This window comes from Vibrio sp. T9 (assembly GCF_003123985.1).
Lineage (GTDB): Bacteria > Pseudomonadota > Gammaproteobacteria > Enterobacterales > Vibrionaceae > Vibrio > Vibrio diabolicus.
Genome location: NZ_NIGY01000001.1, coordinates 860,493 through 907,000, shown reverse-complemented (window position 1 = coordinate 907,000; position 46,508 = coordinate 860,493). Strand labels below are relative to the sequence as shown.

The following is a 46,508-nucleotide window of genomic DNA, read 5'->3' as shown; positions in this document are numbered from 1 at the left end:
AAAGATACTGACTTCGCGAAAGAAACGACTCAAATGACCAAGTCACAAATTCTATCGCAAGCGTCAAGCTCAATCCTTGCGCAAGCGAAACAAGCGCCAAACTCAGCGCTAAGTCTGCTAGGTTAATCACCTTAATAAGACAAGATACAAAAGCCAGGCTTATCCCTGGCTTTTTTGCTTATCGGCTATAACGATTTAGATGCGTCCCAACAGGATGTTCGACAAGGCACTCATATCGATTAGATGGTCTCTTTAAATACCAATGTTGCCGCGATGGTGGCGCAGAGACACTTGAGTCAAGCCGCAGCGCAAAACGTCGAATCACAACGCAACCTGACTTCTGGTTTTCGAATTAACTCGGCGAGTGATGATGCGGCAGGTTTACAGATATCCAATACTCTCCATGTGCAAACGAGAGGGCTTGATGTCGCCTTAAGAAATGCGCACGATGCTTATTCGGTCGCGCAAACCGCGGAAGGCGCGTTACATGAGAGCAGTGATATTTTGCAACGGTTACGCTCTCTAGGGCTTCAAGCGGCAAATGGTAGTAACGATACCAGTGACCGACAAAGCATCCAATACGAGGTCGTAGCGCTGCAGGATGAGCTTGATCGTGTCGCGATCACGACAACATTTGCGGATAAAAACCTGTTTGATGGATCTTACGGTTCACAAAGTTTCCATATTGGCGCGAACGCTAATTCAATCTCTTTGACGTTACGTAACATGCGTAGCTATATCCCAGAGATGGGAGGGCAGCATTATGTTGGTGATGCGGTCGATAAAGATTGGCGAGTCACTAAAGATAACCAAACTCTAAAAGTCGAATACCAAGACAGTAAAGGGCAAACCCAAACGGAATCCATTGGGCTCAAATTGGGTGATCGCATAGAACAGGTCGCCACTTACATCAATGCTCAACAATCGATAGTGAGTGCCTCAGTAACGGAAAACAATGAACTGCAATTCTTCGCTTCTACGATCAAGGCGCCAGAGGGCGTGGTTCTCGATGGGAGTTTAGCGGATGAGTTTGATGTGAGCGCTGGTCAATTAGTCACAATGGATGACATCGATATGTCGACAGCAGGTAAGGCGCAGCTTTCAATTGGGGTGATTGATGCAGCAATTAAGTACGTTGATTCGCACCGAAGTGAAATTGGCAGCTTTCAGAACCGTGTAAATGGCTCGGTGGATAACTTAAATACTGTGAATCGGAGTGTTACAGAATCCAAGAGTCGAATAAGAGATACAGACTTCGCAAGAGAATCTACGGAAATGGTACGTTCTCAAGTGCTCCAAGATGCGACAACTGCGTTATTGGCTCAGGCAAAGCAAAGGCCGAGTTCGGCACTTGGTCTACTCAGTTGAATCTGGTAAGAAAGTATAAACTTCAGGTAATAAAAAACGCTGCCAATGGCAGCGTTTTTTCGTGTTCGGCTAAGTAAAAATTACTTAGTTACACGTAGAACTGGAGTTTCACCAACAGTCACAGAACCAGAAAGCTTGTTCAGCTCTTTGATTTCGTCCATGTTAGAGATAACAACTGGAGTTAGCGTTGACTTCGCTTTCTCTTCTAGAAGAGCTAGATCGAATTCAATTACAGTGTCGCCAGCTTTAACAGTTTGACCTTCTTCAGCGATACGCGTGAAGCCTTCGCCTTTTAGTTCAACTGTGTCGATACCGAAGTGAACGAAAAGCTCAACACCGTCGTCAGACTCGATAGAGAATGCGTGGTTAGTTTCGAAGATCTTACCGATAGTACCGTTTACAGGAGCTACCATTTTGTTGCCTGCTGGCTTGATAGCAATACCGTCACCAACGATTTTCTCAGCGAAAACAACATCTGGCACGTCTTCGATGTTTACAATCTCACCAGAAAGTGGCGCGATGATTTCGATAGCACCAGCGTCAGCGCTGTCATCAGATACAAGCTTCTTAAGTTTGTCAAACAGACCCATTGTGTCATGCTCCTAAGGTTTGGTTTTATTCTGTCGAATTATAGTATACCAATATAGCGCATTAGACGACTTTTTTCGCCGTCTAATGGCCATTAAGTATTGAATTACTTGGTACTACCGATTACTGAGCTTTCTCAGCAATAAACTTTTCTACCACTGCTTCGATTTCTGCAGCTGTTGGTAAAGAAAGGGCTTCTTCAGCCATTGCTTTCACTTCTGCGAAGTTAGAGTTACGAACTACTTTCTTCACTTTAGGGATTGAAATGCCGCTCATTGAGAACTCGTCCAGACCCATACCTAGAAGTAGAAGCGTTGCACGCTCGTCACCTGCAAGTTCACCACACATACCAGTCCATTTACCTTCTGCGTGAGAAGCGTCAATAACTTGCTTGATCACGGTTAGTACTGCTGGTGATAGTGGGTTGTAAAGATGAGAGATCATCTCGTTACCACGGTCTACCGCTAGCGTGTACTGAGTTAGGTCGTTTGTACCGATAGAGAAGAAAGATACTTCTTTCGCTAAGTGGTGTGCGATCGCTGCGGCAGCAGGAGTTTCAACCATAACACCGATTTCGATGTTTTCGTCGAACGCGTGGCCTTCAGCACGTAGCTCTTCTTTGTACTCTTCGATCGCTTTCTTAAGCTCACGGATTTCTTCGACAGAGATGATCATTGGGAACATAATACGCAGTTTGCCGTGTGCAGAAGCACGTAGGATGCCACGTAGCTGATCACGAAGGATTTCACGACGATCCAGGCTGATACGTACAGCACGCCAGCCTAGGAATGGGTTCATCTCTTTTGGAAGATCCATGTATGGGAGATCTTTATCGCCGCCGATATCCATAGTACGGATGATCACAGCTTGACCGTTCATTGCTTCCGCAACTTCTTTGTACGCTTGGTACTGTTCTTCTTCAGTTGGAAGTGCAGTACGGTCCATAAATAGGAATTCAGTACGGTACAGACCAACACCTTCACCGCCGTTACGGAGGATACCGTCACAGTCTTTCACTGTACCGATGTTACCGCAAACTTCTACACGGTGACCGTCAGTCGTTTCTGCGTGCAGGTCTTTCAGTTTCGCTAGCTCTTCTTTTTCAGCTAGGAATGCCGCTTTAACCGCTTTCGCTTCTTCTAGTTCAGCTTCTGATGGGTTAACAACAATCTTGTTGTTCATCGCGTCAAGAATCAGCATATCGCCATTCTTAACTTTTTTCGTGATGTCGTTAGTACCAACGATAGCTGGAAGCTCAAGAGAGCGAGCCATGATTGAAGTGTGAGATGTACGACCGCCGATGTCACAAGCAAAACCAAGAACGTAGTCTAGGTTAATCTGTGCCGTTTCAGATGGTGTTAGGTCGTAAGCAACTAGGATAACTTCTTCATTGATGTCGCTAAGCGAAACAATGTTGATACCCAGTGCGTTTTTCACAAAACGAGAACCGATATCGCGGATGTCAGTTGCACGTTCTTTTAGGTATTCGTCATCTAGTGACTCAAGAGCACATGCTTGCTCTTCGATAACTGAGTGGATAGCGTGATCCGCAGTCATCTTGTCGTTTTTGATAAGTGCTAGGATCTCTTCTTCTAGCTCTTCGTCTTCAAGAAGCATGATGTGACCTTCAAAGATCGCTTCTTTTTCTTCACCAAACGTTTCAAGCGCTTTTTGCTTGATAGTTTCTAGCTGAGCTGCAGATTTGTTACGAGCGTCGAAGAAACGCTGAACTTCAGCTTCTACTTGATCGTCAGAAATAGTGTTTGTGTTTAGGACAATTTCATCTTCTTGAAGTAGTAGTGCTTTACCGATTGCAATACCAGGAGATGCTAGGATGCCTGAAATCATAGCCTTACCTTAAGTTTGGTCAACTTTATAAAACGGGAGAATAATGGGTGCGCTAACGAATAGTTTTAGCTTAGTTTTGAGCCTATTTCCAACGAAGCCATTTTGCTTTCACAAAATGGCTTCTGGAGTAGGAGACCGGATTAGTGTAGTTGGTCCATTAGAGCAACTAGGTGGTCAACTGCTTGCTGAGCTTGTGGGCCTTCAGCAGAAATAGTTACTTGAGTACCTTTTACTAGGCCTAGTGTTTGTAGTTTGAATAGGCTCTTAGCGCTAGCGCTTTTACCGTTAGAAGTCACAGTGATGTCTGCGTCGAATGCTTTTGCTTCTTTAACAAACTGTGCAGCTGGACGAGTGTGAAGGCCGTTTTCTGCTGTGATTTCTACTTGCTTCTCGTACATGTGATATACCCCAATAAATGTATTTTTTTGTTAGTTTGTGACTAGATTTTAGCTTAACTGCTTTACATCTTGTGCGCTAGCACGGGAAGAGTTCAAAGCGCGTCAGTTCTGATACTAGTCAAAAGTTTGGTAACTACGCAACTGTTTGCGTGCGTAATCACTTTGAAACCTTTTTGTGTTCTGCTTCTTTATTTTGAAGCTAGAAATAAAACACCCTGATATTACCAAAGGTAGGGCAGGGATCAACAAAAAAGCCCCTAAACGGGGCTTTTTTAAACTAAAAATTGATTTGAACACATATTATTGTTGGTTCTCTTTTTCGGTAAAGATACCTGCAAAGAGTGCTGTACTTAGGTAACGCTCACCTGAACTTGGTAGAACGGTTACAATTGTTTTTCCTTCAAATTCAGGTAGTTCTGCAAGTCGGTTGGCTGCAACAACAGCCGCGCCAGATGAGATGCCAGCTAGGATACCCTCTTCTTCCATTAGGCGACGAGCCATCTCAATCGCTTCTTCTGAGGTGACTTGCTCAACACGGTCAATAATGTCTAAATCGAGGTTACCTGGGATAAAACCAGCACCGATACCTTGGATTTTGTGCGGAGCAGGTTGGATTTCTTCTCCAGCAAGTGCTTGTGCAATAACTGGAGACTCTGCTGGCTCAACTGCGACAGAAGTGATGGCTTTGCCTTTTTCACCTTTGATGTAACGGCTTGTACCTGTGATAGTACCGCCCGTACCGACACCAGCAACGAATACGTCGATTTCACCGTCTGTCGCTTCCCAAATCTCAGGGCCCGTAGTCTTTTCGTGGATCTCTGGGTTCGCAGGGTTGTCAAATTGTTGAAGAAGTAGGTACTTCTCAGGGTTGCTTGCTACGATTTCTTCTGCTTTAGCAATCGCCCCTTTCATGCCTTTCGCCGCTTCAGTCAGCTCAAGGTTAGCGCCCAGTGCTTTAAGTAGCTTACGGCGTTCTAGGCTCATTGATTCAGGCATGGTCAATGTTAGCTTGTAACCGCGAGCGGCCGCTACGAATGCTAGAGCAACACCTGTGTTACCACTGGTAGGTTCTACAAGCTCTACACCTGGCTTAAGAAGCCCCGCTTTCTCTGCTTCCCAAATCATGTTTGCACCGATACGGCACTTAACACTGAAGCTAGGGTTACGCGCTTCAATTTTCGCGAGAACTTTGCCTTTGCTTACTTTGTTTAGACGAACGAGAGGTGTATTACCGATAGTAAGAGAGTTATCTTCGTAGATTTTGCTCATAGTGATGTTCCTTCATTACACGTTGTGTGAATATGGATAGAAGAATATGCGGTATGAAAAAAAGGGAAAAGGATTAAAAAGTTATATCTTATTAGGTTGGCCCAGAACTCGATAAAAGAAAAGGGAAAAGCTGGCGCTGATCCCTTTCCTTAATCTCTAATCGACTATCGTTGGTGCTTAAACTCCGCCACCCACATAGCGGTTGCGCCACATATTGCTACAGGCATGACAATGAGGTTCAAAATTGGGATCGTCGTAAACACAGACACCAATACCCCAAAGCCATAGGCCTTACCTTGCTTTTGTTTCAATTTGTAACGCATGTCGTTAAATGGGATTTTATGGTTATCAAACGGATAGTCACAATATTGAATCGCGAGCATCCAGGCGGTAAAGATAAACCATAAAAATGGGCCTACTGTTTGTCCAAGGGCAGGGATGAGCAATAACAGGAATAGGCCTATTGCTTTAGGTAAGATGTAAAGCAGCTTTCTCCACTCACGAGCTAAAACGCGAGGAACATCTTTCAGAACGGCAGTGAATCCATCATCATTTACTTTTTGTCCCGTTAAGTACTCTTCCACTTTTTCAGCTAAGAGGCCATTGAATGGCGCGGCGATAAAGTTCGCGAGCGTGCTGAAGAAGTAAGAAAAAGTTGCGAGTATTGTCAGAGCGAGTAAAGGCCAAAGAATGTAAGTTAACCAGGATAAAAACTCAGGTAGCTGCCCAATCCAGTCTTCGATCCATATATTAAGGTTTGAAAATAGATAGAAGATGGCACCACCTACAAGCAAGATATTTGCAAGTAGAGGTAAAATGACAAAGCGCCTGATTTTAGGGGCAAGTGCCAATTGTATCCCGTATAGAAAATAACCGAATCCGGTTCTCTGCTGATTGTTTTGCTTCATGTCTATTTTGGCTTCGTGTAAATGAAAACTCATTGTACCTGTGAGGGCTTTTCTTTCAATGCCCTGACAAATGACGTCTTGTTAAGTGGAATCGTGGCAAGAATCACAACAAAAAACGGAACTTCTTGCATTAAGTTGTTCTAAATCTACATATAGTTTTGGTAAAGTAAACGTATCATTCAGATTTATTGCACTTGGGTTGCTGCTCAAGGAACTGCGAGTAGTAAAAACAAGTATATTGAGAGTAAATAATGCAGGAATTGCGATTCGTACTCATTGTTGTTGGCGCATTAGCCATCGCGGCATTGCTGTTTCATGGTTTGTGGAGCAGTAAAAAAGAAGGCAAAGCAAAGTTTGGTAACAAACCGCTTGGTAAGCTGGATGTTGACCAAGGGGACAAAAATGATCTTGTCGAGAAAGAACGAGACTTCGCTCCCGCTCCTGAAGATGACTTTGAGATCATTCGTAAAGATCGCAAAGAACCAGATTTTGGAATGGCGAGTTCTTTCGACAACAAATTTGAATCTGACCCGCTATTCGGTGGCCCATCTGAAGTAACACAGACACAGCAGGAGCCAGATGACATCCCTTCATTTGTTGCAGAAAAAGATAAAGAAGAGGACGTTGAGCCTGTTGTTCAAGCACCAGTAGCTGAAGAGCCACTCCAGTCTGCTGTGGAAGAAGACGCTATTCCCGCCGCGTTTGATATTACGGAGAAAGAACAGCAAGTAGAAATTACTAGTGATCCTGTTGTTGCGGAGCCTAAAGAAGAGCCAAAGCCAGAACCTGAAATGCAAGTGATTGTATTGAATGTGCACTGTGCGGGTGAAGAGCCATTTGTTGGTACTGCTTTATTTGAGAGTATGCAACAAAACGGCTTAATTTATGGCGAGATGGATATTTTCCACCGTCATGTCGACTTGTCCGGTAACGGCAAAGTGTTGTTTAGCGTCGCTAATATGATGCACCCTGGTACGTTTGAGCATGCTGATCCTGCTGAGTTTACAACGAAGGGTATTTCATTCTTCATGACATTGCCTTGTTATGGCGAGGCTGAACAGAACTTCAACTTAATGCTCCGAACTGCGCAGCAAATTGCTGATGATTTAGGTGGCAACGTTCTTGATGACCAGCGTAACTTAATGACGCCAGACCGTTTAGCGTCTTATCGACGTCAAATAGTTGAGTTTAATGCCGCTAACGCATAATCTTAACAGCAAATAATAATAGGGCTCCGGATGGAGCCCTTTTTCTTGGATTTCCCAACCTCACCGATTGAAAATACACGGGGCTTTACTATGTCTGAATCAGTACTTCAGCGATTAGAAGAACTAAAAGAGTCGTTGCATTACCACGCTGTGCGTTACTACGTGGAAGATAACCCAGAGATCCCTGATGCCGAGTACGACCGCTTAATGCGAGAGCTCCTGGATATTGAAGCTGAGAACCCTGATTTAATTACCGTAGATTCACCAAGTCAACGTGTCGGTGGACAACCTCTCTCTGCGTTTAGCCAAGTGACACATGAAGTACCGATGCTTTCGCTTGATAATGCGTTTGATGACAGCGAACTTGATAGTTTCCATAAGCGAGCACAAGAGCGGGTGGGCAGTCAGAGTGTGAAAGAATACTGTTGTGAGCCGAAACTGGATGGACTCGCAGTTAGTTTACTGTATGAGAACGGTGTGTTAGTTCAGGCGGCAACACGAGGCGATGGCACTACTGGCGAGAACATCACAGAAAATGTACGTACGATTAAAGCCATTCCTTTAAAACTCAGGGGTAATGACTGGCCAAATCGTCTTGAAGTTCGTGGTGAAGTCTTTATGCCGAAAGCTGGGTTTGAAAAGCTCAATGAATTAGCAAGGAAGAAAGGCGAGAAAATCTTTGTTAATCCACGTAATGCTGCGGCAGGTAGCTTACGACAATTGGATTCACGCATTACGGCTTCTCGTCCGCTTAGCTTCTATGCATACAGTGTAGGCGTGGTGCAAGGCGCTGAATTGGCGGCAAGTCACTACGAACGCTTCTTGCAAATTAAATCTTGGGGATTACCAATGTGCCCCGAGACCAAGCGAGTTGAAAGTTTGGCGGATGTAAAAGCTTACTACCAAGATATCTTGCAGCGTCGTGATGCCCTTCCTTATGAGATCGATGGTGTCGTCATTAAAATTGACGATATTGCCGTGCAAGAGCGTCTTGGATTTGTTGCTCGCGCTCCACGTTGGGCGATTGCCTACAAATTCCCGGCTCAGGAAGAAATGACGACGTTGAATGAGGTGGAATTCCAAGTCGGTCGTACTGGTGCGATTACACCTGTTGCTAAACTAGAGCCTGTATTTGTTGGCGGGGTAACGGTAAGTAATGCGACGCTTCATAACGCAGATGAGATAGAACGTCTGCAAGTTAAGATCGGTGATCACGTTGTGATTCGTAGAGCGGGTGACGTTATTCCTCAAGTCGTTTCTGTCATCAAAGAGCGTCGACCAGAAACAGCGCGAGATATTATTTTTCCAACTCAGTGTCCGGTTTGTGGCTCGCATGTTGAGCGGATCGAAGGAGAGGCGGTAACACGTTGCACGGGTGGCTTAGTTTGCCAAGCCCAACGTAAACAAGCGCTAAAACACTTTGTGTCTCGTAAAGCGTTAGACGTTGACGGTCTAGGCGATAAAGTGATCGAGCAACTTGTTGATCGTGAGATGGTAAAAACCCCTGCTGACTTATTTAAGTTATCTGCGGGGATTTTAACGGTATTAGATCGCATGGGGCCAAAGTCTGCGCAGAATATTGTGAATGCGTTAGAAAAATCCAAAGAAACAACGTTACCTCGCTTTTTGTATTCGCTTGGGATTCGTGAAGTTGGCGAGGCAACCGCCGCAAACCTAGCAATGCACTTTAAAACGTTGGAAGCCATCCAAAATGCTAACGAAGAGCAGTTAATTGAAGTGCAAGACATCGGTGCTGTGGTTGCTCAACATATTACGACTTTCTTCAGTGAAGAGCAGAACCAAGCAGTGGTTAAAGATTTGCTTGAACAAGGGATCCACTGGCCAGAGATTAATACGACTGAGCAGGTAGGAGAGCTACCGTTAGAAGGTAAGACAGTTGTATTGACAGGAACACTTTCTCAATTAGGTCGCACAGAGGCTAAAGAAGCCCTTCAATCACTAGGTGCAAAAGTGACAGGTAGTGTTTCTAAGAAAACAGATATTTTGTTTGCTGGTGAAAATGCAGGTTCTAAGTTGGCAAAGGCACAAGAACTGGGTATCGAGATCAAAACAGAACAAGACTTACTCGAGTTGATGAATTAAGTCTTATCAAAAAAGCTAAAAAATAACTAAAAGCCCCACATGGTAAGCATGTGGGGCTTTTTCTTGCTCATAATTAAGTGCTTTTTGATTGAGTTATTTGTGCTTTTTATCTTTTCAGTGATCAAGATCTCCCATTGAATTATTAAGGTTTTTTACTTCTTTAGTCTGCGAGTGACTTCAAGTTGGAATTCTAGGGTGTGGTTTAAGTTATTGATATTCAATGTTTAACTGTCTTTTTGTGTTGGTGTTGTTAAAAGTAAGATCTGGATCAACAACTTATATGGAACTTTGGACTGGCTCATATTTTTTTAGAAAAAAAATAAGTTCCGTTTGGATGTTTTTAGCTGCGAAGTTAGTCTTAATCACGTGGATACACGGTGTGTATGCAGGAACTAAAAAAAGCCAAATTAGAAATAATGAGGTTTGATCAGGAATTTACTTCTCTCCTTCGGCGGCCAACTAAAGGTGAGATAGAAAAATACAGCTATATCCATTTTTAGGAGTTTTTCCATGGACAAATTTTTTAAGGTTTCAGCGTTAACCGCAGCAATGTTTGGTGTTGTTGCTGTTGCTCCAGCTACAGCGTCTACTGAAAGTGCAGCAGGTGGCGAGTACGTAGAGAAAGTGAACGAATTTATGCAAGACTCTAGTCTTAATGCATTATTTCTAGTTGATACTCGTTCTCGTACTCGTACAACAGGTAAGCCTGGCGGTGAAAACGGTGACCGTTGGAGTCGTCTAAACTACTCTTCTTACAACGCAATTTTAGACTTTACTTCTGGCTACCACGATGGTTGGGTTGGTGCAGATGTTGCGGCTTACTATTCTGGCGACCTTTACAACGATAGCCTTTACAATTCAAACGAAGGCTACCTATGTAATGAAATTTCAACTTGTAACAACCTAGACTGGGGTGCAGGTGATGGTCAACAGCTTAAAGTTTACAAAGCAGCACTGAAGTTCAAAGCAAACGAAAGCTTCAACGCGCGCTTTGGTATGCTACAAGCGGGTGGTAACGGTACTATTGGTAACGTTTGGAGTTTCGTACCTGGTACTTACCGTGGTTTCGAACTGAACGCTAAACTAGGTGATTTCAACCTAAGCTACTTTGGTGCAGACCAATTTACAGCACCTTGGCTACTTCACGAAGATGACTACGCGCCAGCGCTTTGGTCTGATACTTCATGGAGCTACCTACACTCTCTAGGCCTAAACGGTAACCTAACTGACAGCTTGTTTATGCAACTTGGTTTGGGTCAAGCTACTGGCGTTCAATATGCAAATGGTATCGACTGGGGTGCAGGTCAAGTAACTAGCTACCACAACGAAACTGACAACACTTCTTACAAGGCTTACTTGAAGTACACTGTGAGTGACCGTACAACTCTAGCATTTGATTTCTACGGTGTTGACGATGATGTGAAATACGATGGTCTAGGTTTCCACACTGGTCTATCTTTGAATCAATCTTTCGGCAAGCTAGCTTGGATGTCTGAGCTACGCTACACAGACACAGACAACCGTGCTGACTTCGTTCCTCGTACAATTCATACTTACGGTATGAACAACGGTACTTGGTCTCAGTGGTGGGATGCACTGTCTGACTGGAACAAAGCGGGTGAGCTAGCGTGGTACAACCGTCTATCTTACAACCAAGGTAACGGCTGGAACTACTACCTAGGCTTTGGTTACGGTACTGGTGCTGATTCTGCAGCAAGCGGTGCATCAGGTGACTGGGATTACGAAAGTGAATACGCAGTTAACGCGACAGTATCTTACTCTCTACAGAGTGGTGCACTGAAAGGTTCTACGATCCGTCTACACGGTACAATCCTAGAGCGTGATGAGTACGCTGGTGCTGGTGATGCGGATGAAACAGACCTACGTCTACAAGTTCTTATCCCTTACAGCTTCCACTAATACTTAGTGAGATGATAAAAAGGAGCCGCTAGGCTCCTTTTTTTATTTTACTTCTCGACCATCATATATTTTGCAATATAACGGCGGTAGCATATGCACGTTACCGTTTGGTAACTCACACTTTATCTCTGGGGCTAGCGTACGACCACCTGAAGCACCATTAGCATGAGTAGTTAATGGAGCTAGGGCAAAACATGCTAACAATAGACCAGCTAAAAATTTCATAATCATCACCTTAATGTAGACATTGAATATCTACTTGCTTGGATAAATAATGACTTTACTGAAAAGTAAGGTATCAATAGTTTCTTAATATTGAACTAACTACTGACTTCTATATTAGTTCCATTCCCCGCCTCTAAATCGACACATTTCACTTGGAATATTAGTGACATCACCACTGGGCAATTTACATTCGACTATCGGTCCTAAATTAGTTGTACCACCATTTCCGTTGGTGTAGGCAAAGGAAGAAAAAGAAAAGATACCGCATAACATTAAAAAGAGAAGTTTCTTCATAGTACATCCTCTTACTTACCAAATAAAAAGCATTCAACTTAAATGCTTATGCGTTAAGTATGTATGGGGGGGCAAAAAGATCAAAAAATAATTCAATAAAGTTTTATTTTTTAAAATAAATTTAGAAAGATAATTTATATCGATATATTTCTATCTTATTGATTATCGTATGATGAAGAATTAAATAATTGGAAGAAGAGGGTAGGATATTAATAATATTTCTGCTACTTATTTTTTGTTCGATTTTAATTAAATCAATGAAATGAAAGCGGTTGTTTAGATTAAAGTAATGGAGCATAGTTATGCCCCATTACTTTGGCATAAATTACTTAGAATCAGGCTCAATGATTAAAATAATACCATCGATATCTTTTATTTTAACGCGCGTTCCTGCTGGAAGTGCTTGATCCGACTGTGCCGACCACGTGGTATCGGCAACCTTGATACGATTGAGCCCAACAGAAAAGTCCTCTTCAATGGTAAGTGTGCGTCCGATTAACTGCTTATACTTTTGGTTCAGCTCTCTTTCTTGGTCTTCTTTCTTGTCTTGAGACCATTGTCGTCGCCACCATAACCAAGTGGTGATTAAGCTGAAACTTGCAAAGCAAAGCCATTGTAATTGCCAGCTCATTGGCAAAACGGTCATTAGTGCCCCAACGATAAGTGCAGAAACTCCGAGCCAGAGAAAATATCCCGCCGTCCCAAGTAGCTCTACCGCTAGAAGTGCAAAACTGAAGGCTAGCCAATGCCAGAAAGAGACGCCTTCCAGCAAACTGAAAAAGTCCATAAGTTATTCTTTATCTTGTTGTTTAAACATCTCTGCTATCCCTGCAACCGAGCCCATTAGTCCGGTCGCTTCTAATGGAAGCATAATGATTTTGCCGTTTTCGGCTTGACCAATACTTTTGATCGCTTCGGTATAGCCCTGAGCAATGAAGTAATTGACGGCTTGCATATCGCCTTTGGCAATCGCTTCAGAAACCATATAAGTCGCTTTTGCTTCTGCCTGCGCGGCGCGTTCTCGAGCTTCAGCATGGAGAATAGCAGACTGCTTTTCGCCCTCAGCTTTTAATATCTCCGATTGCTTATGACCTTCAGCCTTTAAAATTTCAGCTTGGCGTACCCCTTCTGCTTCGAGAATCTCCGCTCGTTTATTTCGCTCGGCTTTCATTTGAGCATTCATCGCCGCCGTTAGATCGGATGGTGGCTGGACATCTTTTATTTCAATTCGCGTGACTTTTACACCCCACGGGTTGGTGGCTTGGTCAACAATTGCCAGCAGCTTGGAGTTGATCATGTCACGCTGACTCAGCATTTCGTCCAACTCCATTGAGCCTAAAACGGTACGGATATTGGTGAGAGTTAAATTTCTAATGGCATGTTCCAAATCGTTGACTTCATAAGCCGCTTTGGCAGCATCGATGACTTGAACAAATCCGACCGCATCAATAACCACGTTAGCGTTGTCTTTTGAAATAACTTCTTGCGCTGGAATATCAAGAACGCGCTCCATCATGTTGACTTTTTGCCCTATCTTATCAACAAATGGGATGATCAAGTTTAAGCCGGGTTTTAGCGTATGGGTGTAGCGTCCGAAGCGTTCGACTGTCCAGTTATTTCCTTGTGGCACCGTCTTAATGGCTGAAGATAAGATAACTACAGCAAGAACGACGAAAATACCGATGGTAATCAGTGAATCAATTGGCATGAGTTATTCCCTTAAGTGCATAATGTCCGATTCATTTTTACCTATTTATAGACAATAGACAATTGAAGTTCTGAGAACCTTAAGAGGTTATTGGTTTTTTATATAACAAAGGCCGGAATATCCGGCCTTTAGTTGAAGTTTCGCTTTTCAGCGAGTTAGTACAGAATCGAATACAGCTGACGGCGATATTTGCTTGCTAATGCGTTGCCTTGACCTAGCGCGCTGAGAATATCCATAAAAGTCTTCTTCACTTCACCGTCTTGGGCGCCCAAGTCTTTTTTAAGAATATTCCACAGCAGTTCCAGCGCTTCTTCATCACGACCCACTTGGTTGTACTGTACCGCCAATTCACAAGCAAGTTCGAAGTTTGCCATGTCTGCTGCATATGCTTGTTCTAGTCGTTGTAACTCAGGGCTATCTGCAGCCTGCAAATGCAGCTCGAGCTTGGCTATTAGACTCTTGTAGTAGTTATCTTGATACTCAAGAGGGATAGCGTTCAGTAGCTCTTGGGCTACATCAAATTGTTTGGTTTCTAATAAACAATCAGCCATCGCGAGTTTCACATCGCCACGCTCTTGCAGTTCTGGCGGCAAAGTGTGGATGATGCTTAAAGCCTGAGCATGTTCACCTTGCTGAAGAAGTTCACTGACTTGCTTTAATAGCTGTTCATCTGGGCTTGGCAAATGCTTTTGTAGCATGGTTGCAATGGCATCAATTGGCTGAGGGCCACCCAATCCATCGACGGCTTGACCATTTATAAACAGCGCGATAGTTGGCAATACTTGCACACCAAATTGAGACGCTAGAGCCGGCTGATCTTCACAATTTAATAAAGCAAGCGTAAATGCACCGTTGTACTGTTGAGCAAGAGATTGCAACTCAGGGAGTATCTGTGCGCTTTCTGGTTGAGCATTGGCCCAAAAGTGGATCAGAACGGGCGTGTTCATTGATCCTTCAAGCGTTTCGCGAAAGTTCTGTTCTGTTATCTCAACGATAAATGGGGATTGCATCAGAGTATCCTTGCTTTGTGTCTTGTCGTTGATAATAGATATGGAGTTGATTTAAGGGAAATTCAAGCGATGGTTGCTAATCGTCATCAATAATGAATCATTCTATTTTGTGAAAGGATGCGGTAAGAGAATAGTGTTACTGCTGAATAGGTGTAAGGCAAAAAGAAAACGCTGCCGAAGCAGCGCAGTTCTAATGCTATTTGTTAGTGCGGTATCAAAATAGGATGAACATGGTCAACACTACACCCACACTAAGCCAGTTAAGCTGATTTAATGTCATTGTTGCCTCGCAGTAGTAAAAACATTGCTACAAAACGTAATGGGTGGCGATACCAAATCTAAGCAACTCATTCACTTTAGGTTGAATAGTGCTCACTGAATTGCGTAGAAATTGATTCGTTTGCTTGAGGTTTTTTTAACCTACATGCTCATAATGACATCACATTGTTACGATGAAATTACATTGTGACAAAACTTTTTTATGCAGCTTGTCGCAAAATTTTATCAAGCACACGGGTTGGTAATAACCTTTTCAAGATTGCGAATAATTTAGTCGGCGTAGTAATTCGATAGCGAATTTTAGGTGAAGCGCTAGTTAATGCATGAAGAACAGGTGCGACACAGGACTCTGCAGGTAAAACAAATCGATTATTAGATTTGTCTTTGTTGAGTCGCTCTCTTTGTCCTTCATAGGCGAGGCGGTGAGGGCTGGATTCAATATCAATCCACTTCTCGAAGGCTTTTAATGCATTGTTTCTAAATTGAGTTTCGATAGGCCCAGGTTCTATCAATGCCACTTTGATATTCGTATCCGCAAGCTCTAGCCGTAGTGTGTCAGTCCAGCCTTCTAGGGCAAACTTTGACGCATTGTAGGCGCCGCGGTATTTCATTGCAGCAAAGCCAAGAACAGAACTGTTTTGTATTATGCGTCCTTCACCTTGTATGCGCATGTGAGGAAGCACTTCTCTGACTAACTGGTGCCAACCAAAAAAGTTGGTCTGAAATTGAGCTTGAAGAGCCTCGGTGGGCAAGTCTTCCAATGCACCGGGCTGGCCATAGGCACCATTATTGAACACGGCATAAAGCTTACCCTCTGCTAGCTCTAATGCTTGCTTCACGCCCGAAGAAATACTTTCAGGGCTGTTTAGGTCTAGCTTGATGCAGGTTAGCCCTTCATTAATTAGACGTTGGACATCTTGCTCTTTCCTACAAGATGCAATGACATGAAATCCCTCGTTTTGCAGGGCGTGAGCGCACACGTAACCGATACCGGTTGAGCAACCCGTAATAAGAATCGACTTTTTCATAAACTAAGCCTCAAGCAACATTGAATGAGGTCATCATTCATCAGCTCCGGTCATGAAGCAAGTGCTTGAGTGCTGGCTCTATTCTGGAGTAGCTAAATTTGAAGCCAAGTTCGGTGAGCTTTTTGGGTTTGGCTCTCATGCTATCGAATAATAAGCAGGAAGATTCACCCATTAGGAGTTCCATCGCCCATTTAGGCGTGAACAAGATATGTGGTCGTTTCAGCGTTTTTGCCAACGTGCCGCTAAAGATACGGTTAGTCACAGGGTGAGGTGCACACATATTGAACGCACCATGGGCATGTGGTGTTTCAAGCAAGTACATGATGGCGCGGACCATATCCAGAATGTGAATCCAAGGCATGTACTGATTACCGTTCCCGAGCGGGCCGCCTACGCCAAGTTTGTAAGGTAAGAGCATTTTCGCCAAAGCCCCGCCATTAATGCCGAGTACTACGCCAGTTCGCAATAGACAAACACGTGTTTGTTCAGACTCTGCGCGTTTGGCTATTTGCTCCCACTTTGCACAAACCTCGTGAGGAAAGTCTTCACTGTTAACATGCAGGCACTCATCAAACGGGTGGTCTTGTTGATCGCCATAGTAACCAACGGCCGAGCCACTAATAAAAACTGCGGGAGGCTCTGTGCTGGCATGGATCAGCTCAACGATTTGTTCGGTAATTTTCCAGCGACTTTTGCAGATTTTTTCTTTCTGCTCGCTGGTCCATCTTTTATCTGCGATAGGCTCACCCGCAAGATTAATTATGGCATCAATGTGATTGAGGTCGGCGAATGACTCAAGCGAGTCAAGGTATTCGATATTACCCAAATCAGCGTGTTGGAGGCGTTGTTTTGCTTGCTCTGGAGAGCGTGTAAGTAGCATAACTTGGTGAGTGGATAGCAGCTTGAGCAACTCCGAACCAATAAACCCAGTGCCACCTGTGAGTAATATCTTCATGTTATCTCTTTGAATGTACACGTATTAGAACATTATAGTCGTTTTGTGCTGAGCTTGATCATCTCAAGACTATTATTTCTAGGATAGTGGCAAGCCTGTAGAGAGGCTACTGACTTCACATATTGAAAAAATGTAACTAAATGTTATGCATGGCGCTAATTCGTTCACGGTAGGAGAACTAAATCTATGCCAGACTAAAAACATCGCTACCGGAACAAGCGTAATCAGTTTGCACCATCAAGGAGGATAGGTATGGAAGCATTTGTTGCTCTTTTTCGAGCGCTCCTTAATAGTGCTCGCGATCTGCTACCCATCGTTGTTGTTATCACTTTTTTTCAATTAGTTGTTTTGCAAGAGCCACTTCCTAATCTCATCTCCATTCTTTTTGGCTTATTGCTTGTGGTTTTAGGGTTAACGTTTTTTATTTTTGGTCTAGAGCTTGGTCTTTTTCCTATCGGAGAGAGTATGGCTCAAGCCTTTGCAAAAAAAGGCAGCGTATTCTGGTTGTTAGTTTTTGCGTTTTGTTTAGGCTTTGGCACCACGATCGCCGAGCCTGCATTAACGGCCGTAGCAGAAGAAGCATCAGAAGTTGCGGCAGAAGGCGGGATGATCACAAACTCAGAGCAATCCATGCAGGATTATGGACAAGGGCTACGAGTAACGGTGGCACTTTCTGTGGGGATCGCCATCGTTATTGGCGTTCTTCGCATCTTAAAAGGGTGGCCAATTCATTACATGATCATCGGCGGCTACGTCGGCGTTGTCGTCCTGACGTGGTTTGCACCGGAAGCCATTATTGGCGTTGCTTATGATTCTGGAGGTGTGACGACGTCGACTATCACCGTGCCTTTGGTCACTGCACTAGGGGTTGGTTTAGCATCGGCGATTAAAGGGCGCAACCCCATGGTGGATGGTTTTGGTTTAATCGCTTTTGCCTCGCTGCTACCGATGATGTTTGTGATGGTTTACGGAATGGTCGTAACATGATTTCAATTGAACATTTCCTAGACACTTTATTATCGACCGTTCGAGATGTCATTCCCATCGCCAGCATTATTTTTGGTTTTCAGTTAGCGGTGTTAAGGCGTCCAGTTAACAACCTTAAGAAGGTTTTGCTTGGGTTTGTTTATGTGATTCTTGGGCTCGCTCTTTTTTTGCTCGGATTAGAAATGGCTCTGTTTCCGCTCGGAGAGACTATGGCCGTGCAACTGACGGCGCCGGAATTTTTACAAGAGTTTAAAGTCTCTGTGGGAAAAGCCTTAGTGTGGGTCGACTACTATTGGGTGTATACCTTCGCCTTTTTTATCGGTTTTAGTACCACGATTGCTGAGCCTTCTCTCATAGCCGTAGCGATAAAAGCAAACCAAGTTTCTGGTGGCAGCATCAGTATTAACGGCTTACGCGTGGCCGTTGCATTTGGGGTGGCCATTGGCATCGCGCTAGGGAGCTATCGGATTGTTGTCGGTGACCCTATTCACTATTACATCATCGCGGGTTACATCGTGGTTGTGATTCAAACGTTTTATGCGCCAAAGCTTATTGTTCCGCTCGCCTACGATTCTGGAGGCGTCACGACTTCTACTGTCACTGTTCCGCTTGTAACCGCACTAGGGCTGGGGCTTGCTTCTACCGTCCCAGGAAGAAACCCAATGATTGATGGCTTTGGCTTGATCGCTTTTGCCAGTCTGTTTCCTATGATCTCTGTGATGGGCTATGCGCAAATAACCCAATGGCTGAATAAAGATGTCTCGGAGGACGAAGAAAATGCGCTTTAAATTGATACTTGCGTTTGTTGAAGACAGCAAAACAGACAAGGTACTGGACGCTGCTCGCGAAGCTGGCGCGACTGGTGCGACGGTGATTAATAACGCTCGTGGACAAGGCTTAAATCAAAAGCGAACGTTTTTTGGCTTAACGCTGGAAGTACAAAAAGATGTGCTGCTGTTTGTCGTTGAGGAGCACCTTTCTCGACACATATTAGAAACCATCAATGAAGTTGGTGAGTTCGACAGAGAGTCGGGGCAGGGCATTGCTATTCAGATCGATATTGAGGATGCAGTCGGTGTCGCGCATCAAGTAGAGACGTTGACCAAAGTGGTTGAGGATGAGTTATGAGCAGTCAAACGATAATTAGAGTTCGAGATGTAATGGCGGCTACTTATGTCATGGTTGATGGGCTAATGACAGTTTATGAAGGCATAACGTTGGCTAAAAAATACCAAGTAAAAGCGCTGGTGGTGAAAAAGCGAGATGACAACGATGAATATGGCATCGTCTTGATGAATGATATCGCCAAAAAGGTGCTGGCGAATAATCGCTCTCCACAGCGCACGAATATTTATGAGATCATGACCAAGCCCGCTTTGTGTGTCGACCCTGATATGAATGTGAAATATTGTGCGCGCCTATTTGAACGATTTGGCATTAGCCGAGCTCCGGTCATTGAAGATGGGGAGGTCATTGGCATGGTGAGTTATAACAATATTGTCATCAATGGCATGGTGCGAGAAGATGTGTAATAGGTTGATATAAATGAAAAATCAACGCATTTTTTCTCAAGTCAGCGACTGTTACAAAGAACTAAAATATTTAATATATGTTAGGTTGCATATGTGTTGATTCACCATTATTCTTTGCGCCCTAAGTCTATTGTCGAGGAATTTGTATCATGCCTTTAGTCTCTTGCCCTGTGTGTGAGAAACAAATCTCAAAGCGCGCTCACGCATGTCCAGGATGCGGAGAGCCAGACCCGCTGCACCACCTAGCTAAGTCAAAATTTATGTCGATGGTGTTTTGGATACTGGTGTTGGTTGGAACTGCGTATGCCGCATGGTTCTATATTTTGCCTATGGTCATTGAATCATTGCGCTATCAGTAGTCGTTGGTTGAGCTGTCATAAAAATGCCGTAGAATGACCTCGTACTTTGTGAGGAGACGATGTCGTGAAACTATTTTTTGCCTCAGATCTGCATGGCTCTTTGCCAGCAACTAAAGAAACTATTGAGCTATTTTTAGCCTCTGGTGCGGAGCACCTGATTTTGTTGGGGGATACGCTAAACCACGGGCCAAGAAACCCGATTCCAGAAGGTTACAACCCACCGCAGGTGGCGGAGCTATTGAACCAATACAGTGATCAAATTATATCTGTGCGTGGTAACTGCGATAGTGAAGTGGACCAAATGCTATTGAAGTTTCCAATGATGATGGATTACTCGTGGGTGCTACTTGAATCTGGCAAGAGAATCTTTTTGACTCATGGTCACTTGTACAACTCTGAAAAACGGCCGCCACTGCGTGAAGGTGATATCATCGCCCACGGTCATACGCATGTTCCTGTCGCAGAGATGCAAGATGGAGCCATTATATTTAACCCAGGCTCGATGACATTTCCACGTAATGGTTTACCAAGAAGCTTTGGTACTTTAGAAGACAATACGCTAACGGTAAAAACGCCAGAAGGCGAAGTCTTAGCACAAACCATGATTTAACGGTTTTACTAAGTAAAAAAATAGGGAGCGAATTGCTCCCTATTTTGTGTCTGAATGTCCTAAATCGCGTTCTGGGTCGATAATGTCTCTTACGCGCTGTTTTAGCACCTTTGCTTCAGGAAAGCCGCTGTCTTTTTTCCGTTCCCAAATTTGCTGGCCATTGCAGAAAATTTCGAAGCGACCACCCGTATCTGGGTGTAAGCTGATCGTTTCTATTTCTTCGCTAAAAGTATGCAGTAGTTCTTGCGATAGCCAAGTTGAACGCAACATCCAGTTGCATTGGCGGCAGTAATAAATATCAATGATTGCTTTATCCATGAAACTTTCCTTTTAATCGGTTTAAACTAGCAACTTGATACCCACGGCAAACGTGAGAATTTCGAATGCAATTTTAATCACTCGGTTGCTGTATCGAGTCGCGGCCCATGCGCCTAAACTGCCGCCTAGAAATGAGCTTAACAATAAAACAGGCAACCAAGCCCAATGTATCGGAGCGCCAGCTTGGACGACGGCAATGCCTCCAATGCCATTCCAAAACAACCCGACGCAAATCATGGTGTAAGCAACGGCTTGTTTATAGTTATACCCAAACCAGCGCACTAAAAATAGTGTCACGAGCAGACCAGAACCTGCGGTCAGCGACCCGTTGATGATACCGATGAGCATTAGTCCGACACCGCCGATGACCCAACCGATTGGGTGACGGTTACGTATTATTTCTTCTTGGCCTAACGATTTCTTAAACCGTGAATAGATGCCGAGCGCGAGAATCATGCTCCCTAGCATTTTTTCCGCCATACCATCAGGTATTTGGACAATTAGGTTCGCCCCTAAGACTACGCCAATGCTGCCAGAGATTATAAGGTAGAGCGCTATCTTCCATTTAATTGTGCCTGCTTTTAAGTGTGTGCTTGCTGCTCCTAAGCCTAAAGCGACGGAAGCCACTTTATGTGTCCCCAGCGCAACCGAGAATGGTAAGCCGAGAAAGATGAGCAAAGGGAATTGAAGTAAGCCTGCACCGCCGCCAGAAAGCGAAGCCAGAGTATTGGCGATAAGTGAGCCGCAAAAGAGGGTGAGGGTATCTAGCCAATCCATAAGCAAAATAAAGGGGGCGTCTTGCCCCCTTATCATCAAATCAAAGTTAGTTTTTAAACAGCACCGAAGAACCGTGGTTCAAGCTAGTGAGCAATAGCGTTTTTTCGTTCACGACATCAATACGGCGACTTTGCTCAGCATCAAGCTTAAAGATTTGAGTGATCAAACGTAGCTGTGCTTCGGAGAAGTCTTTTGATTGAGAAGATGAAATATCTTTAAACTCAGAAGGCGAAACCAACAAATAGTTGTCACTTACTTCCCAGCGCCCTTTTTCCGAGATATTAATCGTGGATTCTGCCGTTGAACCTTGAGCGAATAGTTTGATATTTGCTACGCGAATATAGTCTCCATTAGGGAGATATTTCACATTTGATTCAACATTAACACGACGCAGTGGGCCGACAGGATCGTCAGGCAAGCTGTCTGTAATGACCGTCACCATGGTTGACTGCCACTCATTGGCAGTGAGGACCTGTTCCACTTTTAGGTCGCTACCCCAATATAACCAACCACTGAAAAGAACGGATACGGCCAAAACCGCAGATGCTAATTTTATCTTCATTCTGGCCTCCTTATTTACAGATATCGGTTGGGTCATTTTGACCAGCGAAAATACGCAATGTCACGTTCTCATATGAATGTTGACTGTCATGAATGTAGTTCAGAATCAGCTGATTGTTCTGGCCACCTGTAGCAATCACTTCTACCGGCATTGAATCTTCTGCATGGTATTTTACGTAGCGTTCAATGCACTGCTCAATGGACGGCAACCAACTATTGATTTGCGGGTGGTTCACTGGCGTCATCACAGGTACATTTTGATACTCACCAATCTGACGGAATTGGGATTCTGCAGGATTGGTGAATAGCAATACACAAATAGGAAGCAGTAGAGACAAAAGAACGATCATACGCGGCAGCCAGTTATTAGTGTTAGCTGCTGGTTTTGGCTGTGCCTTAGGTAGTTCTACTTGAGGCTCTACTTCAGTCGTGGTGTCTGCCGCCGCTTCTGTTGACGGCGCGTCACTTGTTTCTATTTCCGCAGCGTGCGCTTCATTTTCAGAAGTGGCTTCTTCAACGTCAGTATTAGAGTCAGCAGATAATGGGCTTAAGCGTTCCACTGAACAAATGAGTTGATAACCGCGTTTGGGAACCGTTTTAACAAACTCTGGAGATTTTGTTGAATCCTTCAACATCTTACGCAGAGTAGAGATCGCTTGAGTCAGGCTTGAGTCATCCACCTCAAAACCTTGCTCACGCCAAACAAACTCGTGAAGCTCGTTACGGGTTAAAACTTCGTTTGGTCTCTCTGCCAACATCAGAAGTATACGGCTTTCGTTGCTTCCTAATCGTACAACGTCGTTGCCGTTTTGTTGGTCAGCGAGCGAATTACTATTTGGATCAAAGGTGAACCTTTGAGCAAGTAGAAATTTGGTGCCGATGTTAGTCATTTAGTTCTTCTTAGATGGATGATGTTGTAATTATAGTGATTTATGTCACAAAATTACCGAAGCGCATGGAGTGCGCACGACATTTTAGATGCTTTTAGGCTGGTAGGATAATTAAATTTTTCTAAAAAAACACCGTTTTTAGCAATATTGACCTTGAATTTACATTTGTCAGCCACATGTTAAATGACATCTCAGTAAGGTAATTTCAAGGGGAAAGTCACAAACTTATCTTCATGAAAAAGCCAATTAGTTTAGATGTTATGGAGCACACATGAGCGAAACCGTATCTCAAAACAAAGAAACTCGTGGTTTTCAATCAGAAGTAAAACAACTACTGCATTTAATGATCCATTCTCTTTATTCAAATAAAGAGATCTTTTTGCGCGAGCTGATTTCTAACGCATCAGATGCATCGGACAAGCTGCGCTTCCAAGCGCTATCTAACCCAGACTTATATGAAGGTAATGCAGACCTTTGCGTGAAACTGTCGTTTGATGAAAGCGCAAATACCTTAACCATTTCTGATAACGGTATCGGTATGAGCCGCGATGATGTGATCGAGCACTTAGGTACGATTGCAAAATCCGGGACCGCGGAGTTTTTCTCAAAGCTGTCTGAAGAGCAGAGCAAAGACTCTCAGCTTATTGGTCAGTTTGGTGTTGGCTTCTACTCTGCGTTTATCGTTGCTGATGCCGTCACCGTACGCACTCGTGCTGCGGGCCTAGCCGCTGATGAAGCAGTACAATGGCACTCAGCCGGTGAAGGTGAGTACACCATCGAAAACATCACTAAAGAATCGCGTGGTACTGATATCATTCTTCATATGCGTGAAGAAGGTAAAGAGTTCCTAAATGAATGGCGTCTACGTGATGTGATCAGTAAGTACTCGGATCACATTGGCATCCCAGTTTCAATCCAAACTGTTGTTCGCGATGACGAAGGCAAAGAAACGGATGAGAAGAAGTGGGAGCAAATCAACAAAGCTCAAGCACTGTGGACGCGTAATAAATCGGATATCTCAGATGAAGAGTATCAAGAGTTCTACAAGCACGTATCACATGACTTTGCTGATCCATTGGTTTGGAGCCATAACCGTGTAGAAGGTAAAAACGATTACACGAGCTTGCTTTACATCCCATCTAAAGCGCCATGGGATATGATGAACCGCGACCACAAATCAGGCTTGAAACTGTACGTACAACGCGTGTTCATTATGGACGATGCAGAGCAGTTCATGCCGTCTTACCTACGTTTTGTACGAGGTTTAATAGACTCCAATGATCTGCCACTCAACGTATCGCGTGAGATCTTACAAGATAACAAAGTGACTCAGTCTCTACGTAATGCTTGTACTAAGCGTGTGCTAACGATGTTAGAGCGCATGGCTAAGAATGATGAAGAGAAATACCAATCATTCTGGAAAGAGTTTGGTCTTGTGATGAAAGAGGGTCCGGCAGAAGACTTCGCAAACAAAGAGAAAGTTGCAGGCCTATTGCGCTTTGCTTCAACTGAAGTGGATTCTGCGGAGCAAACCGTGGGTCTAGCTGCTTACGTTGAGCGCATGAAAGAAGGTCAAGATAAGATCTACTACTTGACGGCAGACAGCTATGCAGCTGCGAAAAACAGCCCTCACTTAGAGCAGTTCAAAGCGAAAGGCATTGAAGTTATCTTGATGTACGACCGCATTGATGAGTGGCTGATGAACTACTTAACTGAGTTTGACGGCAAGCAGTTCCAGTCAATCACAAAAGCTGGGCTCGATCTAAGTCAGTTTGAAGATGAAGCAGAAAAAGAGAAGCAGAAAGAAACTGAAGAAGAGTTTAAGTCGGTTGTAGAACGCACGAAGTCTTACCTAGGCGATCGTGTGAAAGAAGTTCGTACGACCTTTAAACTCGCGTCTACACCTGCTGTTGTGGTAACGGACGATTACGAAATGGGCACTCAAATGGCGAAGCTTCTTGCAGCGGCGGGTCAGGCAGTGCCAGAAGTGAAGTACATCTTTGAGCTAAACCCTGAGCACGAGCTGGTTAAGCGCATGGCTGACGAAGCGGATGAAGAGGCATTTGGTCGTTGGGTAGAAGTCCTGCTTGGTCAAGCAATGCTTGCAGAGCGAGGCTCAATTGAGGACCCAACGGAGTTCTTAGGAGCTGTTAATAAACTTTTGACTAAGGTGTAATAACCTCAGTACATCAAAAAGCTCGCATTTCGCGAGCTTTTTGTTTGTTGTCGCAAAATTTTGCATCTCAGGTGTTGAGTTAATAATCAATAGGGCGTGAAAGAGGGTATCGTTAACATTCTTTAGTCTTAATACACTCTTTGCGCGGCGAACCTGTGATAGAATCTGCGACTTGAATGTGAGTAATAAGGCGTGTATTTTTGCTCGCCTATATACGTTATACCGAAACTTATCGTTGCGAGTGCTTCTCGGGTTTGATGTCTAAGAAGCCCAGCTATTGTGAGCTTCGGTATAAATCTTAAATATTAAAGAGGATAAATCATGCGCATCATTCTTCTAGGTGCTCCAGGTGCAGGTAAAGGCACACAAGCAAACTTCATCATGGAAAAATACGGTATTCCACAAATCTCTACTGGTGATATGCTTCGTGCTGCTATCAAAGCAGGTACAGAGCTTGGTAAACAAGCTAAAGCTGTTATCGACGCTGGTCAGCTAGTTTCTGATGAAATCATCCTTGGCCTTATCAAAGAGCGCATCGCTCAAGAAGACTGTGCAAACGGTTTCCTACTGGATGGTTTCCCACGTACTATTCCTCAAGCGGACGGCCTAAAAGAAATGGGCGTTGATGTAGACTACGTTATCGAATTTGACGTTGCTGACGATGTGATTGTTGAGCGTATGGCTGGTCGTCGTGCTCACCTTCCTTCTGGTCGTACTTACCACGTTGTTTACAACCCACCTAAAGTGGAAGGTAAAGATGACGTAACTGGTGAAGATCTTGTTGTTCGTGATGACGACAAAGAAGAAACAGTACGTGCACGTCTAGGTGTTTACCACGAGCAAACTGCACCACTAATCAACTACTACGGTAAAGAAGCTGAAGCAGGCAACACTAAGTACCTTAAGTTTGATGGTACTAAGCAAGTAGCTGAAGTTAGTGCAGATATCGAGAAAGCACTTTCTTAATTTGCTGAAGTCAAAAATTTAATATTTTGATATATTGAAAGCGACCCAAGTGGTCGCTTTTTTTAGTTTACTCGTAAACATATATCTAAATAACTTCAAGCTGCAGCGATGCAGCGCTGTGAGGCTATTTAAGTATATGAACCAAGCCGTTTACCATGAATAGGATGTTATGAAAGAGAATAATAAACAGGGTGTACTCCTTGTGAACCTGGGTACTCCTGACGCACCAACCGCTCCTGCCGTAAAGCGCTTTTTAAGTCAGTTTCTTCATGATCACCGAGTGGTAGACATGACTCGATGGCTTTGGTGTCCGCTATTGCACGGCGTTATCCTTCCAATCCGAGCTCCCAAGGTTGCTAAACTCTATCAATCAGTTTGGATGGAAGAGGGCTCGCCACTGATGGTGTACTCTAAGCGTCAAACAGAAAAGTTGGCTCAAAAGCTTGATATGCCAGTCGAACTTGGCATGACTTATGGAAATCCAAGTTTGCAATCAGGTTTTGAAGCGCTGTTGGCTCAAGGGGTAGGGGAAGTCATCGTTTTACCTTTGTATCCGCAATACTCGGGCACAACAACGGCAGCGGTTTCTGATGGAATCACTAAAGCGTTTAAAAACCTGCCCGTGATGCCGGGCTTTAGCTTTATTCGGGATTACTACAATCACCCGAAATATATTGAAGCGTTAGCGCATTCAGTTCGTGAACATTGGCAAGAATATGGTAAGGGAGACTACTTGCTATGTTCTTATCACGGTATTCCAAAACGTTACGCTGATAATGGGGATGTTTACCCTCAGCACTGTGAAGAGACGACTCGCTTGCTCGCTGAAGCGTTAGGGTTAAACGAGCAACAGATAGGTATGACGTATCAGTCTCGATTTGGCCGAGAAGAGTGGTTACAGCCCTATACCGATAAAACCCTAGAGGCACTTCCTGCAAAAGGGGTAAAAAATATCAATGTAGTGACACCAGCATTCTCTTCGGATTGTTTAGAAACGTTGGAAGAGATCTCGGAAGAGTGTAAAGAGATTTTCCTTGAAGCAGGTGGTGAAAGCTTTACCTACATTCCTTGTTTGAACGATAGTGAGCTTCATATAGAAATGATGGCTGAGTTAGTTCACTCTAAGCTTTAGGTACAAAAAAGGGTCGCAAAAGCGACCCTTTTTTGTAGAGCGATTAAGCGACTTGTACTTGCTGCTCTTCGACTTGTTCTGCTGTGCTGTGAGTATTCTCTGCACCATGCATCCAGCGAACGAGCGTATTCGAGAACAGAAGTAGGATGACACCACTCACGGTAGCGCTGACTGCAATGCCACTAAAGATAGCCATTGCGCCCAATTCTCCTACGTGAGATCCCACATAGCCCGCAACGTAGTTTGCAATCGCATTACAGCCAAACCATGCACCCATCATGAGTGAAGCTAAGCGAAGCGGTGCTAACTTGGTCACCAGTGAAAGGCCAATTGGAGATAAGCACAGTTCGCCCAATGTATGGAAGAAGAAAGCACCCACCAGCCACAACATTGATGTTTTTACCGTTGTGTCTCCACCTTGTTCTAGCACAGCGCCAACCATACATAGGAAGCCAATTGCCAAGAAAAATAGTGCCATCGCAAATTTCACTGGCGAAGTGGGTTCTCGTTTACCTAATTTTACCCAAAGGACAGCCAGAACTGGCGCTAGAGTAATAATGAAAAATGGGTTTAGTGATTGGAACCACGCTGCAGGAACTTCAAAACCACCAATCATGCGATCAGTATATTGTTGAGTGTAGATGTTCATCAGACCACCGGCCTGCTCAAAGCCTGCCCAGAAGACGATAGTGAATAAGCTCATGACCAAAATTACTTTTAGTCGGTTTACTTCTTCTTTCGTTAGGGGTTGCTTCGTGGTGGCGTTTTTGTTGTTTAGATCTCGTTTCGCCGCCGGTTCGCGGCCAATATCACCAAGCCATGATTGAGCCAGTACCATTTGCATCACTAGGCTAACCAGCATACCCACACCAGCGGCCACAAAGCCTGCTTTCCAACCGTAAGAGGTTGTCACAGAGCCAGAAACGACGCCGGCGAGTAATGCACCTAAGTTGATCCCCATGTAGAAGATGGTGAATGCACCGTCACGACGGTTGTCACCCTCTTTATATAAATCGCCAACCATGGTTGAGATATTCGGCTTAAAGAGGCCGTTACCAGTGATAAGCAGACCAAGACCTAAATAGAAACTGTGTAGCGAACCAATACCCAGAGCGTCAGCAGGAAGTGCGAGTGTAAACTGGCCGATAGCCATTAACGCGCCACCAAGCAAAATTGAACGGCGTTGACCTAGATAGTTATCCGCTAAGTAACCTCCGATGAGAGGTGTGATATACACAAGACCAGTATAAATACCGTATAGGTCTAGTGCGTCTTTGGTTGACCAGCCAAGGCCGCCATTCATCGTTGTATCTGTAAGGTAAAGTACTAGAATGGCGCGCATTGCGTAGTAAGAAAAGCGTTCCCACAGTTCAGTACCGAACAATAAGAACAAGCCACGAGGGTGGCCGAAATATTGATGTTGGTTTGACATAAGCTCTTCTAATAATAGTTATTACATTTTTTAACGACTTCTACGTATACATTGCAATTTAATGAGTGACAAACAATAAAATTTTGCATTACGACTAAAGTTGTTTGTTAAGTAACTGTTTTTTAGTGGATTTGCAGATGATATGATGGCGTGTTAGCTGTGTTACAAACTTAATTTCCATTTTTGTCTATGGACTTCTTTTCGTAAGCTCTTGAAAAGATGCCGTTAATGCGAGCGATGTATAATCATACTTTTATAGATAAACTGAATGTCAATGACTCAACTTGGGCTTAATGCTAGGATAAAAACAAAATAGAATTGGCTAGTAAAAAAGATGAAACGTTGGTATCTACTTTATTGTAAACGTGGGGAGCAGGTTAGGGCGAAACAGCACCTTGAAAACCAAGGTGTAGAGTGCTTTTATCCAACTGTAGAAGTTGAGAAGATTTTGCGCGGGAAAAGACAAAAAGTCGAAGAGCCGCTGTTTCCTTGTTATGTGTTTGCTTACTTTGATTATGAACAGGGACCTAACTTCACCTCAGTCCGCTCCACTCGAGGGGTTGTTGATTTTGTGCGTTTTGGTGCTCAACCAAAAGAAGTCCAAGGTGACTTAGTCTTTGAATTGATGCAGCTAGAAAAATGCTGTAATGAAAATACCGCTTCTGAGTGTATGCCAAAACCAGGTGATCAAATCCGAGTTAAGAGCGGTCAGTTTGCTGGTATAGATGCTATCTTCCAAGAGCAAGATGGTGAGAAACGCTCAATCATGTTAGTGCAGATGATCACTAAACGAGTGCCTGTCAGTATTGATAACAGCGATTTAGACTTGAAATAGCTAATGTGTACAAACAAAAAAAGAGGTGCTTTGGCACCTCTTTTTTAATCTTGCTGGTAATCACCAGCAGTGGGACGCTGTTTAGCGAGCTTAGCAAAACAACGATGGTTACAGATTAGGAGTAGGGCATGACACCCTACTTAGTCGCTTAGTAAGCGTCGTTATGGACGGTTTGCACCGCACGACCTGACGGGTCTACACAGTTTTGGAATGACTCATCCCATTCAATCGCTTTCGCTGATGAACAAGCTACTGAAGGACCACCTGGCACACACTCAGCCGCTGAAGGTAGTGGGAACAGCTCTTCAAAGATTTCTCGGTACACGTAACCTTCTTTTGTGGTTGGCGTGTTGTATGGGAAGCGGTATTGAGCCGTTTCCATCTGCTGATCCGTCACTTTTTGCTCTGCGACTTCTTTCAACGTATCAATCCAGCTGTAACCTACGCCATCAGAGAACTGCTCTTTTTGACGCCATGCGATCGACTCTGGCAAGTAATGCTCAAAACACTCGCGTAGAATGTGTTTTTCCATTTTGCCGTTGCCACACATCTTATCTGCTGGGTTTAGGCGCATTGCAACGTCGATAAACTCTTTATCAAGGAACGGTACTCGGCCTTCAACCCCCCATGCCGCTAGCGATTTGTTTGCGCGCGCGCAGTCAAACATGTTCAGAGCAAGCAGCTTACGTACCGTTTCTTCGTGGAACTCTTTCGCGTTTGGCGCTTTGTGGAAATATAGGTAACCACCAAAGATTTCGTCAGCGCCCTCACCAGAAAGTACCATCTTAATGCCCATCGCTTTGATCTTGCGACCCATTAAGAACATAGGTGTGGATGCGCGGATGGTGGTCACATCGTACGTTTCGATGTGGTAAATCACGTCGCGAATCGCGTCGAGACCTTCTTGAATTGTATAAGTCATTTCATGGTGAACGGTACCGATTTGGTCGGCAACTTCGCGAGCGGCTTTCAGGTCAGGCGCGCCTTCTAGGCCAACAGCAAAAGAGTGCAGTTGTGGCCACCAAGCTTCAGACTTTTCATCGTCTTCAATTCGCATCGCTGCAAAGCGTTTTGCTACCGCAGATGTAATAGAAGAATCTAGACCACCTGAAAGAAGTACACCGTAAGGCACGTCAGTCATTAGTTGGCGTTTAACCGCTGCTTCTAGTGCTTCAGTCAGTTCTTCTTTGCTGGTGGTGTTACCTTGAACGGCAGCGTATTCGTTCCAGTCACGAACATAGTAACGCGTTGGCTCGGCATCTTTTGAACTGTAGTAGCTACCAGGAGGGAACTCGCTCACTGTTTTACATACTGGAACAAGTGCCTTCATCTCTGATGCAACATAGTAGTTGCCATGCTCATCATGACCTTGATAAAGAGGGATAATGCCAATGTGGTCGCGACCGACTAAGTATTCGTCTTTTTCTTCATCGTACAGAACAAAAGCGAAAATACCGTTTAGTTCTTCAAGGAGATCTGCACCCATATCTTGGTACAGTGCAAGAATGACTTCACAGTCTGAATCGGTTTGAAACTCGTATTTTCCTTCGTAACGAGCACGAATTTCTTTATGGTTGTAGATTTCACCATTGACTGCAAGGATGAGCTTTTTATCAGGGCTGTATAGCGGTTGTGCACCACTATTTAGACCAACAATCGCCAAGCGCTCATGCGCTAAAATAGCGCGCTCTGAAGAGTAAATCCCAGACCAGTCAGGGCCACGATGACGAAGTTTTTTCGACATTTCTAATGCGATAGGGCGCAATGCGGCTGCATCGCTTTTAATGTCTAAAATGCCAAATACTGAACACATACTACATCCTTACTAAACTAAATAATTTCTAATCGGTATGGCTTCAATTTGCCATTACTAGTAAAAAAAGCAACGTTTTGTGATTATAAAAATGATAAAAAGCCTTGTTGTGTAAATATTATTTAATTTAATGGCTGGTTTGGTGAATGGAATCAAGGTTTGGTATAAAAACCATACAAAAAAGCCTTTCTATTGATAGAAAGGCTTTTAAAAAATATTAGTATGGTTGCTTATTTTATTGGTGTGAACTGAGGTTCGAGTTGTTTACACACATGTCGAGCAAAACCGCTACCTGCTTCACTGTATATATTGAATGCGGCGTCAACTCCGCTTTCCAGCAAACCTTCCAACTGATCTGGGTACTCGGCGATAGCAGCTATTTGCCCTTTATATTTTCTGCGTTTAAGCTGCTCAAGTGCGGTTTGGTTACCTTGATGATGAGGCATGGCAAGCAGCACCAGTTTGACATGACCTGTATCTAAAATTCGTTCCCAAAAATCTGGGTCTGTGGCATCGCCAGCGATCACGTTTCTTCCCTCTGAACGGTGCTGATGTGCTGCATCTTCACGAATTTCTATGCCTAGTGAAATTTTGCCATAGCGCGCACGTAATTCATCATAGGCCCCAGTCCCGATGCGCCCCATGCCTAAGATCAATACCTGGGCATGCCCAGGGTTAATGAGTTGGTCACGCTGGTTGAGCTTTTCTGCGGCTGTCTCTTGCAGCCACTTGCCGGAGTGTTGATAAATTTTGTGGCTAAGGCGGTTAAGTGGCGCAGAAATAATAAAGGACACAGACACCGCAACCGCAATCGCAGCGAGCATATCGCTTGGCATCCAGCCCATTTTATAGGCCAACCCTGCGACAATAAGGCCAAACTCACTGTAGTTGAACAGCGATAAAGAGGCGAGCAAAGAGGTACGTACTCGAAACTTAAAGTGATTAATCGTGACGAAGTACAAGAGCCCTTTTATTGGCAGCAGTAAGATAAATAGTAGGGCGAGTACGACGCCATTGACGCTCAATGAAGCGGACAAGCCAATGTTTAAAAAGAAGCAGACTAAGAACAGCTCCTTCATATTGAATAGCGATTTGGATAGCTCTGAAGCTTTAGGGTGGCCTGCGAGTAACATGCCTAAAATCAGCGCGCCCAAGTCTGGTTTCATACCGACCAGTTCGAATAGCCCTGCCCCAACAACAAGCGCGAAGAAAATACCGAACAGCACCAGCATTTCGCCGTGGCCAACTTTATCTAACAGTTTATAGAATAGTGGACGAAGGAAAGGCAATGCGAACAAACCAATGGCATACCATTCTGGGACTTTTCCGGTTGAAGCAGTCAGGAATACCACGGCAAAAATATCTTGCATAACCAAGATACCGATCGCGAGTGTGCCGTAGGTGGCGTTCATTTCCCCTTTTTCTTGCAATGCTTTTACGGCAAAAACGGTACTGGAGAACGATAGTGCAAAAGCTAAAAGTAGGATTTGACCGCTATCCATACTGGCGAGCGAAGTTAAGCCCAGTAGTTTTAAACCTGATAGCGCTAGTGCAAAAAAAGCGGTAGACAGTATGTTGTGGGCGGTCGCTCCTCCCCATATTTCTTTGGACAATAGCGTTTTGACATCAAGCTTGAGTCCGATCGTGAATAGAAGAAGAGTGACACCAAGATCTGCAAGAGTGACGATAACGTCATTGCTTTGATAGCCAAATGCATGCAAACCAAATCCTGCCAGTAGAAAACCAACGAGGGGAGGGAGGCTACATTTAAGCGCAATAAAGCCAGCTAAAAAAGCTGTTGTAATTAGAATAATTTCCATACTGTTGAGCTGTATTCCTGATATACAAAAACGGGCTGTGAAAACACAGCCCGAGATTGTAACTCAATTAGTTGTATAAACTTAGTCTTCAAGTAACTTTTGTAACAAAACTCCGTTTAGCATTGCGCGTTTAATCATCGCAAATGCGCCCATCGTTGGCTGCTTATCAATGTGTGAAGCCACGATAGGAAGGTCGTTATGGAAAGTTTTGAGAGATTGATTTTCGACATTACGTTGAATTGCAGGGAAGACTATGTCTTGTGCGGCAGTAATGTCGCCCGCAATGACAATTTTCTGAGGATTAAACAAGTTAACGGTAATTGCAATCGCTTTACCTAACTGGTTACCCACTCGCACTAAACTCTGCTTTGCAAGTTCGTCACCATCCATTGCATGCTGACACACTGCTTCAATCGTGATGTTTTCAAGGTCAGTCAAGCTTGACTCATAGCCTTGAGCAATCAGTTGTTTTACTCGTTGGATAATAGCTGGGTTCGCTGCTACGGTTTCTAAGCAACCAAAGTTCCCACATTGGCACTGTTCACCAAGCGGATCGATTTGTATATGACCAATTTCACCGACGTTGCGGTTAAACCCAAGAAAAACCTGGCCGTTAACGATAATACCTGCGCCAGTACCGCGGTGAACGCTAACTAAAATGGAGTCCTGACAGTCTTGGCTTGCCCCAAAGTAGTGCTCCGCTAACGCCATGCCACGTACGTCATTCCCAACAAAGCATGCGGTATTAAACTTCTCTCCAACAATTTCACCCAGCGCCAGATTATCGATATCGGTATTCGGCATGTATTCAACTACGCCAGTTGTTGGGTTTACAAGGCCCGGTAGCGTAATACCAATTGCAATGAGCTGATCAATTTTGTCTTCGCAACGGTTTACGAATTCTTTAAGTAAATCGATAAGCCCAGCGATCAAGTCAGCTTGGTTGGTGTAATGCAGTTCGTGTTGATCTTCCGCAAGTGCAGTGCCACCTAAATCGTACAAACAAAATTGTACGTAATCTCGACCTAAACGAACCGCAATAGAGTGAAAGGGTTTGACTTCGGTGGTCAGAGAGATTGCACGACGACCACCAGTTGAAGCTTGCTGGGCGACCTCTTTAATAAGGCCGCGCTCTAAAAGTTGGCGGGTTATTTTGGTAACACTAGCAGGTGCGAGCTGGCTCACATCTGCGACTTGAATACGGGAGATAGGACCTTGCTGATCAATCAGCCTATATACCGCAGCGCTGTTAAGCTGTTTTACTAAATCTACATTACCAATCTGTCCGCCATTCATGCTTAATTTTGCTCGTATTGTCCGTTAACAACCGTCGCTTTTACTTTGAAGTCACGATCGAAAATGGTTAGGTTTGCAACCATCCCTTTTCGAACTCGGCCAAGGCGATCCTCAACACCAATTGCAGTTGCTGGGTATAACGTGGCCATTCGTAGAGCTTCGTCTAAAGCGATCCCCGCGTGCTCAACTGAATTCTGAACTGCTTCTATCATTGTCAAAGCTGAGCCGCCTAGTGTGCCGTTTTCATCAACACACTTACCATCTCGGTAATATACTTTCTTACCGACAAAAATAAAGTGATCAATGTTAGCACCTGCTGGAGCTGTGGCATCCGTCACCAAAACAAGCTTTTCACCTTTGATTTTATGAGCAATTCGGATGTTTGCGTAGTCTACGTGGAAACCATCAGCAATAATGCCAGCATAAACGTCAGGCGTATCATAAATTGCACCAACAACTCCAGGTTCACGACCAACCATTGGTGTCATCGCATTAAATAGGTGTGTGGCAAAAGTAATACCTGCTTCAAAGCCTTTACGCGCTTCGGCGTAGGTCGCATTTGTATGACCAATAGAAACTACGATGCCGGCTGCTTTTAATCGTGCAATATGCTCTGGATCGTTTTGCTCTGGTGCAAGCGTTACTTTAGCGATGATATCGGCGTTTGCGCAGATCAGATCAATCATGCTTTCATCTGACGGGCGAATAAAATCGACGTTGTGGATACCTTTTTTCGCGACGTTAAGATAAGGACCTTCTAGGTGTAGACCAAGTGATTGGTTTTGATATTGGTTATGATATTCACGAGCGGCAGAAATTGCAGTTCGCATATCTTCGTCTGATGAAGTAATGAGCGTTGGTAAGAAGCTAGTACAGCCGGACTTGAGGTTTGCTTCGTGCATGATTTGCATGGTTTCCGGTGTGATTGCATCGTTTAGCATTACACCGCCACAGCCATTCAGTTGTAGGTCGATAAAGCCCGGACTTAGGTTTGCGCCTGCGAGGTCTTTCACTTCGATGCCCTGAGGTAGCTCTGCAACCGGCACAATAGATTGAATAAGGTCGTTTTCGATGATGACCGCATGATCGGTAAGAACATCACTACCGGTATAAATTTTACAGTTACTTAGCGCGTACATAGTCAGCTAGTCCTTATAGATGAGAATTCAATTTCTATATCGTTACCTAAGTGGAGACTGCTTTAGTCATATGGGTACTTAGTTTGTATCACTGAATTAGATAACGAGTCACATACAGCAAGTCGCGTTTTATCGATGTTATTGTCATAGTAACTAACTGAAAAGTAATAATTGTATGGTTTTTTATGATTCTTTTTCAGAGCAAAGTTACAGTGATTTACCCGCCTAGATACCAAAATAACACTGATTCTGCCTTGCATAAAGTGCGAGAATATTATCTTTAAAACGCCATTTTTTCGTATAATAAAATAAGTTTTATGATCTCGCTAGCAAAAACCTTCCGAAAGGGCAAATTGTGGTGATTATGATCACAAACGGTGAGCTTTTAATTTGCGGAGCAAAATTAATGTCATAAACTGAGGATGACTAAATTGGACGACTGAAATAAGTCATTCAACATAACATCTAATCCTATAGGGGGAACTTAAGGTGAATATTCTCGGATACGCGCAGAAGTTAGGTAAAGCTCTTATGCTTCCTATTGCGACTTTGCCAATCGCAGGCTTGTTACTGCGCTTGGGCCAGCCGGATGTTTTTGACATCGCATTTATGGCACAAGCAGGTAACTCAATCTTTTCTAACCTTCCATTGTTGTTTGGCCTTGGTATTGCGATCGGTCTATCTAAAGACGGTCAAGGTGCAGCTGGCCTTGCTGGTGCAGTTGCGTACTTTGTACTGACAGCGACAGCGTCAACAATTGATGCATCAGTAAACATGTCGTTCTTTGGTGGTATCATCGCAGGTATTATTGCTGGCCACTCTTACAACGCTTTCCATGCTACACGTCTTCCTGAGTGGCTTGCTTTCTTCTCTGGTAAACGTTTAGTGCCGATTATGGCAGGTCTATTCGCTTTAGTTGCTGGTGCAGTTGGTGGCATTGTATGGCCAACAATTCAAGGTGGTCTAGATGCGCTTGCTCATGGCATCTCAACTTCTGGCGCTATTGGTCAGTTTATCTACGGTACACTGAACCGAGCCCTTATTCCTGTAGGTCTACACCACGTACTTAACTCATTCTTCTGGTTTGGTATGGGGTCTTGTCAAGAAGTGCTAGTAACTGGTGCAAATGCTGCGGGTCAAGCGCTTCCTGCTCTACAACAACTGTGTGTTGATCCTGCGCTAGCGAAAACGCTTGTGGCTGGTCAAACTCATACATTTGAATTCGCTAACTCTGTCACTCCTGAAATCACTGCAACAGTGAAGGAAGTAACTGAAACAGTTAAATCTGGTGACCTACACCGTTTCTTCGGCGGCGATAAGAGCGCTGGTGTGTTCATGAACGGTTTCTTCCCAGTAATGATGTTCGGCCTACCTGGTGCGGCGCTTGCAATGTACCTAGCGGCTCCTGCTGAGAAACGTAGCCAAGTTGGTGGTGCATTGTTCTCTGTTGCATTCTGTTCATTCCTAACTGGTATCACAGAGCCTCTAGAGTTCATGTTCGTATTCCTAGCGCCTGCACTATACGCGATTCACGCAGTGTTCACTGGTCTGTCGCTAGTTGTTGCTAACATGCTTGGTACGCTACACGGCTTCACATTCTCAGCTGGTCTAATTGACTACTTGTTGAACTACGGTCTAGCAACTAAACCGCTACTACTTGGTGCAGTTGGTCTTGGCTTTGGTGCTCTATACTTCTTCACATTCAGCTTCGCAATCCGCGCATTCAACTTGAAATCGCCTGGCCGTGAAGATGACGACAGCGAAGCTGCAGCGCCTGCTGGTGAGAAGAAAAGTGGTGACCTAGCTCGCCAATACTTAAAAGCACTTGGCGGTCATGACAACCTAACTTCAATCGACGCATGTATCACTCGACTACGCTTGACGCTAAAAGATCGTTCAGTGGCTGATGAGGAAGTACTGAAGAAACTGGGTGCGAAAGGTGTGGTTAAACTTGGTGAAAACAACCTTCAAGTTATCCTTGGCCCTCTAGCTGAAATCGTTGCTGGCGAAATGAAAGCAATCGGTGCTAATGAAGACCTATCGAATGTAAAATTGCCTTAATTACATCGAACTGATATCTGACTAAGACCTCCCTCGGGAGGTCTTTTTTTGTTTTGGCACTTTGAATCTGCTGTGCTTTCGCACTAACTCGATAAATATTGTCGTTTTAGCGCGAGTTCTTGTTGTCTAATTGCTTAGAATTGTGGATCATTAGAAACAATGTACTCTGCAAAACCATACTTGGATGCAGAGTTCCGTTTTCTCTGACAATACTAATATTTTTGAGGTGCTATAGATGAGTGAAGCTGATGCTCGTCCATCAAACTTTATTCGCCAGATCATTGATAAAGATCTAGCGGATGGTAAACACACTAGCGTGCATACTCGATTCCCGCCGGAGCCAAATGGCTACCTGCATATCGGTCATGCTAAGTCTATCTGTTTGAACTTCGGTATTGCTCAGGACTACCAGGGTCAATGTAATCTACGTTTCGACGATACGAACCCTGAAAAAGAAGACATCGAATACGTTGAGTCTATCAAGAAAGATGTAAACTGGTTGGGCTTTGAGTGGAGTGGTGAAGTATGTTACTCATCAAACTACTTCGATAAGCTTTACGAATATGCAATTGAATTGATTAACAAAGGCTTAGCGTACGTAGATGAGCTAAGTCCAGAGCAGATTCGTGAATACCGTGGCACGCTAAAGGCGCCAGGTAAACCAAGCCCATACCGTGACCGTTCTGTTGAAGAGAACTTAGCGTTATTTGAAAAAATGCGCGCTGGTGAATTTGAAGAAGGTAAAGCGTGTCTTCGTGCCAAGATTGACATGGGTTCTTCATTCATGGTTATGCGCGATCCAGTTTTATACCGTGTGCGTTTTGCTACGCACCACCAAACTGGTGATAAGTGGTGCATTTACCCAATGTACGACTTCACGCACTGTATCTCTGATGCATTAGAAGGCATTACACACTCTATCTGTACGCTTGAGTTTATGGATAACCGTCGTCTGTACGACTGGGTTCTGGACAACATCACGATCGAAAGCCGTCCGCATCAATACGAGTTTAGTCGCTTAAACCTTGAGTACACAGTGATGTCTAAGCGTAAGCTTAATCAACTCGTCACTGAAAAACTGGTTAACGGTTGGGATGACCCACGTATGCCAACAGTCTCAGGTCTGCGTCGTCGTGGCTTCACGCCAGCATCTATCCGTGAGTTCTGTAAGCGTATTGGTGTAACGAAGCAAGAAAATATGATCGAGTTTAGCTCACTAGAATCTTGTATTCGTGATGACCTAAACGAGAACGCTCCGCGTGCAATGGCTGTGCTGGATCCTGTTAAAGTTGTTATCGAAAACTTTGAAGAAGGTGCAGTAGAAAACTTGACGGTTGCTAATCACCCAAACAAACCAGAGATGGGTGTGCGTGAAGTACCATTCACTCGAGAGTTGTGGATTGAGCGTGAAGACTTCCGTGAAGAGGCGAACAAAAAGTACAAGCGTTTAGTGCTAGGTAAAGAAGTTCGCTTACGTGGTGCTTACGTGATCAAAGCAGAGCGCGTTGAAAAAGATGCCGAAGGCAACATCACGACTATCTTCTGTTCTTACGATGCAGACACACTAGGTAAGAACCCGGCTGATGGCCGTAAAGTAAAAGGTGTGATTCATTGGGTATCAGCTGATAAAGCATTACCAGCGGAAATACGTCTGTATGATCGTCTATTTACGGTTCCAAACCCGGGTGCAGCAGAAGACTTTGCTTCTACAATCAACCCTGAATCATTAGTTGTGATCAATGGTTTTGTAGAGCCTAGCTTAGCGTCAGCAGAAGCAGAAAAAGGCTACCAGTTTGAGCGTATGGGTTACTTCTGCGCAGACTCGAAAGATTCTTCAGCAGATAAACTAGTATTCAACCGCACGGTTGGTCTACGTGATACTTGGGCAAAAATTGAGAACCAATAATCTCGATTAATGCAAAAACCGATAAAAATGCCAGCAAATGCTGGCATTTTTTTATTCTCATTATCGTAATGCGGCGGTTATAGGTACTGTAGGGAGTTGCTTAAGAACGAGGGACGTTTGATAAATGTTCGGTTTGGAAGCAAAACAATGATGTTTATTAAGGTTTGAATTGGTAAGTCTAATCGACGCTTTACAAAAGTTGGTACGGCAATTCAGCTATTGAAAGATATCGCCCTCAGAAACAAAAAACGCCAGCATGAGCTGACGTTTATTTTAAATCAACAAACCGTTATTTTTTTGGTTTGTGTGCATCTGGATTGTCTTTACAACCACCATCACTGCACTTGCCGTACAAGTATAAGCTGTGGTTTGTTAGCGTGACATTGTACTTAGCTGCAATCTCTTTTTGACGTTCTTCAATAAGATCGTCAGAAAATTCAATTACCTCACCACAGTCTAGGCACACTAGATGGTCGTGGTGATGTTGAGTCGATAATTCGAAGACTGACTTACCACCTTCAAAGTGGTGACGAGTTACAATACCAGCATCATCGAATTGGTTTAGAACTCGGTAAACAGTTGCTAGGCCAATCTCTTCACCTAGATCAATCAACTTTTTGTACAAATCTTCAGCACTGATGTGCTGGCAGTCTGGCTGCTGAAGTACTTCTAGAATTTTTAGCCTTGGAAGGGTTACTTTTAAACCCGCATCCTTCAGCGCCTGATTATTATCTGACATATACTTTCCCGTTGGATCATCTGCAGCGATTTAACAGAATTCAATCTTCCTACCATTATAGGATAAGCGCTCAGAACATTAAACCACGAACTTCAAAGGGTTAATAGAATCTTTTTGTAAATTAGAAACAGGTCGATTATATTACAGATCTGACCAGTTACAATTATGTAACATTGAGCTTGGAGAGGGCACGGACTGCGATGAATAAGCGACTTGCGAAGATATACAAACCAGGAATTGTAAAATTCGCACTCAATATTTGGCCACCTTTTTGGGGCGCTGGTATTAAAATCTTACATATTTCTGAAGACTTTCGTACCGTGAAGGTGCGTTTAAAACTTCGCTGGTGGAATAAAAACGCCAATCGTACTCAGTATGGTGGCAGTATTTTCTCTTTAACTGATCCCATTTACTCATTGATGCTGATGGGGATTCTACGCGAGGAGTATTACGTGTGGGATAAAGAGGCGAGTATTAACTTTATTAAGCCAGGGCAAAGTGATTTATTTGCAGAATTCGAGGTCACTGAAGGGATGCTAGAAAACATTTATCAAATGACACGGAATGGAGAAAAGTGTTTTCCTGAATTTATTACCCATGTAAAAGATAAACAGGGGAACGTGGTTTCAGAGGTTCAACGCAAGCTTTATGTAAGAAAGAAACCTCAGTATCGTGAAGAGGAAGTGCTCACCGATGCTTTGTGAAAATATACCAAAAGACCTCCAATCGGAGGTCTTTGTATAATTCGATTTATTTAGCCTTCAAGCTCAGCTAAACACATTTCTTCGTAAATCTGTTTAACCCAGTTCTCAACACGTTCGTCAGTCAGTTCCGGTTGACGGTCTTCATCGATACATAGACCTACGAATTGGCTGTCGTCGCCTTCAACAAGTGCTTTAGAGGCTTCAAATTCGTAGCCTTCTGTTGAAGTATGGCCAAGAATTGTGCCGCCTTTAGACTCAACGATATCACGTACTGTGCCCATCGCGTCACAGAAGTATTCTGCGTAGTCCTCTTGGTCGCCACAGCCAAAGATAGCCACTAGCTTAGTAGAGAAGTCGATTTGCTCAAGTTCAGGGAAGAAATCATCCCAATCACATTGTGCTTCGCCGTAGTACCAAGTTGGGATACCTAGAAGAAGAAGATCGAAGTTATCAATGTCTTCTTTGCTGCTTTTCGCGATGTCTTGAACGTGAACTAGATGCTTACCTAGTTGCTTTTGAATCATCTTTGCAACGGCTTCAGTATTACCTGTGTCGCTACCGAAGAAGATACCTACACTTGCCATAGAGTCTATACCTTTACATTGTTTGTTATTGGCGATGGTACTAAGGGTTTAACCTAACCCAGAGCCTTCCCAAGTTAGCTGAATTACACCTTTTGCAATAAAGCCAGCACAGCCTAGGAAAAGGACTAACCATACAATACGACGACCAAAAACAGGTACATTGCCTTGCTTTAGCACATCTTTTATCGCCATCCCGATGAAAAAGAAGATAGCAGCAAAAAGAAGATCGAGCCCAATAGACTCGAGCATATCCATATAGTCGTAAAGCATTTTAGTCCTTCATGCCGAAAAATCTTGGGCGCACTATACCACTGTTAAACGGTAAAGTTAATGCACTACAAGAAGGGTTATTTCAATAATCTATTGTTGCTTTTCGAATTTGTTAACTCGAAATGTATTTCCGAATGACTCTCATTACTTCGGCCGGTTTTTCGGCGTGCAGCCAGTGGCCAGTATTAGCGATAATATGTGCTTTTGCTTGTTTGAACTGTTTTTGCACCGCAGGTTGGTGCTCTGGCATTAAGTAATCGGAATCACCACCTTTAACAAACAGAGTGGGTATATCTGTTGGGGCAATTTCCTGCCAGCCGATAATTTGTGCGTAATTCTCAAAAAGGCTCGATACGTTAAACCGCCAGTCCATTTTATCGCCATTTTTGTATAGTGACTTAGAGAGAAATTGTCTTACACCGTCGATCTCAACATGTTGAGCTAGGATATCCATCGCTTGTTGACGGCTTGCTGGCTTTTCGTTAATTACGGCGTGTAAACCGTTAAACACATTATCGTGACGGTTTGCTGTGTAGGCGACAGGTGCCATGTCGAGTACAACCAACTGTTTGACGAGCTCTGGAGCAATGTCCACCAGTGTCATCGCGACCTTTCCACCCATTGAATGCCCAATAATAATAGATGGATCAACATTTAAGTGTTGTAGGAGTTGTGCCACATCTTTTGCCATGTCGGCGTAATTATGAATGTTTGAGTGAAAAGAGAGGCCGTGATTTCTCAGATCAATACTGATCACCGTGTGATCTTTAATAAGATCGCGGGCTAGTAGACCCAGATTACTTAAACTACCAAACAATCCGTGAATCAAAACAACTGTTTGGCCTTGGCCTTCCTGCTTATAGTTGAGTAATGCTGACATTTTATCTTATTCGTGATGGGTTTAACGTGGAGTATCCGAGAGGATCTCGTTATAATCCCCCAGAGTTTAAACATTGAGAATGTGAAAAGCGAATGAAAACAATTGAGGTTGATGAGGATCTATACCGTTACATTGCTAGCCAAACTAAGCATATCGGTGAAAGCGCCTCGGATATTTTGCGACGCCTTTTAAACCTTGATGGTCAGTTGCAGGAAGCTGAAGCCGCGCCTGTAGTAGAGAAGCCACAAGGGATTGTAGTAAGTAAAGATGCGGGTAAAACGGAATCTGTTGATGTAGTGAAAGAAATGCGTTCGCTGCTTATTTCTGATGAGTTTGCCGGTCTAAAAAAAGCGATTGATCGCTTTATGTTAGTACTATCGACCTTACATAAATTAAATCCAGAAGGTTTCGCGCAGGCTACGAATGTAAAGGGACGCAAACGCGTGTACTTTGCAGATAATGAAGAAACCTTGTTGGCAAATGGCAACACGACCAAGCCAAAAGCCATTCCTGGCACACCGTTTTGGGTTATCACGAACAACAATACCAGTCGTAAAAGACAGATGGTTGAACAAGTGATGACACACATGGGGTACCAACCTGACTTAATAGAAAAAGTAACAGGTTCAATCTAAGAAACCTGATAGAAGCCTCATAATGTGTCGCAGTTAGCGGATATTATGAGGCTTTTTTAATTTTATTTGTATTTAAAGAAAGGATGTCAAACATGGCTATGCACCCTCGTGCTGGGCAAAAAGCGCAGCAGGAAGATCTTCATAATATTCCGGCACTTGTTGCCAATTACTTCTTGCTTCAACCTGATGCTAAGAACCCCGATCACAAGGTTCAATTCGGCACATCAGGTCACCGTGGTACCGCTGATAAGCATACATTTAACGAAAACCACATTTTGGCTATTGCTCAAGCGGTTGCAGAAGTTCGTGCCCAGCAAGGGACCACAGGTCCTTTGTTTGTCGGTAAAGACACGCATGCTTTGTCTGAACCTGCATTTTCTAGCGTGATTGAAGTTTTGATTGCGAATGGCGTAAAAGTCATCGTACAGCAGGATAACGGCTACACGCCAACACCAGGTATCTCGCACGCAATTCTGACTTACAACATCAAGCACGATGAAAAAGCAGACGGTATTGTGATTACACCATCTCATAACCCACCACAAGACGGCGGTATCAAATACAATCCGACTCACGGTGGTCCAGCAGAAGCTGAGTTGACTCAAGCTATCGAAGATCGTGCGAACGCACTGATTGCCGAAGGTTTACAAGGTGTTAAACGCTTACCACTAGCAGAAGCAAAAGCATCGGATCTGTTTGTGGAGATGGATTTGGTTAAACCCTATATCGATGATCTGGTGAACGTTATCGATATGGAAGCAATCCAAAAAGCAAATCTGAAGATTGGTGTAGATCCATTGGGTGGCAGCGGCATCGATTACTGGCGTCAAATTGGTCAGGCATACAACCTAGACCTAACGCTAGTAAGTGAAGCGATTGATCCTTCTTTCCAATTCATGTCTCTCGATAAAGACGGTGTTGTACGTATGGACTGTTCTTCTCCTTACGCAATGGCGGGTCTATTGGCACTGAAAGACGAATACGATTTAGCATTTGGTAACGATCCTGACTACGACCGTCACGGTATCGTTACGCCAAAAGGTTTGATGAACCCGAACCACTTCTTAGCCGTTTGTATCGACTACCTATACCGCCATCGTGACGCATGGGGTAAAGATGTAGCTGTTGGTAAAACACTAGTATCAAGTGCACTGATTGACCGTGTTGTTGTGGATCTAGGTCGTGAGCTATGTGAAGTACCAGTAGGCTTTAAATGGTTTGTTGATGGTCTGTACACTGGTAAATTCGGCTTCGGTGGCGAAGAAAGTGCCGGGGCATCTTTTCTTCGTAAAGATGGTACGCCTTGGTCAACAGACAAAGACGGCATCTTGTTATGTCTTCTAGCGGCAGAGATCACTGCGGTAACGGGTAAGAACCCACAAGACTACTATGAAGAGCTAGCGGCGAAACACGGTGAGTCGAAATACAACCGTATTCAAGCTGTAGCGAATGGCCCTCAAAAAGACGTACTGAAGAAGTTGTCACCAGAAATGGTCGCGGCTGAAACACTAGCGGGTGATCCAATTACGGCTCGTCTCACGCATGCGCCTGGTAATGGTGCTGCAATCGGTGGTCTAAAAGTAACGACTGCCAACGGCTGGTTTGCTGCTCGTCCATCAGGCACAGAGGACATCTACAAGATTTACTGTGAAAGCTTCAAAGGTGAAGAGCACCTAAAACAAATCGAAGCAGAAGCACAAGAGATCGTTAATCAAGTGTTTGCAGCTGCCGGCCTGTAAAACATTCAATAGTCGATTTAGAAAACAAAGGGTTGATGTGCAAGCATCAACCCTTTTGCGTTTTAATATTCCTGAACTGAGTTGTTTCCGGGCCAGGAATCCGGTACCACAAACCAGAATTGACCGTCCTCCGTTTGTGCATGTACAAATCGGTCTGAAGGCTTTTCAATGGGTTGAGATAAATCGTCCGTACCAATCGCCCAGCATGGTTTGTGTAAATGATAAAGTGGCTTACCGATTAACTCCCATTGGCTCTGGTAGCACCAGTAACCACTAATCTGACTTGGATTTAGTTGATAACCCAAGCACTCGCTAGGAGTTGGCTCTGGAGTAAACGGATTAATATAGAGTCGTCCTTGCATCAATAGACGTTCTTGTGGAGCGTCGTTTAACGGAATTATTTTTTGAAATTCCGGGCGATCGCTCATTTTCAACTGATGAGTAAGCATTCTATTCAGTTTTGTATGCAGCTGGTCGTGAGCATTCGGACCATACCAAACGCCGTTATAAAGAAGATAAAACTTAATCGCTACTTCCCAGTGTTCTATTTGATTTGATTCTGTATTCCGCAACACCAAGTCGATAGCACCAATAGTCTTACCTTCGATGTCGTTTAACTGAACCTCTTCCGCGATAACCTGATATCGTTCTGAACTAGAGAGAACTGCAGTGCATAAGTGCTGATATAAAAAGCCCAATCTTGGATTACCATTGTATTGCTCAGCGTTATTTAAAGGCGTTACCGAAAGATCCTCTAAGGTTGTAAACGGAGGGCGTAACTTGAAAAGAGGAGGTGAAGTGGCGATCCATTGGTAAAAGCGTTGCAGTTGGTTCATCCGTATCCCTATATGTATGGTGAGGCGACAAGCTTTGTTATTGTAACTAAATTTGCTTTTGAGGGTAGGGTGGCTAGCATCGATATTAGGGTTCGAGATACACTTTAAGTACCTAAATGATATCAAGGTGCCAGATGTCAAAACGTTGTTGTATCAACTAGGTTGCACACTCTCGGTCTGATTTCATCGAGAGGTTATTTAGGTTTACATGCGCTAGAAATTGGAAGTAATAATGAATAACTTAAAGCTAGAACAGATTCTTAATGACAAACTGTCACCGCAGTTAATTAAAGATTACGCACCAAACGGGTTACAGGTAGAAGGGACGCCAGCCGTAAAGCGTATTATCACTGGCGTAACTGCCTCTCAAGCCTTAATCGATAAAGCGATTGAGCTTAATGC

The 46,508-nt window shown here is 44.0% G+C and carries 47 protein-coding genes (1 of these 47 only partly in view); 21 read left to right on the top strand and 26 right to left on the bottom strand.

The window, feature by feature from the left end; genetic code table 11:
* The coding region (locus CBX98_RS04190) for a flagellin (protein ID WP_267135723.1) at nucleotides 1–126 on the top strand (126 nt) is incomplete at its 5' end.
* A 117-nt stretch (nucleotides 127–243) separates the two neighbouring features.
* Nucleotides 244–1,368, top strand: coding sequence for a flagellin (locus CBX98_RS04185; RefSeq protein ID WP_109168628.1), 1,125 nt, complete (start codon nucleotides 244–246; stop codon nucleotides 1,366–1,368).
* An 80-nt stretch (nucleotides 1,369–1,448) separates the two neighbouring features.
* On the opposite strand, the gene crr is transcribed toward CBX98_RS04185, so the two are convergent.
* The 5 genes from crr to cysZ all read right to left on the bottom strand — a co-directional run bounded on the left by crr (nucleotide 1,449) and on the right by cysZ (nucleotide 6,379).
* A complete protein-coding gene (gene crr, locus CBX98_RS04180) occupies nucleotides 1,449–1,958 on the bottom strand; it encodes a PTS glucose transporter subunit IIA (RefSeq protein WP_005382041.1) in 510 nt (169 codons plus the stop codon).
* A 121-nt stretch (nucleotides 1,959–2,079) separates the two neighbouring features.
* Nucleotides 2,080–3,804 (bottom strand): phosphoenolpyruvate-protein phosphotransferase PtsI, encoded by a 1,725-nt coding sequence (ptsI, locus tag CBX98_RS04175; RefSeq protein WP_005393100.1) that lies wholly within the window; start codon nucleotides 3,802–3,804, stop codon nucleotides 2,080–2,082.
* Nucleotides 3,805–3,944: 140 nt separating this feature from the next.
* Entirely contained in the window at nucleotides 3,945–4,202 is a 258-nt protein-coding gene (locus CBX98_RS04170) for an HPr family phosphocarrier protein (protein WP_005382043.1), read from the bottom strand.
* Between the two features lie 300 nt (nucleotides 4,203–4,502).
* Nucleotides 4,503–5,471, bottom strand: coding sequence for a cysteine synthase A (gene cysK, locus CBX98_RS04160; protein ID WP_005382045.1), 969 nt, complete (start codon nucleotides 5,469–5,471; stop codon nucleotides 4,503–4,505).
* 164 nt (nucleotides 5,472–5,635) lie between these two features.
* A complete protein-coding gene (gene cysZ, locus CBX98_RS04155) occupies nucleotides 5,636–6,379 on the bottom strand; it encodes a sulfate transporter CysZ (RefSeq protein WP_031780324.1) in 744 nt (247 codons plus the stop codon).
* Nucleotides 6,380–6,630: 251 nt separating this feature from the next.
* Here cysZ and zipA point away from each other — a divergent pair, with 251 nt between their 5' ends.
* The 3 genes from zipA to CBX98_RS04140 all read left to right on the top strand — a co-directional run bounded on the left by zipA (nucleotide 6,631) and on the right by CBX98_RS04140 (nucleotide 11,610).
* Nucleotides 6,631–7,587 carry a cell division protein ZipA gene (gene zipA / locus CBX98_RS04150; RefSeq protein WP_109168627.1) on the top strand — a complete coding sequence of 319 codons (957 nt, stop codon included), beginning with the start codon at nucleotides 6,631–6,633 and terminating at the stop codon, nucleotides 7,585–7,587.
* A gap of 90 nt (nucleotides 7,588–7,677) precedes the next feature.
* On the top strand, nucleotides 7,678–9,690 hold the full coding sequence (gene ligA / locus CBX98_RS04145) for an NAD-dependent DNA ligase LigA (RefSeq protein ID WP_041852978.1): 2,013 nt from the start codon (nucleotides 7,678–7,680) through the stop codon (nucleotides 9,688–9,690).
* 510 nt (nucleotides 9,691–10,200) lie between these two features.
* Nucleotides 10,201–11,610: a hypothetical protein gene (locus CBX98_RS04140; RefSeq protein WP_006742721.1), complete on the top strand. Its 1,410-nt coding sequence runs from the start codon at nucleotides 10,201–10,203 to the stop codon at nucleotides 11,608–11,610.
* 42 nt (nucleotides 11,611–11,652) lie between these two features.
* On the opposite strand, the gene CBX98_RS04135 is transcribed toward CBX98_RS04140, so the two are convergent.
* The 7 genes from CBX98_RS04135 to CBX98_RS04100 all read right to left on the bottom strand — a co-directional run bounded on the left by CBX98_RS04135 (nucleotide 11,653) and on the right by CBX98_RS04100 (nucleotide 17,109).
* Nucleotides 11,653–11,835, bottom strand: a complete 183-nt coding sequence (locus tag CBX98_RS04135; protein WP_109168626.1) for a hypothetical protein — start codon at nucleotides 11,833–11,835, stop codon at nucleotides 11,653–11,655.
* Between the two features lie 114 nt (nucleotides 11,836–11,949).
* Entirely contained in the window at nucleotides 11,950–12,129 is a 180-nt protein-coding gene (locus tag CBX98_RS04130) for a hypothetical protein (RefSeq protein ID WP_074191004.1), read from the bottom strand.
* Between the two features lie 325 nt (nucleotides 12,130–12,454).
* On the bottom strand, nucleotides 12,455–12,916 hold the full coding sequence (locus tag CBX98_RS04125) for an NfeD family protein (protein WP_109168625.1): 462 nt from the start codon (nucleotides 12,914–12,916) through the stop codon (nucleotides 12,455–12,457).
* A gap of 3 nt (nucleotides 12,917–12,919) precedes the next feature.
* Nucleotides 12,920–13,837, bottom strand: coding sequence for an SPFH domain-containing protein (locus CBX98_RS04120; RefSeq protein WP_005393087.1), 918 nt, complete (start codon nucleotides 13,835–13,837; stop codon nucleotides 12,920–12,922).
* 155 nt (nucleotides 13,838–13,992) lie between these two features.
* Nucleotides 13,993–14,847, bottom strand: coding sequence for a co-chaperone YbbN (locus CBX98_RS04115; RefSeq protein WP_048626123.1), 855 nt, complete (start codon nucleotides 14,845–14,847; stop codon nucleotides 13,993–13,995).
* Between the two features lie 479 nt (nucleotides 14,848–15,326).
* Nucleotides 15,327–16,154 carry an SDR family oxidoreductase gene (locus CBX98_RS04105; protein WP_047009542.1) on the bottom strand — a complete coding sequence of 276 codons (828 nt, stop codon included), beginning with the start codon at nucleotides 16,152–16,154 and terminating at the stop codon, nucleotides 15,327–15,329.
* A gap of 40 nt (nucleotides 16,155–16,194) precedes the next feature.
* A complete protein-coding gene (locus CBX98_RS04100) occupies nucleotides 16,195–17,109 on the bottom strand; it encodes a TIGR01777 family oxidoreductase (RefSeq protein ID WP_109168624.1) in 915 nt (304 codons plus the stop codon).
* Nucleotides 17,110–17,361: 252 nt separating this feature from the next.
* Here CBX98_RS04100 and CBX98_RS04095 point away from each other — a divergent pair, with 252 nt between their 5' ends.
* The 6 genes from CBX98_RS04095 to yfcE all read left to right on the top strand — a co-directional run bounded on the left by CBX98_RS04095 (nucleotide 17,362) and on the right by yfcE (nucleotide 20,597).
* The gene (locus CBX98_RS04095; RefSeq protein WP_046874270.1) at nucleotides 17,362–18,096 is read left to right on the top strand and encodes a DUF1538 domain-containing protein; all 735 of its coding nucleotides are present in this window, start codon (nucleotides 17,362–17,364) and stop codon (nucleotides 18,094–18,096) included.
* Nucleotides 18,093–18,884 (top strand): DUF1538 domain-containing protein, encoded by a 792-nt coding sequence (locus CBX98_RS04090; RefSeq protein WP_046874269.1) that lies wholly within the window; start codon nucleotides 18,093–18,095, stop codon nucleotides 18,882–18,884. The genes CBX98_RS04095 and CBX98_RS04090 overlap by 4 nt, the downstream gene beginning before the upstream one ends.
* The gene (locus CBX98_RS04085) at nucleotides 18,874–19,224 is read left to right on the top strand and encodes a P-II family nitrogen regulator (protein WP_005393077.1); all 351 of its coding nucleotides are present in this window, start codon (nucleotides 18,874–18,876) and stop codon (nucleotides 19,222–19,224) included. Before CBX98_RS04090 ends, CBX98_RS04085 begins: the two co-directional genes overlap by 11 nt.
* The gene (locus tag CBX98_RS04080) at nucleotides 19,221–19,628 is read left to right on the top strand and encodes a CBS domain-containing protein (RefSeq protein WP_109168623.1); all 408 of its coding nucleotides are present in this window, start codon (nucleotides 19,221–19,223) and stop codon (nucleotides 19,626–19,628) included. The genes CBX98_RS04085 and CBX98_RS04080 overlap by 4 nt, the downstream gene beginning before the upstream one ends.
* 149 nt (nucleotides 19,629–19,777) lie before the next feature.
* Entirely contained in the window at nucleotides 19,778–19,987 is a 210-nt protein-coding gene (locus tag CBX98_RS04075; RefSeq protein WP_005393073.1) for a hypothetical protein, read from the top strand.
* 64 nt (nucleotides 19,988–20,051) lie between these two features.
* Nucleotides 20,052–20,597 (top strand): phosphodiesterase, encoded by a 546-nt coding sequence (gene yfcE / locus CBX98_RS04070; RefSeq protein ID WP_005393071.1) that lies wholly within the window; start codon nucleotides 20,052–20,054, stop codon nucleotides 20,595–20,597.
* Between the two features lie 39 nt (nucleotides 20,598–20,636).
* Here yfcE and CBX98_RS04065 read toward each other — a convergent pair whose 3' ends face one another.
* Genes CBX98_RS04065 through CBX98_RS04050 form a run of 4 tightly spaced genes read right to left on the bottom strand, consistent with a single transcriptional unit; the run spans nucleotide 20,637 to nucleotide 23,143 of the window.
* Nucleotides 20,637–20,915 carry a SelT/SelW/SelH family protein gene (locus CBX98_RS04065; protein ID WP_005382088.1) on the bottom strand — a complete coding sequence of 93 codons (279 nt, stop codon included), beginning with the start codon at nucleotides 20,913–20,915 and terminating at the stop codon, nucleotides 20,637–20,639.
* Nucleotides 20,916–20,936: 21 nt separating this feature from the next.
* Complete coding sequence (locus CBX98_RS04060) at nucleotides 20,937–21,692, bottom strand: sulfite exporter TauE/SafE family protein (RefSeq protein WP_109168622.1); 756 nt, start codon at nucleotides 21,690–21,692, stop codon at nucleotides 20,937–20,939.
* A gap of 46 nt (nucleotides 21,693–21,738) precedes the next feature.
* The gene (toxS, locus tag CBX98_RS04055) at nucleotides 21,739–22,254 is read right to left on the bottom strand and encodes a transmembrane regulator ToxS (protein WP_005393067.1); all 516 of its coding nucleotides are present in this window, start codon (nucleotides 22,252–22,254) and stop codon (nucleotides 21,739–21,741) included.
* A 10-nt stretch (nucleotides 22,255–22,264) separates the two neighbouring features.
* Nucleotides 22,265–23,143: a transcriptional regulator gene (locus tag CBX98_RS04050; protein ID WP_005393065.1), complete on the bottom strand. Its 879-nt coding sequence runs from the start codon at nucleotides 23,141–23,143 to the stop codon at nucleotides 22,265–22,267.
* Between the two features lie 271 nt (nucleotides 23,144–23,414).
* Here CBX98_RS04050 and htpG point away from each other — a divergent pair, with 271 nt between their 5' ends.
* The 3 genes from htpG (at nucleotide 23,415) to hemH (ending at nucleotide 27,417) form a co-directional block, all read left to right on the top strand.
* On the top strand, nucleotides 23,415–25,319 hold the full coding sequence (gene htpG / locus CBX98_RS04045; protein ID WP_005393063.1) for a molecular chaperone HtpG: 1,905 nt from the start codon (nucleotides 23,415–23,417) through the stop codon (nucleotides 25,317–25,319).
* 321 nt (nucleotides 25,320–25,640) lie between these two features.
* A complete protein-coding gene (gene adk, locus CBX98_RS04040) occupies nucleotides 25,641–26,285 on the top strand; it encodes an adenylate kinase (RefSeq protein ID WP_005393061.1) in 645 nt (214 codons plus the stop codon).
* A 169-nt stretch (nucleotides 26,286–26,454) separates the two neighbouring features.
* A complete protein-coding gene (gene hemH / locus CBX98_RS04035) occupies nucleotides 26,455–27,417 on the top strand; it encodes a ferrochelatase (protein WP_109168621.1) in 963 nt (320 codons plus the stop codon).
* 43 nt (nucleotides 27,418–27,460) lie between these two features.
* Here the strand turns inward: hemH and CBX98_RS04030 are convergent, their stop codons facing one another.
* Nucleotides 27,461–28,849, bottom strand: coding sequence for a peptide MFS transporter (locus tag CBX98_RS04030; RefSeq protein WP_104969167.1), 1,389 nt, complete (start codon nucleotides 28,847–28,849; stop codon nucleotides 27,461–27,463).
* A gap of 334 nt (nucleotides 28,850–29,183) precedes the next feature.
* Here CBX98_RS04030 and rfaH point away from each other — a divergent pair, with 334 nt between their 5' ends.
* Nucleotides 29,184–29,684: a transcription/translation regulatory transformer protein RfaH gene (rfaH, locus tag CBX98_RS04025; protein ID WP_005393056.1), complete on the top strand. Its 501-nt coding sequence runs from the start codon at nucleotides 29,184–29,186 to the stop codon at nucleotides 29,682–29,684.
* A gap of 148 nt (nucleotides 29,685–29,832) precedes the next feature.
* On the opposite strand, the gene asnB is transcribed toward rfaH, so the two are convergent.
* The 4 genes from asnB to nagA form a co-directional block, all read right to left on the bottom strand.
* Nucleotides 29,833–31,497 (bottom strand): asparagine synthase B, encoded by a 1,665-nt coding sequence (gene asnB, locus CBX98_RS04020; RefSeq protein WP_005393054.1) that lies wholly within the window; start codon nucleotides 31,495–31,497, stop codon nucleotides 29,833–29,835.
* A 230-nt stretch (nucleotides 31,498–31,727) separates the two neighbouring features.
* On the bottom strand, nucleotides 31,728–33,317 hold the full coding sequence (locus CBX98_RS04015) for a cation:proton antiporter family protein (protein ID WP_006742714.1): 1,590 nt from the start codon (nucleotides 33,315–33,317) through the stop codon (nucleotides 31,728–31,730).
* 81 nt (nucleotides 33,318–33,398) lie between these two features.
* Nucleotides 33,399–34,613 (bottom strand): ROK family protein, encoded by a 1,215-nt coding sequence (locus CBX98_RS04010; RefSeq protein ID WP_005393050.1) that lies wholly within the window; start codon nucleotides 34,611–34,613, stop codon nucleotides 33,399–33,401.
* Between the two features lie 2 nt (nucleotides 34,614–34,615).
* On the bottom strand, nucleotides 34,616–35,752 hold the full coding sequence (nagA, locus tag CBX98_RS04005; protein WP_047009534.1) for an N-acetylglucosamine-6-phosphate deacetylase: 1,137 nt from the start codon (nucleotides 35,750–35,752) through the stop codon (nucleotides 34,616–34,618).
* A gap of 489 nt (nucleotides 35,753–36,241) precedes the next feature.
* Here nagA and nagE point away from each other — a divergent pair, with 489 nt between their 5' ends.
* Both nagE and glnS read left to right on the top strand, forming a co-directional pair.
* Nucleotides 36,242–37,813 carry an N-acetylglucosamine-specific PTS transporter subunit IIBC gene (gene nagE, locus CBX98_RS03995; protein WP_006742711.1) on the top strand — a complete coding sequence of 524 codons (1,572 nt, stop codon included), beginning with the start codon at nucleotides 36,242–36,244 and terminating at the stop codon, nucleotides 37,811–37,813.
* A 235-nt stretch (nucleotides 37,814–38,048) separates the two neighbouring features.
* Complete coding sequence (gene glnS / locus CBX98_RS03990; RefSeq protein ID WP_005393044.1) at nucleotides 38,049–39,719, top strand: glutamine--tRNA ligase; 1,671 nt, start codon at nucleotides 38,049–38,051, stop codon at nucleotides 39,717–39,719.
* A gap of 289 nt (nucleotides 39,720–40,008) precedes the next feature.
* Here glnS and fcrX read toward each other — a convergent pair whose 3' ends face one another.
* On the bottom strand, nucleotides 40,009–40,458 hold the full coding sequence (gene fcrX / locus CBX98_RS03985; protein WP_005382141.1) for a ferric iron uptake transcriptional regulator FcrX: 450 nt from the start codon (nucleotides 40,456–40,458) through the stop codon (nucleotides 40,009–40,011).
* A gap of 200 nt (nucleotides 40,459–40,658) precedes the next feature.
* Between fcrX and CBX98_RS03980 the strand changes: the two genes are divergently transcribed.
* Nucleotides 40,659–41,162: a DUF4442 domain-containing protein gene (locus CBX98_RS03980; protein ID WP_005393042.1), complete on the top strand. Its 504-nt coding sequence runs from the start codon at nucleotides 40,659–40,661 to the stop codon at nucleotides 41,160–41,162.
* A 50-nt stretch (nucleotides 41,163–41,212) separates the two neighbouring features.
* Here CBX98_RS03980 and fldA read toward each other — a convergent pair whose 3' ends face one another.
* From fldA to CBX98_RS03965, 3 genes are all read right to left on the bottom strand, one after another.
* Nucleotides 41,213–41,746, bottom strand: coding sequence for a flavodoxin FldA (gene fldA / locus CBX98_RS03975; RefSeq protein ID WP_005393040.1), 534 nt, complete (start codon nucleotides 41,744–41,746; stop codon nucleotides 41,213–41,215).
* A 48-nt stretch (nucleotides 41,747–41,794) separates the two neighbouring features.
* Complete coding sequence (locus tag CBX98_RS03970; RefSeq protein ID WP_005393038.1) at nucleotides 41,795–42,016, bottom strand: DUF2788 domain-containing protein; 222 nt, start codon at nucleotides 42,014–42,016, stop codon at nucleotides 41,795–41,797.
* Between the two features lie 112 nt (nucleotides 42,017–42,128).
* Complete coding sequence (locus CBX98_RS03965) at nucleotides 42,129–42,896, bottom strand: alpha/beta fold hydrolase (protein ID WP_109168620.1); 768 nt, start codon at nucleotides 42,894–42,896, stop codon at nucleotides 42,129–42,131.
* 92 nt (nucleotides 42,897–42,988) lie between these two features.
* Between CBX98_RS03965 and seqA the strand changes: the two genes are divergently transcribed.
* Both seqA and pgm read left to right on the top strand, forming a co-directional pair.
* Entirely contained in the window at nucleotides 42,989–43,531 is a 543-nt protein-coding gene (seqA, locus tag CBX98_RS03960) for a replication initiation negative regulator SeqA (RefSeq protein ID WP_005393026.1), read from the top strand.
* 92 nt (nucleotides 43,532–43,623) lie between these two features.
* Nucleotides 43,624–45,270 carry a phosphoglucomutase (alpha-D-glucose-1,6-bisphosphate-dependent) gene (gene pgm / locus CBX98_RS03955; protein WP_109168619.1) on the top strand — a complete coding sequence of 549 codons (1,647 nt, stop codon included), beginning with the start codon at nucleotides 43,624–43,626 and terminating at the stop codon, nucleotides 45,268–45,270.
* A 62-nt stretch (nucleotides 45,271–45,332) separates the two neighbouring features.
* Here the strand turns inward: pgm and CBX98_RS03950 are convergent, their stop codons facing one another.
* Complete coding sequence (locus CBX98_RS03950; protein WP_109168618.1) at nucleotides 45,333–46,106, bottom strand: DUF1853 family protein; 774 nt, start codon at nucleotides 46,104–46,106, stop codon at nucleotides 45,333–45,335.
* Between the two features lie 232 nt (nucleotides 46,107–46,338).
* On the opposite strand from CBX98_RS03950, the gene CBX98_RS03945 reads away from it, so the two are divergent.
* On the top strand, nucleotides 46,339–46,508 hold the 5' portion of the coding sequence (locus tag CBX98_RS03945; protein ID WP_005393019.1) for a Nif3-like dinuclear metal center hexameric protein. It continues 589 nt past the right edge of the window; the window shows 170 of its 759 coding nt (coding positions 1–170); the start codon lies at nucleotides 46,339–46,341; its stop codon lies off the right edge, out of view.

Coding starts and splice junctions, on each gene's coding strand:
- CBX98_RS04185 (WP_109168628.1), top strand. CDS start 244: ATGGTCTCTTTAAATACCAATGTTGCCGCGATGGTGGCGCAGAGACAC.
- crr (WP_005382041.1), bottom strand. CDS start 1,958: ATGGGTCTGTTTGACAAACTTAAGAAGCTTGTATCTGATGACAGCGCT.
- ptsI (WP_005393100.1), bottom strand. CDS start 3,804: ATGATTTCAGGCATCCTAGCATCTCCTGGTATTGCAATCGGTAAAGCA.
- CBX98_RS04170 (WP_005382043.1), bottom strand. CDS start 4,202: ATGTACGAGAAGCAAGTAGAAATCACAGCAGAAAACGGCCTTCACACT.
- cysK (WP_005382045.1), bottom strand. CDS start 5,471: ATGAGCAAAATCTACGAAGATAACTCTCTTACTATCGGTAATACACCT.
- cysZ (WP_031780324.1), bottom strand. CDS start 6,379: ATGAAGCAAAACAATCAGCAGAGAACCGGATTCGGTTATTTTCTATAC.
- zipA (WP_109168627.1), top strand. CDS start 6,631: ATGCAGGAATTGCGATTCGTACTCATTGTTGTTGGCGCATTAGCCATC.
- ligA (WP_041852978.1), top strand. CDS start 7,678: ATGTCTGAATCAGTACTTCAGCGATTAGAAGAACTAAAAGAGTCGTTG.
- CBX98_RS04140 (WP_006742721.1), top strand. CDS start 10,201: ATGGACAAATTTTTTAAGGTTTCAGCGTTAACCGCAGCAATGTTTGGT.
- CBX98_RS04135 (WP_109168626.1), bottom strand. CDS start 11,835: ATGAAATTTTTAGCTGGTCTATTGTTAGCATGTTTTGCCCTAGCTCCA.
- CBX98_RS04130 (WP_074191004.1), bottom strand. CDS start 12,129: ATGAAGAAACTTCTCTTTTTAATGTTATGCGGTATCTTTTCTTTTTCT.
- CBX98_RS04125 (WP_109168625.1), bottom strand. CDS start 12,916: ATGGACTTTTTCAGTTTGCTGGAAGGCGTCTCTTTCTGGCATTGGCTA.
- CBX98_RS04120 (WP_005393087.1), bottom strand. CDS start 13,837: ATGCCAATTGATTCACTGATTACCATCGGTATTTTCGTCGTTCTTGCT.
- CBX98_RS04115 (WP_048626123.1), bottom strand. CDS start 14,847: ATGCAATCCCCATTTATCGTTGAGATAACAGAACAGAACTTTCGCGAA.
- CBX98_RS04105 (WP_047009542.1), bottom strand. CDS start 16,154: ATGAAAAAGTCGATTCTTATTACGGGTTGCTCAACCGGTATCGGTTAC.
- CBX98_RS04100 (WP_109168624.1), bottom strand. CDS start 17,109: ATGAAGATATTACTCACAGGTGGCACTGGGTTTATTGGTTCGGAGTTG.
- CBX98_RS04095 (WP_046874270.1), top strand. CDS start 17,362: ATGGAAGCATTTGTTGCTCTTTTTCGAGCGCTCCTTAATAGTGCTCGC.
- CBX98_RS04090 (WP_046874269.1), top strand. CDS start 18,093: ATGATTTCAATTGAACATTTCCTAGACACTTTATTATCGACCGTTCGA.
- CBX98_RS04085 (WP_005393077.1), top strand. CDS start 18,874: ATGCGCTTTAAATTGATACTTGCGTTTGTTGAAGACAGCAAAACAGAC.
- CBX98_RS04080 (WP_109168623.1), top strand. CDS start 19,221: ATGAGCAGTCAAACGATAATTAGAGTTCGAGATGTAATGGCGGCTACT.
- CBX98_RS04075 (WP_005393073.1), top strand. CDS start 19,778: ATGCCTTTAGTCTCTTGCCCTGTGTGTGAGAAACAAATCTCAAAGCGC.
- CBX98_RS04065 (WP_005382088.1), bottom strand. CDS start 20,915: ATGGATAAAGCAATCATTGATATTTATTACTGCCGCCAATGCAACTGG.
- CBX98_RS04060 (WP_109168622.1), bottom strand. CDS start 21,692: ATGGATTGGCTAGATACCCTCACCCTCTTTTGCGGCTCACTTATCGCC.
- toxS (WP_005393067.1), bottom strand. CDS start 22,254: ATGAAGATAAAATTAGCATCTGCGGTTTTGGCCGTATCCGTTCTTTTC.
- CBX98_RS04050 (WP_005393065.1), bottom strand. CDS start 23,143: ATGACTAACATCGGCACCAAATTTCTACTTGCTCAAAGGTTCACCTTT.
- htpG (WP_005393063.1), top strand. CDS start 23,415: ATGAGCGAAACCGTATCTCAAAACAAAGAAACTCGTGGTTTTCAATCA.
- adk (WP_005393061.1), top strand. CDS start 25,641: ATGCGCATCATTCTTCTAGGTGCTCCAGGTGCAGGTAAAGGCACACAA.
- hemH (WP_109168621.1), top strand. CDS start 26,455: ATGAAAGAGAATAATAAACAGGGTGTACTCCTTGTGAACCTGGGTACT.
- CBX98_RS04030 (WP_104969167.1), bottom strand. CDS start 28,849: ATGTCAAACCAACATCAATATTTCGGCCACCCTCGTGGCTTGTTCTTA.
- rfaH (WP_005393056.1), top strand. CDS start 29,184: ATGAAACGTTGGTATCTACTTTATTGTAAACGTGGGGAGCAGGTTAGG.
- asnB (WP_005393054.1), bottom strand. CDS start 31,497: ATGTGTTCAGTATTTGGCATTTTAGACATTAAAAGCGATGCAGCCGCA.
- CBX98_RS04015 (WP_006742714.1), bottom strand. CDS start 33,317: ATGGAAATTATTCTAATTACAACAGCTTTTTTAGCTGGCTTTATTGCG.
- CBX98_RS04010 (WP_005393050.1), bottom strand. CDS start 34,613: ATGAATGGCGGACAGATTGGTAATGTAGATTTAGTAAAACAGCTTAAC.
- nagA (WP_047009534.1), bottom strand. CDS start 35,752: ATGTACGCGCTAAGTAACTGTAAAATTTATACCGGTAGTGATGTTCTT.
- glnS (WP_005393044.1), top strand. CDS start 38,049: ATGAGTGAAGCTGATGCTCGTCCATCAAACTTTATTCGCCAGATCATT.
- fcrX (WP_005382141.1), bottom strand. CDS start 40,458: ATGTCAGATAATAATCAGGCGCTGAAGGATGCGGGTTTAAAAGTAACC.
- CBX98_RS03980 (WP_005393042.1), top strand. CDS start 40,659: ATGAATAAGCGACTTGCGAAGATATACAAACCAGGAATTGTAAAATTC.
- fldA (WP_005393040.1), bottom strand. CDS start 41,746: ATGGCAAGTGTAGGTATCTTCTTCGGTAGCGACACAGGTAATACTGAA.
- CBX98_RS03970 (WP_005393038.1), bottom strand. CDS start 42,016: ATGCTTTACGACTATATGGATATGCTCGAGTCTATTGGGCTCGATCTT.
- CBX98_RS03965 (WP_109168620.1), bottom strand. CDS start 42,896: ATGTCAGCATTACTCAACTATAAGCAGGAAGGCCAAGGCCAAACAGTT.
- seqA (WP_005393026.1), top strand. CDS start 42,989: ATGAAAACAATTGAGGTTGATGAGGATCTATACCGTTACATTGCTAGC.
- pgm (WP_109168619.1), top strand. CDS start 43,624: ATGGCTATGCACCCTCGTGCTGGGCAAAAAGCGCAGCAGGAAGATCTT.
- CBX98_RS03950 (WP_109168618.1), bottom strand. CDS start 46,106: ATGAACCAACTGCAACGCTTTTACCAATGGATCGCCACTTCACCTCCT.